Genomic DNA, 42,538 nt, shown 5'->3' with positions numbered 1-42,538 from the left:
CGCCTTCCCCTCGCGGCGCGACGTGCGCGCGGGCACCCACGACGCCCGGCGCCCGGCCGTCCGCGGTGCCTCGCCGACGGCGGCCGCGGCCCGCGGGCGCGCTGCCGCCCCCGCGACGGCGGCGAAGCAGGAGGCGCGCCGCACGTCGACGTCCACCGGGCGGCGCTTCGGGCCGCTCGGACGCCTCTCGTGGCCGCTGCTCGCGCTCCTCGGGCTGCTGGTGGTGCTGCTGATCGCCACCATGGTGCAGGCGATGGCGGCCGGCGCGGACGCCCAGGCCGCGGCACTGTTCCTCGGCCCCGCCCTCGCGCTGACGGGCGGACGACCCGCGCCCTTCTCGACCCTCCCTGCGACACCTGGCACAGCACCTGGCTCAGCACCCGGCCCGACACCCCGCGCGGCGCTGCGCGACGTGCCGGGCCCGACCTCGGGCGCCGGCGGCGACACGGCGCCGTGCCCGACGACCGTTCGCGCGGGCGTCCCTCCCTACTCTGGGATGATGCTCCGAGACACGCCGCGCGCCGCGCGCGCGGCCATGACCGAGAAGGACGACTGAGTGGTGGACAACACGCCCCGGGTACTCGCGGGCCGGTACGAGGTCGGTGAGCTCATCGGCCGCGGCGGCATGGCCGAGGTGCACATCGGGCACGACACGCGCCTCGGCCGCACCGTCGCGATCAAGGTGCTGCGGTCCGACCTCGCGCGCGACCCGTCGTTCCTGGCCCGGTTCCGCCGCGAGGCGCAGTCCGCGGCGGCCCTGAACCACCCCGCCATCGTCGCCGTGTACGACACGGGCGAGGACACCTTCACGGACCCCCAGGGCGCCACGGTGCCCATCCCGTTCATCGTCATGGAGTACGTCGAGGGCCACACGGTCCGCGACATCCTCCAGGACGGCGCGGCGGTGCCGATCGAGGAGGCCATCGAGATCACGGCGGGCGTGCTCAGCGCGCTCGAGTACTCGCACCAGGCCGGCATCGTGCACCGCGACATCAAGCCCGCCAACGTGATGATCACGCCCACGGGCGCGGTCAAGGTGATGGACTTCGGCATCGCGCGCGCGATGGCGGACTCCGCGGCCACGATGACGCAGACCCACGCCGTCATCGGCACGGCGCAGTACCTGTCGCCCGAGCAGGCCCGCGGCGAGACCGTGGACGCCCGCAGCGACATCTACTCCACGGGCTGCCTCCTCTTCGAGCTGCTCACCGGCCGCCCGCCGTTCATGGGCGACTCCCCGGTGGCGGTGGCGTACCAGCACGTCGGGCAGGCGCCGCAGCGCCCCAGCGAGCTGGCGTCGGACGTTCCCGAGGTGCTCGACCGCATCGTCCTGAAGTCCCTCGCGAAGGACCGCGACGCCCGGTACTCGACGGCCGCGGAGTTCCGCTCGGACCTCGAGACCGCGCTGCGCGGCGGCGACGTGACGGCGCCGCTGCTCGGCGCGGCCGCGGCCGGCGCCGCCGCCACGCAGGTGCTCGGCCAGGGCGGCGCCACCCAGGTGATGGACCCGGCCGGGACGTCGCAGTGGGGCGCGACCGCCGTGCAGCCCTCGCCGGGCGGCGCGCCGCCGGAGGAGGAGAAGAAGAGCCGCAAGGGCCTGATGTGGACGCTGATCGCGATCGGCGCGATCGCGCTGGCCACGATCATCACGCTCATCGTCATCAACTCCGCCGGCGAGGACAACGTCACCGTCCCCACGCTGTCGGAGACGATCACCCCGGCCGAGGCGGAGCAGCAGATCACCCAGGCGGGCCTGAAGTACGCCCAGGAGACCGACGCCGACTCCACCGAGCCGAAGGACACGTTCCTGGGGCAGAACCCCGACGGCGGCCAGCAGGTGGAGCGCGGCAGCACCGTCACGGTGACCTTCTCCGCCGGTCCGGACACGATCGCGGTGCCCGACCTCGCCGGGCTGTCGAAGTCCGAGGCGGAGCAGAAGCTCACCGAGGCCAACCTCGTGCTCGGCAACGAGTCGCAGGCCAACAGCAAGACGGTCGCGAAGGACCTCGTCATCAAGTCGGACCCGGCCAAGGGGCAGGCCGTGGACGAGGGCACCACCATCGACATCGTCGTGTCCACGGGCCAGGTCGACCTGCCGAACCTCGTCGGCATGTCGAAGGAGGACGCGGAGGCCAAGCTCGCCGAACTCGACCTCAGCTCGGACAGCAGCACGGAGGAGAGCGACGAGACGCCGGGCACCGTCATCCGCCAGAGCCCCAACGCGGGCTCGGTGCCGCAGGGCAGCCGGGTGTCCATCGTCATCGCCAAGGAGAAGGCGCCGGAGAAGACGAAGGTGCCCGACGTCGTCGGGCAGCCGGCCGCCGACGCCCAGGCGTCGATGGGCGACTCCAGCCTCAACCCGGTGATCGACTACGCGCCGTCCGACACCGTCCCCAACGGCACCGTGATCAGCACCGACCCGCCCGCCGGCACCGAGGTCGACGCCGGCTCGAACGTCACGGTCGTCGTGTCCAGCGGTCCCGAGGTGGGCGACACCCCGACCGACGAGCCGACGACGACGGAGACCCCGCCCGAGGGCGACGACGGGGGCCTGGGAGACATCCTGGGCGGGGACGGCTGACCCTACCTCCTCGCGGCGCCCGCCGAGAACGAGGAACGCCGGCCGTGACCTTCGGGTCACGGCCGGCGTTCCTCGTCTCGGCGGGGGTGCGGTCTCGCGTCAGCCGGCGGTGTGGACCAGCGGCGCCATGCCGCGCGAGCGCTCGACGGCGCCGGCGTCGCCGCACACGGCGAGCCAGTTGGCGAGCAGCCGGTGCCCGCCCTCCGTCAGCACCGACTCGGGGTGGAACTGCACGCCGTGCAGCGGCAGGTCGCGGTGCTGCAGGCCCATGACGACCCCACCGGCGGTCGCGCCGGTCACCTCGAGCTCGGCGGGCACCGTCTCGGGAAGCACCGCGAGCGAGTGGTAGCGGGTGGCCGTGAACGGCGTGGCGAGCCCCTCGAGGACGCCCTCGCCGTCGTGCTCCACCAGGCTGGTCTTGCCGTGCATGAGCTCGGGCGCGTGTGCCACGGTGGCGCCGTACACCTCGGCGAGGGCCTGGTGCCCCAGGCAGACCCCGAGCATCGGCGTGCGCGAGCGCGCGCAGGCGCGGATGACGTCCTCCGACGACCCGGCCTCCTTCGGCGTGCCGGGGCCGGGGGAGACGAGGACGCCGTCGAAGGGCGCGCCGTCCTCGTCGTGGAAGACGCCGTCGGCGTCGGGCTCGGGCACGGCGTCGTTGCGCACCACGACGGTGCGCGCCCCGAGCTGGTCGAGGTAGCCGACGATCGTGTAGACGAACGAGTCGTAGTTGTCGACCACGAGGATGCGCGGTCCGGGCGCGGTGCTGGTCATCGGGGGCTCCAGGTGGTGGGGCGAGGGGTCACGAGAACACGTCCGTCCCGGCGGGGACCGTGGCGTACTTCATCTCGGAGCTGCCGGTGTACGCGGGCAGCTCCAGCGAGCCGGCGTCCTTGACCGACCACCCGAGGGCGACCCAGTCGACGTACTGCTGGTAGATCGCCACGCCCGGGTCGGCGTCGAGGGACGCGCGGAGCTCCTGCGGGTCGCCGACGGCCTCGATGACGTACGGCGGGGAGAACACCTTGCCGTGCAGCAGCAGGATGTTGCCGGAGCAGCGGAACGCGGACGTCGCCGTCACGCGCTCGCCCTGCAGCGTCATCGCCTCGGCGCCGCCCGCCCACAGGGCGTTGATGACGTGCTGCACGTCCTGCTGGTGCACGACGAGGTCGTCCGGCCGGGCGCCGGAGATGGACTGGCTCGACGCGGGCGCGTCGTCGAGCGCGACCCGCAGCCCCGGGCCGCTCACGGGGAGCGCGCCCGTCACGACGGACTCGTCGGCGACGAGGGTGGCGCTGCGGGTAGGCAGGTCGGCGCCCGCCTTCTTCCCCAGGTCGTCGATCTCCGCCTCGAGCTCGTTCATCCTGTCGGTGAGGTCGGAGACCCGGTCCGACTCGGTGGTGACGAGCTCGGCGAGGTCCTGCGGGTCGCGGCCGTCCTTGGTGTCTGCGAGCTGCGCGCTGGCCGTGAACAGGAGCCCGGACGCGGCAAGGACGCACGCGACGGTCGCGCTCGCGCGCAGTCGACGGTTCATCGCGCCACACACCTCGGTCCCCGGCTGTCCTTCTCGAGCCTGCTGACGACTACGCTAGTCGACAGAATCACCGGCGGTGTCAGGCATCCGGCCTCCGACCGCCGCACCCGCCCGTCCGGACAGGAGCCCACCCCGTGCCCGAGTCGAAGTCCCGCAAGAAGAAGAGCGCCCCGGCCGACCAGGCCGCGACCCCCGCGAAGGCGAAGGCGCAGGGCAACCCGCCCTGGCTCGTGCCCACGATGCTCGGCCTGATGCTCGTCGGCCTCGCGTGGATCGTCCTGTACTACCTGACGGCTCCCGGGATGGGGCTGCCGATCCCGGCGCTCAAGGGATGGAACCTCGCCGTCGGCTTCGTGCTGATCATCGGCGGCTTCGGGCTCACCACGCGCTGGCGCTGAGGACTTCCACGGGTGTAGTTCGTTCCACACCTGTGGACAACCCTGTGGGCAAGGCCCGGTGAGAACGGCTAGAGCCAGCCCACCGAGGCGTACTTCCAGACCGTCGCGGCGACGAGGACGATGGCGACCCCGGTCGGGAGCAGCCAGGCCACCAGCGCGTGCCGCTCGCGCGGTGCGAAGGCGAAACCTGCGCCCAACGCCAGCCCGACGACGAGCCCGCCCAGGTGGGCCTGCCATGCGACGTGCATCCCCGGGAAGACGAAGGGGATCGCCATGTTGATGGCGATCAGCACGAGGATCTGCGTCGCGCTGCGGCCCGTGCGCCGCAGCACCGGGATGATCGCGCCGAACAGCCCGAAGACGGCGCCCGACGCCCCCACCACGGCGGTGTACCAGGAGGCGCCCGCCGGGTCGGCCAGCAGCAGGTAGCCCACCGACCCGGCGATCGCGGACAGCGCGTACAGCGCGACGTAGCGCGCCCGGCCGAACGCCTGCTCGAGGAACGGGCCCACCAGCCACAGCGCGTACATGTTGAACAGGATGTGCAGCGGGCTCCGCGAGTGCAGGAACGCCGCGGTGAGGAACCGCCAGGGCTCGTCGAGCCCGACCGCGGGGGCGAACGCCCACCGCTGCGTCCAGTCCCCGCCCGTGACGAGCTGCAGCACCCAGCTGACGGCGCAGAGCCCCACGATCGTCAGCGTGACGACCGGCCGGCCTCCCCGCACCGTGCCGCCGAACATCGTGCGGGTGCTGGGCGCCGAGCGCGCGGCCTGGTTCACGCAGTCGACGCACTGGATCCCGACGGCGGCCGGGCGCTGGCACTCGGGGCACGTCGGACGGCCGCAGCGCTGGCAGCGCACGTACGAGACCCGGTCCGGGTGCCGCGGGCACACCGGCGGCGCCCCGGCGGGCTGCCCGGACTGCGGGGCGGGGGGTGTCGTAGAGATAGGTCGGCCCTCCAGGAGTCCGTAGCGCGGTCGGGGCCAAGACTCTCGGCGCAGTCGCGTTCACGCGCCCCAGGGGGCGCTCCACTTCGGGAGGGATACAACTGCGCCGAGAGTCTTGGCCCCGACCGCTCGACCTGGTGTCGGTCAGGCGGCGATGAGGCGGCGGTGAGGCCTGCTCAGTCCTCGATGGTGACGCTGTTGATGACGATGTCGGTGACGGGGCGGTCGCCGGGACGCGTCGGGGTGTTGCCGATCTCGTCGACGACGGCGCGCGACTCGTCGTCGGCCACCTTGCCGAAGATGCTGTGCTTGCCGTTGAGCCACGGGGTCGCGGCCGTGGTGATGAAGAACTGCGAGCCGTTGGTGCCCTCGACGGCGCCCGTGACGGGGTTGCGGCGCTTGCCGGCGTTCGCCATCGCGAGGATGTACTTGCCGTCGAACTGGAGCTCCGGGTGGATCTCGTCGTCGAAGGTGTAGCCGGGGCCACCGGTGCCGGTGCCCAGCGGGTCCCCGCCCTGGATCATGAAGTTGTCGATGACGCGGTGGAAGATCACGCCGTCGTACAGGGGGTCGTTGCGCTCGGCGCCCGTGGCCGGGTCCGTCCACGTCGTGGTGCCCTTGGCCAGCCCGACGAAGTTCGCGACGGTCTTGGGCGCGTGGTTCGGCAGCAGCTCGATGCGGATGTCACCGGCGGAGGTGTGGAGGGTTGCGAACATGTCCTCATCCTCTCACCCCTCCTCTCCCGCACCCTCACGACGCGGCTCGCGCGTAGCGCTGCAGGCCAGGGCACCTGGTGGCACAGTGGGTCCATGGTGCGAAAGAACGCGGGCGACAACGCCAAGGACAGTGCCAAGGACCAGGCCGAGAAGCTCGCCGCCAAGGTGAGCGACAAGATCAACGAGATCGACACGGAGAAGCTCAAGGGCTCCGCGACGGAGGCCGCCGCCGTGCTGGTCGACGTCGGTGCCCGGGCTGCGGGCGGCGCCAAGGACGCTGCCGGTCAGGCCAAGGAATGGGCGGAGCCACGGGTCGACAACTTCCTGGAGTGGCTCGTCCCGCGGGCCGAGAAGGCGTGGCGCGAGAGCGTCCTCGCCGCCGCCCCGCGGATCGAGAAGGCGGCCGACAAGGCCGGCCCCCTGGTCGACACGGCGCACGACAAGATCGTCGACGAGTACCTGCCGCGCGTCGTCGCCGCCTTCAACGATGCCGCGACCCGTGCGGGCGAGGCGGCCGGCGCCGCGGGCGCCGCAGCCGCCGACGCCGCGCGCGACGCCGCGGAGAAGGCCGGCCGCGCGGGCAAGAAGGCCGCGAAGAAGGCGGCCAAGGAGGCGGCCAAGGCTCAGGCCGCCGCCGAGAAGGCGGCCAAGGAGGCCGAGAAGTCCTCCGGCAAGGGCAAGGGGATCTTCTGGTTCCTCGCCCTCGCCGGCGCCGCCGTGGCCGGGTACGCCTTCTGGCGTCGTGCCCAGCCGCAGAACGACCCGTGGGCCGAGCCGTGGGAGCAGCAGTCCGGCCCCGACTTCGACGGCGCCGCCCGGGACGCCCGGCACGCCGTCGGCGACGCGGCCGAGGCCGTGGGCGAGGCCGCCGGGCACGCCGTCGCGAAGGGCCGCGAGGCCGCCGAGCGCGCCGGCGAGAAGGCCGCCGAGCTTGGCGAGGACGTCTCCGAGGCCGTGGACAAGGCCAAGGACAAGGCCGCCGACGCCGCGAAGAAGGCCACCAACCGCACGCGGTCCGCCGCCAAGAAGGACGGCGACGCCGGCGAGGGCGAGGGCGACAAGGCCTGACCCCACGCCGTCCCGGACGGCACCGCACCGGACACGAAGGCCCCCGCCGGCACGGCGGGGGCCTTCGTCGTGGATGGCCAGGACCCGAGGTAGTGACATATCGCAACTCGATATGGAAGTATCGCGTCTCGATATGACCCCGTGGTCGATGACGCCCGAGAGGACACCACTGTCATGGCGCGACGCCTGTTTCGGATCGGAGCCTGGCTCGCCCTCGTGGCCGCCGTCCTCACCGCCGCGATGACCGTCACGGCGGGAGTGCTCGGCGTCCTTGCGCTCACGGGCCGCGCCGACTACCCGGCTGACGTCAGCCTCGGGCCGCTGCACTTTCGGGACACGCTCGCGGTCCAGGTGGTCACGGCGTCGCCTGTCTGCCAGGAGTTCGACGTCACGAGCCTCAAGCCGAACGAGTACCCGGACGGTGACTTCTGCTACAAGATGATCCAGGACGGCGGGGACGAACGCTACGACCACGGCGTCGTCTCACAGGACTCCCGCCTCCGAGGCACGGAGGCGGTGCTCTCTGGTGAGATCCGCCTGGCGACCTCCGACGTCGGCTGGAACCCCTGGGTGGCCGCCCAGGTCGTCAAGAAGGTGATCGTCGGGGCCGTGATCGCCACCTGGCTCGCCCTGCTGTGGCGACTTCTCGCGGCCGCGGCCGCGGGGGACGCGTTCAGCGCCCGCACGGTGCGTCTCCTGCGCGCCCTGGGCTGGCTGACCATCGCGGCCGCCGTCCTCGCGCCGGCGTTGGACCACTTCACCGGCGCGCACCAGCTCGGGGGGCTCCACTTCGTGGGATGGGGCGAGCCGTTCCTCGAACCGGTGGGCACCCAGGGCTACCCCGGCGGCGTGAGCTTCGTCCAGCTCGCCCTGGGCGGCCTGGTGCTCCTGGTCGCGGAGATCTTCCGCCACGGCGCGGAGATCGAGGACGAGCGCAGGCTGACGGTCTGATGGCGATCGTCGTCCGGCTGGACCGGATGCTCCTCGAGCGACGGATGACGCTCACGGAGCTGGCCGACCGTGTCGGCATGACCGTGGCGAACCTGTCCATCCTCAAGACCGGCAAAGCGAAGGCGGTCCGGCTCGCCACCCTCGACGCCGTCTGCCGTGAGCTCGGCTGCCAGCCGGGCGACCTGCTCGAGCACGTCGACGGCCCGGGGGACTGACCCGGCGGGTACGCCGAAGGCCGCCCACCCGAGGAGCTCGGGTGGGCGGCCTTCTGCCGAGAGTGGAGCCAAGGGGACTCGAACCCCTAACCCCCTGCTTGCAAAGCAGGTGCGCTACCAATTGCGCCATGGCCCCGGGCGACCCGCGGGGCGGGCAACGGGGAGAGGCTCAGTCGATGGTGTCGGTGACCTCGGACCACAGGTCCCGGTCTGCCGTGTCCTCGTTGAGCCGGCGCCAGACCAGGTAGCCCGCGCCGAGCGCGAGCAGGAGGACGAACAGCTTCTTCATCATCTGCCTCCTCGTCACGACCGCCAGGCCGTGCGTGTCGGGCCCGGGCCTGGTGTGGCCTGGAGTGGGGCTAGGAGGACTTGAACCTCCGACCTCTTCCTTATCAGGGAAGCGCTCTAACCGTCTGAGCTATAGCCCCGAGCGCGCTCCCAGCGGGAGCGCGTGCAGCACGGAACATTACCGTACGCGGTGTCCCCGGCCCAAACCGGGAGCGCCCTCACGTGGTGTGACGTCGGTCCCGGCCGGCGCGGGGGTCACTCGTCCGTGAGCGTGAGGTGCACGCCGCCGACGAGCGCGGCCGTGATGTTGTACAGGATCGCCATGATCGTGGTCAGCGCCGTCATGAGGACGACGTTGACGATGGCGATCAGCACCGACAGCGACACGACGCGGTCGAACTTCACGAACTGCATGAGGTTCACGGCCTGCGGGCCGATCGTGTCGCTCATGAAGGCCTGGATCGTCGCGAACGTGCCCATGTCGTTGAGCACGTACCAGACGACCATCGTGGCGACGACGGTGATGAAGCCGATCGCGACGGAGAGCAGGAACGCGAGCTTCATGATCGACCACGGATCGACCCGCGAGACCGACAGGCGCACGCGACGGGGCCCGGTGCCCGCCGCGGCCCCGACCATCGGCGACGCCGCGGCGGGTGCCGCGGTCGGCGCGGCGGTGCCGTGCACCCCGCCGGCGGAGTAGTGCATCTCCGGGCGCGGCTCGGCCTGCTCGGGCTTCGCCGCCGGGGCGGAGGCGCTCCCCGTGGGCTCCTGCTCCTTGGCGGCGCCGTCCGGCATGACCGACTGGACCTTCTTCGCGGCGCTGCGCGCCGCGGCGAGCGCGGCGGCCGCGGCCTTGACCGCGCCCTCCTTGACGGGCGACGCGGGCTGCGGGGAGGTGGCCGGGGCGGCGGGAGCCTCGGGGGCAGGCGCCGGCACGGCCGCCTGCTCCTGCGTCGTCTGGAACGACGCCGGGGCCGCGGTCGAGCCGCCGCGCTGCGCGGCCGCGCCACCCACCGTCACGCCACGGGACGTGGAGCCCGGCGCGGGCGGAGGCGGGGGGACGGGGGCACGACGGTGCGTGGCGTCGTCGATCTCGGGCCCCCGCACGGGAGGCGCCGACGACGCCCTGGTCGACGCATGGTTCTCCGTCATCAGTCCTCGTCCCCGCTCGTGGTCGGCTCGTCGGCGGCCTGCTCGTCCACGCTAACCGACTCGTCGTCAGCACGACGCTCGACGTTCCGGGCCACCGCGATGATGCGGTCGCCGCGGTCCGGCTTGGCGAAGGTCACGCCCTGCGTGGTCCGGCCGGTGAGGTTCACCTCCGCGACCGCCGAGCGCACGATCTTGCCACGCTCCATGATGACCAGCACCTCGTCGTCCGGGTCTGTCACCAGGGCCCCCACGAGGTCTCCACGAGCCTCGACCAGGTTGGCGACCTTGATGCCGAAGCCGGCCCGGCCCTGGACCCGGTACTCGCCGACCGCGGTGCGCTTGGCGAAACCGCCCTCGGTCACGACGAACAGGTCGGTGCCCGGCGTCACGACGTCCGCGTTGAGCAGCTCGTCGTCCTCGCGGAACTTCATGCCGGTGACGCCCGACGTGGCGCGGCCCAGGGGACGCAGCGTGTCGTCGTCGGCGGGGAACCGGATCGACTGGCCCTTGCGCGACACGAGGATGAGGTGGTCGTCCGCGTTGACCAGGCGGGCCGCGACGAGCTCGTCGGGGTTTCCCTGCTCGTCCTCACGGAGGTTGATGGCGATGAGCCCGCCCGAGCGCGGCGAGTTGTACTCGCCGAGGCGGGTCTTCTTCACCAGGCCGCGGCGGGTCGCGAGGACCAGGTAGTCCGCGGCCTCGTAGTCGGGCAGGTCCAGAACCTGGGCGATGCGCTCGCCCGGCTGGAACGCCAGCATGTTCGCCACGTGCTGGCCCTTGGCGTCCCTGCCGCCCTCGGGCAGCTCGTAGCCCTTGGCGCGGTAGACGCGGCCGAGGTTCGTGAAGAACAGCAGCCAGTGGTGCGTCGTCGTCACGAAGAAGTGCTCGACGATGTCGTCCTCGCGCAGGGCGGCGCCGCGCACGCCCTTGCCGCCGCGGCGCTGCGCCCGGTAGCTGTCGGACCGCGTGCGCTTGGCGTACCCGCCGCGCGTGATGGTGACGACGACCTCCTCCTCGGGGATGAGGTCCTCGACCGACATGTCGCCGTCGAAGGGCAGGATCGTGGTGCGGCGGTCGTCGCCGTAGCGCTCGACGATGTCGTCGAGCTCGTCCTGCACGATCGTCCGCTGCCGCTCCGGCTTCGCGAGGATGTCCTTGTAGTCCTCGATCTCGCGCTGCAGCCCGTCGTGCTCGTCGATGATCTTCTGACGCTCCAGCGCGGCCAGACGGCGCAGCTGGAGGGCGAGGATCGCGTTGGCCTGCTGCTCGTCCACGTCGAGCAGCTCCATCAGGCCGGAGCGCGCCTGCTCGACGTCGGGGGAGCGGCGGATGAGTGCGATGACCTCGTCGAGCGCGTCGAGCGCCTTGAGGTAGCCGCGCAGGATGTGGATCTGACGCTCGGCCTCGGCCAGCAGGTACTCGGTACGGCGGCGCACGACCTCGATCTGGTGCGTGGTCCAGTGCCGCACGAAGGCGTCGAGGCTGAGCGTGCGGGGCACGTCGTCGACGAGCGCCACCATGTTCGCGCCGAAGCTGAACTGCAGCGGCGTGTGCTTGTACAGGTTGTTCAGCACGACCTTGGCGATGGCGTCGCGCTTGAGCACGATGACGAGGCGCTGGCCGGTGCGGCCCGACGTCTCGTCCCGGATGTCGGCGATGCCGGCGAGCTTGCCGTCGTTGACGAGGTCGGCGATCTTCGACGCCAGGTTGTCCGGGTTGACCTGGTAGGGCAGCTCCGTGATGACGAGGCAGATCCGGTTCTGGATCTCCTCGACGTTCACCACGGCGCGCATCGTGATGGAACCGCGCCCGGTGCGGTACGCCTCCTCGATCCCCTTGGTCCCGAGGATGGTGGCGCCGGTCGGGAAGTCCGGCCCCTTGATGCGCAGCATGAGCGCGGCGAGGAGCTCCTCGCGCGACGCGTCGGGGTTCGCCAGGTGCCAGCGCACGCCCTCCGCCACCTCGCGCAGGTTGTGCGGCGGGATGTTCGTCGCCATACCCACCGCGATGCCGGCGGAGCCGTTGACGAGCAGGTTCGGGAAGCGGGCGGGCAGGACGACAGGCTCCTGCGTGCGGCCGTCGTAGTTGTCCTGGAAGTCGACGGTGTTCTTCTCGATGTCCCGGACCATCTCCATGGCCAGCGGGGCCATGCGGCACTCCGTGTACCGCGGGGCGGCGGCCGGGTCATTGCCCGGGGAGCCGAAGTTGCCCTGGCCGGCGACGAGCGGGTAGCGCAGCACCCAGTCCTGCACGAGGCGCACGAGCGTGTCGTAGATCGCCGTGTCACCGTGCGGGTGGAACTTGCCCATGACGTCGCCGACGACGCGCGAGCACTTGGAGTACGCGCGGTCGGGGCGATATCCGCCGTCGTACATCGCGTAGAGCACGCGGCGGTGCACCGGCTTGAGGCCGTCCCGCACGTCCGGCAGCGCCCGCCCGACGATGACGCTCATCGCGTAGTCGAGGTAGCTGCGCTGCATCTCCAGCTGCAGGTCGACCTGGTCGATGCGGCCGTGCTGCACGGCGACCTGGCCGTCCGTCGTCTCGAGCGCCTCGTCGTCCGGGGCGCCGTCCGTCATGTCGGGACCGGGGGTCTCGTCCGTCACCGTCTACCTTCTTCCTGTCCTGCGCCGCCGGGGCGCGGGTTCCGTGTCCTCGAGCTCGATGTACAACAGCAGTCGCACTATCTGTACGACGCTGTCGGACCCGCTAGATGTCGAGGAATCGGACGTCCTTGGCGTTGCGCTGGATGAAGCTGCGGCGGGACTCGACGTCCTCGCCCATGAGCACCGAGAAGATCTCGTCGGCCGCGGCCGCGTCGTCCATGGTGACCTGCAGCAGCGTGCGGTGCTCGGGGTCCATCGTGGTGTCCCAGAGCTCGGTGTAGTCCATCTCGCCGAGGCCCTTGTACCGCTGGATGCCGTTCTCCTTGGGGATCCGCTTGCCGGCGGCGATCCCCTCCTTGAGGAAGGCGTCCCGCTCGCGGTCCGAGTACACGTAGTCGTGCGGCGCGTTCGACCACTTGAGCCGGTACAGCGGCGGCTGCGCGAGGTACACGTGGCCGTGCTCGATGAGCGGGCGCATGTACCGGAACAGCAGCGTGAGCAGCAGGGTGCAGATGTGCTGGCCGTCGACGTCGGCGTCGGCCATGAGCACGATCTTGTGGTACCGGAGCTTCGAGATGTCGAAGTCCTCGCCGATGCCCGTGCCGAACGCCGTGATCAGGGACTGGATCTCCTGGTTGGAGAGCGCCTTGTCGAGGCGGGCCCGCTCGACGTTCAGGATCTTGCCGCGCAGCGGCAGGATCGCCTGGTTGTGCGGGTTACGACCGCGGACGGCCGAACCGCCGGCCGAGTCGCCCTCGACGATGTAGACCTCGCAGTCCTCGGCCCGGTTGGACTGGCAGTCCTTGAGCTTGCCGGGCATCCCGCCCGAGCTGAGGATCCCCTTGCGGCGCGTGGCCTCGCGAGCCTTGCGGGCCGCGATGCGGGCCTGCGACGCCTGGATCGCCTTGCGGATGACGTCGCGCGCCTCGGTGGGGTGCGCGTCGAACCAGTCCACGAGCTTCTCGCGGACCACGCGCTGCACGAACGTCTTCGCCTCGGTGTTGCCGAGCTTCGTCTTCGTCTGGCCCTCGAACTGGGGCTCGCCGAGCTTCACGGAGATGACGGCGGTGAGGCCCTCGCGGATGTCGTCACCCGTGAGGTTGTCGTCCTTCTCCTTGATGATCTGCTTGTCGCGCGCGTAGCTGTTCACCAGGGTGGTGAGCGCCGCGCGGAAGCCCTCCTCGTGCGTGCCGCCCTCGGTGGTCGAGATGGTGTTCGCGAAGGTGTGCACCGACTCGCTGTACGAGGTGGTCCACTGCATCGCGATCTCCACCGAGATCTTGCGCTCGGTGTCCTCCGCCTCCACGTCGATGATCTCGGGGTGGACGAGCTCGGACTTCTTGGCGGCGTTGATGTGCGCCACGTAGTCCGTGAGGCCGTTGTCGTAGCGATAGGTGACCGTGCGGACGGGGTTCGCGGCCATCGGGTCCGTGGTGCCGTCGGCAGCCGTGACGCCGTCGTCGGCGGCGGGCTTGCCGGCCACCTCGTCGTCCGCCACGGCATGGCCGGCACGCTCGTCGCGCAGCGTGATCTGCAGGCCCTTGTTGAGGAAGGCGTACTGCTGGAAGCGCGAGCGCAGCGTCTCGAAGTCGTAGTCGGTGGTCTCGAAGATCGACCCGTCGGCCCAGAAGGTCTGCGTGGTCCCCGTGGCCTCGCCGTCGGCGAGGGGCTCCAACCGCTGCACCTCGGTGACCGGCTCGCCGCCGTCGCGGTACTCCTGCTGCCAGTGGTAGCCGTCCCGCTTCACCTCGGAGACGAACCGCGTGGACAGCGCGTTGACGACGGACATGCCCACGCCGTGCAGACCGCCGGAGACGGCGTACCCGCCGCCGCCGAACTTGCCGCCCGCGTGCAGGATCGTCATGACGACCTCGAGCGTGGGCTTGCCCTCCGTGGGGTGCATCGCCACGGGGATGCCGCGGCCGTTGTCGCGGACGCGGACGCCGCCGTCGTCCAGGAGGGTCACCTCGACGCTGTCGGCGTGGCCGGCCAGGGCCTCGTCCACAGAGTTGTCCACAATCTCGTACACCAGGTGGTGCAGGCCGCGTTCACCGGTGGAGCCGATGTACATGCCCGGGCGCTTGCGGACGGCCTCCAGGCCTTCCAGGACGGTGATGTTGCCGGCGTCGTACCCGCTCCCCGGTCCGGTGGCTCCGTCGGCGGCGACAGCATCAGGACGGGGGGTGTCGGTTCGGTCTGCCACAGGCGGAGCTGCTCCTCGGTCGTCGTGCACGCGCCGGCGCATCGTGCGGTGTTGCGGGCGACGCGGCGCTCAGGTTCCGGGCACGCACCCGACCGAGCCGTGCGAGAGAGGTCGGACCACGACCCGGAATGACCGTCCCAGTCTACCTGCCGGAGGCAAGGAAACGGCGGATTGACGCCGTTGGGGAGAAGTTCCGCACACGTTGTCCACAGGCGGGCGGCGACCCTCGTCGCGACTCGTTGTCCACAGGCTTTTCCCCAGCCCCGTCCACATCCTGCGGGGTGCACGCCCTCAGGGCGGTCTGCCCGGCTCCCGCCTGCCGGCGAGGCCGATGCGCCGCGCCCGGAATCAGCCGAACGTGTCCCGTGGGCCCGGCCCGCGCACGGACCGTCGCCCGCGACGGAAGCCCGGACCTGCCGGGCCCAGCACCGTGACCTGCTCGACCACACCCTCGCCCACCTCTTCGGCCAGACGGCGCAACAGGGTGGGGACGAGGAGCCGCACCTGCGTCGCCCACGCCGTCGAGTCCGCGCGCACCACGAGGACCTTCTGCTCGAACGTCTCCGGCTGGCAGTGGTCCGCGACCTGGTCGCCCACGACCTCCCGCCACCGGCCGATGACACCCCCCACGGAGACGTCCGCCGTCCAGCCCTTGTCGCGCATGAGGCGGCCCACCACCTCCGACAGCAGCTGCGGGTCGCGCGCGCCGGGCCCCTGGCCCGACATCCGAGGTTCCGCGAGCGGGGAGCGGCGAGCCGGCGAACCGGGACGCAGGCCCTTCGCGCGTGCGGCGGCCTTCGCCCTGTTCAATGCCTCGCGGGCCACGGCCGACGGTGGCGTGAGCTCCGTGCGGTCGACGACGGGGCGCGGGTCTGCGTCGGGACGGGCACGAGGGGTGGACGGGCCGTCGTCGGGGTCGTCGTCCACAGGGTCGTCCTCAGCCCGCACGACGCACCTCGCCGGGCGTCACCTCGAACCGGGCGCCCAGGAGCCCCTCGGGCACGTCGCCGGGCACCGCCGCGGTCACGAGCACCTGCCGCGCCGGCGCGACCAGCTCCGCGAGCCGCTCGCGACGGCGCACGTCCAGCTCCGCGAACACGTCGTCGAGGATGAGCACCGGGTCGGCGTCGGTGTCGAGATCCGGGTCCCAGAACGCGGAGTCGGGCACGTGCTCCGGGTCGTCACCACCACCGAGCAGGCGGTACGACGCCAACCGCAGTGCCAGCGCGAACGACCACGACTCGCCGTGGCTGGCGTATCCCTTGGCGGGCAGCCCGCCCAGGGTGAGCACCAGGTCGTCGCGGTGCGGGCCTACCAGGCTCACCCCGCGCTCGAGCTCCTGCGGGTGAGCGTCGGCCATCGCCGCGAGCATCGCCTTCTCCAGGTCCGCCGCCGTCGGGAGCGAGCCGGTGCCGTCGCCCGCCTCGGGGACGCTCGAGCGGTACGCAAGCTCGGCGTCGCCGTCCGCGTCGCTGACCTGCTCGTACGCCGCGGCGACGTGGGGACGCATCGCCTCCACGAGGGCCAGCCGCATCGCGAGGACCTGCCCGCCCAGCTGGGCGGCGCGGGCGTCCCACACCTCGAGCGTGCCGGTGTCCACAGCCCCGCCCCCGGACCTGCGGACGCCGCGCAGCGACTTGAGAAGCGCGGACCGCTGCCGCACCACCCGCTCGTAGTCGCTCAGGAGCCCCGCGGCACGGGGGAGGAGCTGCACCACGAGCTGGTCCAGGAACCGACGGCGGCCGTCGGGATCACCCTTGACGAGGGCCAGGTCTTCCGGCGCGAACAGCACCGTGCGCAGGATCCCCAGGACGTCGCGCGCCCGGCCCAGCTGGCCGCGGTTAACCCGGGCCCGGTTCGCCTTGCCTGCGGTGATCTCCAGCTCGACGGTCGACGCCCGCTCGCCCCGCACGATCCTCGTGCGGACCACCGCCCGCTCGGCTCCGGCGCGGATCAGCGGCGTGTCGTTCGCGACCCGGTGGCTGCCCAGCGTCGCGACGTACCCGATGGCCTCCACCAGGTTGGTCTTGCCCTGCCCGTTGCGGCCCACGAACGCGTTGGGGCCGGGCTCGAGCTCGACGTCGACCGCGGCGTACGACCGGAAGTCCAGCAGGGACAGGTGCGAGACGTACATCAGCGATCTCGACGGCCGGCGACCGGCCGGGTCACTGGGCCGGCTTGACCGCGTGCCCGCCGAACTGCTGGCGCAGCGCGGCCACGGCCTTCATCGCGGGCGACTCCTCCTGCCGGGACGCGAACCGGGCGAACAGCGCCGCGGAGATCACGGGCAGCGGCACCGCGTTGTCGATCGCCTCGTCGACGGTCCAGCGGCCCTCGCCCGAGTCGTCGACCCAGTCGTCGATGGCGGCCAGCGCCGGGTCCTCCTCGAGGGCCTTGACCATGAGGTCCAGCAGCCACGACCGCACGACCGTGCCGCGCATCCACGCCTTCATGGTGCCGTGGACGTCCGTCACGATGTCCTTCTTGGCGGCGAGGAGCTCGTAGCCCTCGGCGTAGGCCTGCATGAGGCCGTACTCGATGCCGTTGTGCACCATCTTCGCGAAGTGCCCCGCGCCGACCGCGCCCGCGTGCACGAAGCCCTCCTCGCGCGGCCCCTCGGGGCGCAGCGCGTCGAAGACCGGCATGAGCGCCTCGACGTGCGCCGCGTCGCCGCCGCACATGAGGCCGTAGCCGTTCTCGAGGCCCCAGACACCGCCGGAGACGCCGACGTCGACGTAGCCCACGCCGCGCTCGGCGAGCTCCGCCGCGCGCGCCTGGTCCTCCGGGTAGTGGGAGTTGCCGCCCTCGACGACGACGTCACCCTCGCCGAGCAGCGTGCCGAGCTCCTGGACGACGCCCCGGGTCGGGTCGCCGGCCGGCACCATCACCCACACCACGCGCCGGTCGGCGGGCAGGGCGGCCACGAGGTCCGCGAGCGACGCCACGTCGGACACCTCGGGCCGCGGGTCGTACCCCGTGACCTCGATGCCGCCGCGGCGCAGACGCTCGCGCATGTTGTTGCCCATCTTGCCCAGACCGACGAGTCCGATGTGGCTGACCATGGGTACCTCCGGGGGTGGGGCGAGACGAGGGTGCGGGCGAGAGGGCTGGCGCCCGTCAGCCGGCGAACCGGATGGGCACGAGCAGGTAGCGGTACTCCGACGAGTCCTCACCGTCGAGCGACTCCTGGCCGGTGAACTCCACCGGCTTGTTCGGGTGGGTGAAGGAGAGCCGGACGAAGTCGGTGCCGAGCGCGCCGAGCCCGTCGAGCAGGAACTGCGGGTTGAACGCGACCTGGATGTCCTCGCCGACCAGGACGGCCTCGAGGGCCTCCGACGCCTGCGCGTCGTCGCCCTGCCCGGCGTCCAGCACCACCTGGCCGTCCGTGAAGGACAGCCGGATCGGGGTGTTGCGCTCGGCGACGAGGGAGACGCGCTTGGCGGCCTCGATCAGGGGCGCGGTGGCGACGACGGCGTGGATCGGTGTCGCGTCCGGGAACAGTCGGCGCACGGGCGGGTAGTCGCCGTCCACGAGCTGCGACGTCGTGTGGCGGCCGCCCGCCTCGAACCCGATGAGGTCCACGCCCTGGCCCGTGGAGAGGCCCACGTTGACGAGCCCGCCGCCCCCGCCGAGAGACTTCGCGACGTCGGTGAGCGTGCGGGCGCGCACGAGGGCGACCGCGGAGTAGCCGGGGGTGGCCGGCGTCCAGGTCAGCTCGCGCAGCGCCAGGCGGTAGCGGTCGGTGGCGATGAGGGTGATGCGCTCGCCCTCGATCTCCATCCGCACGCCCGTGAGCAGCGGGAGGGTGTCGTCGCGGCTCGCGGCGACGCTCACCTGCGCGACGGCGTGCGTGAGCGCGTCGCCGGTGACGGTGCCGGAGAGCTCCGGCATCTGCGGCAGCGTCGGGTAGTCCTCGACGGGCATCGTCAGCAGCGTGAAGCGCGAGGCACCGCAGGTCAGCACGACCTTGGTCCCCTCGAGCGTGACGTCGACGGGCTTGTTCGGCAGGGCGCGGGAGATCTCGGCGAGGAGGCGGCCGGAGACCAGCACGGTGCCCGGCTCGGAGACCTCCGCGGGGATCTCGGCGCGCGCGGAGACCTCGTAGTCGAAGCTGGACAGCCAGATCGTGCCCGCCGTGTCCACCTCGATGCGGACGCCCGCCAGCACGGGTGCCGGAGGGCGCGTGGGGAGGGTGCGCGCCGTCCAGGTCACGGCCTCGGCCAGGACGTCACGCTCAACCCGGAACTTCATCCCACTCCTCGCGTTGTCGACTTGTCGCCGATCGATGGGCGGTCGAGGGTTCCGTCGTGACCCGGTGGGGGCCCGCCGACGTGATCCGACCTGCCTCGTCGTCCGAGCCAAACCCTACGCGAGACGGGGCCTCTTCGGCACTCGCGCGGAGGACCTGTGCTGTGGGCGGGTGCGCAACGCCGGCCGGCCTGATGAAGGTGTGGGGAATTTCTTGATGATCAGACGTTAGTCATCGTCATAGGGGTTGTGGATTCTGGGGACGAGCGATGTTTCCGCAGGTCAGAGGCACATCAGGCATGTGGAGGCCGTGGGGGCAAGTCTGTGGACGACGACTTGTGCCTGTGGGCGACCGATTCGATACCCACAGCCGTCCACCGATCAGGGTGTCGTCGTCCACCGATTTGGACTGTTGGTCCACATGCGTCCACAGCTTTGTCCACAGGTGTGCATCGCGCTGCCTGGGGATAACGCCCAGTTGTCCACGATGTCCCTCCACAGGGATGGGGACGATGACGACGGATCGGCGGTCTGGTGCGGCCGAGCCTGTGGGCGGTGATGTGGAGAAACGCCTGCGGGCCCGGTCCCACACCCTGTGAAGAGCGTGGTCGGGCCCGCGAGGAGCGTGGACGGTCAGCCGCGGTGCTGCTGCTTGATGCGGCTGGTGAGCTCAGTCACCTGGTTGTAGGTGGAGCGTCGCTCCGCCATCTGCCCGGCGATCTTCTTGTTCGCGTGCATGACCGTGGTGTGGTCGCGGCCGCCGAACTGCTGGCCGATCTTGGGCAGGGACAGGTCGGTGAGCTCGCGGCACAGGTACATGGCGATCTGCCGCGCCGTGACGAGGACGCGGGAGCGGGAGGAGCCGCACAGGTCGTCGATCGTGAGGCCGAAGTACGCCGCCGTCTGGGCGATCACCATCGACGGGGTGATCTCCGCCGTGTCGTCGTCGGTGATGAGGTCCTTGAGGACGATCTCCGCGAGGGCGAGGTCCACCTGCTGGCGGTTGAGGTTCGCGAACGCGGTGACCCGGATGAGGGCCCCCTCCAGCTCGCGGATGTTCGTCGAGATGCGCGAGCCGATGTAGCTGAGGACCTCCGCCGGCACGTCGAGACGCTCGCTCGCCGCCTTCTTGCGCAGGATCGCGATCCGGGTCTCGAGGTCCGGGGGCTGCACGTCCGTGATGAGGCCCCACTCGAAGCGGGACCGCAGCCGGTCCTCGAACCCGTTGAGCTGCTTGGGCGGGACGTCGGACGTGATGACGACCTGCTTGTCCGCGTTGTGCAGCGCGTTGAAGGTGTGGAAGAACTCCTCCATCGTCTGTTCCTTGCCCTGCAGGAACTGGATGTCGTCGATGAGGAGGACGTCGACGTCGCGGTAGCGGCGCTGGAACGCCCCCGCGCGGCCCTCGCCGATGCTGTTGATGAAGTCGTTGGTGAACTCCTCGGAGTTCACGTACCGCACGCGCACGTGGGGATAGAGGTTGTGCGCGTAGTGCCCGATGGCGTGCAGCAGGTGGGTCTTGCCCAGCCCCGAATCGCCGTAGATGAACAGGGGGTTGTAGGCCTTCGCCGGGGCCTCGGCCACCGCGACCGCCGCAGCGTGGGCGAACCGGTTGGACGACCCGATGACGAACGTCTCGAAGATGTACTTCGGGTTGAGCCGGGTCGGCTCGGCAGACTGCTTCGGGCTCGGCGGGAGCGGCGGCGCCTCGGGCTCGTCCGGGACACCCGGCTCCGGGGGAGCGGAGTAGTCCTGGGAGGGGCCGGTGAGGGTGTCGCTGCTCAGCTCGGGGTCGACGGTGATCCCGAACCGGATGTCGCGACCGAGCGTCGACGCCATCGCGGACACGAGCTGGTCGCGGACGCTGGTCTCGAGGTAGGCGCGGGTCTGCTCGTGCGGGACGGCGATGAAGACGGTGTCCTCGAGGATGGCCATCGGCTTCGCCAGCTTGATGAAGGCGAGCTGCCGGGCGGACATGTCCGGCCGTGCCTCGAGGGTGGCGAGCGTGTGTGCCCAGACATCGGTGATGTTCTCGTCCGGCTGGGCCACGGGCGTCGTCCTTCTGTCGTTCTGGATGGGCAGCGGGTCGCGAGTCTGCCACGCCCAGACTCCGTCCACAGCGTTGTCCACATGCTGTGGAACCTGTGGACAATGCTGTGGGTGACGACCGTACCGGGGCGGGAGGCGCGACGTCGCGCCGTGGTGCGTGAGGTCCTCCACATCGTAGCCACCGGGCGCGGCGGGACGCCCCCGGGCGGGTTTGACCTGAGGGGCCCGCACGGCGTAACGTCGGACAGCCGTTCCAGGTCCTTTCGCGCGCCCACAACTGGGCTGCCGGTCCTCGGGTCGGCCCGGTCGACGCCTCCACGTCCTGTACGCGTGCGACGACTGAGAACAGACCTGCATCGTCGAGGAACTGACGGTGTGCCTCCCCGACGTTTCTTGGAGTACCTCGTGAGCAAGCGGACCTTCCAGCCGAACAACCGTCGTCGTGCCAAGACCCACGGCTTCCGGCTGCGCATGCGCACCCGTGCCGGCCGCGCCATCCTGGCGAACCGTCGGCGCAAGGGTCGCGCCGAGCTCTCTGCCTGACGCATGTTGCCCGCGGCGCACCGAATGCGCCGTTCCGTCGACTTCGAACGGGCGGTGCGCCGCGGCACGCGTGCAGGACGATCGACCGTGGTGGTGCATCTCCTCGTCGACCCCGACACCGGCCCGACGGCCGGTGTTTCTGGTGTCGCGAGCCCTGCGCCGACACAGGTCGGTCTTGTCGTATCCAAGGCCGTGGGGAACGCCGTGCACCGTAACCAGGTGAAGCGCCGCCTGCGGCACGCCGCCGCGGAGCACCTCGAGTCGCTCCCCGCCGGCTCGCGCCTCGTCGTGCGGGCGCTCCCCGCCTCGAGCTCCGCCACGTACGCCGAGCTCGACAGCGACCTCGCGGGCAGCCTGGACCGGGCCCTTGCGCGCGCCCGGAGAGCGTCGTGACCGCCTCGACGGTCGGGCGCGGGCGGGACGCGCTGAGGAACCTGCCCGCGGCAGTCCTCATCGGTGTGATCCGGGTCTACCAGTCGGTGATTTCCCCGCTGACAGGCCCCACCTGCAAGTACTACCCGTCGTGCTCGCAGTACGCGGTCATCGCGATCCGTACGCACGGCACGCTGCGGGGGACAGGTCTCGCGCTCTGGCGCATCCTTCGATGCAACCCCTGGAGCCTCGGCGGCGTCGACGACGTACCGCCCGCTCGTGGCAAGCACGCCGACACCGCCGTCGACGCGCCGGCCCACGAGCACCGCGGCGCAGCTCGCCACTGACCATCCCGGACCGCGCCGCCGGGGACCGCAGAGACTTTTCCGACAGAGGAGACACATCGGGATGGATACCATCCTCTACCCCATCGAGTGGGTCGTGGCCTGGATCATGTACGGGGCCCACGCACTCTTCACGACCCTCGGGATGCAGGACGGTCCGGGCTGGGCCTGGGTGTTCTCGATCGTCGCGCTGACGATCGTCATCCGTATCGCACTGATCCCGCTGTTCTTCAAACAGATCAAGGCCTCGCGCGGCATGCAGATGATGCAGCCGGAGCTGCAGGCCGTGCAGAAGAAGTACAAGGGCAAGACGGACCCGGCGTCCCGCGAGGCCATGGGCCGCGAGACGATGGAGCTGTACCGCAAGCACGGCACCAACCCCATGGCGTCCTGCCTGCCGATCCTGCTGCAGTCGCCGATCTTCTTCGCGCTGTTCCGGGTGCTCAACCACCTGTCGGCGATCGCGGACGGTTCCTACCGGACGATCGGCCCGATCGACCAGCGCGTCGCCGCGGACATCGAGCACTCCAAGCTCTTCGGGGCCCAGCTCTCCGACGTGTTCCGCACCACGGACTCGACGACGGCGCGGATCGTCGTCATCTGCCTCATCGTGCTGATGAGCGCCACCATGTTCTTCACCCAGCGCCAGCTGACCATGAAGAACATGCCGAAGGCCGCCCTCGAGGGGCCGATGGCGAGCACGCAGAAGATGATGCTCTACATCCTCCCGGTGATCTTCCTGATCTCGGGCATCAACTTCCCCGTGGGTGTGCTCATCTACTGGGTCATCTCGAACCTGTGGTCGATGGGCCAGCAGTTCTACACGATCAAGAAGATGCCCGCGCCGGGGTCGGAGGCCGAGCGTCTCCTCAAGGAGAAGCAGGCTCGCAAGGCCGCCGCCAAGGGCGCCATCGAGGCCGCCCCGGAGCCGGAGCCCGAGCAGCCCCGGGGGCAGCGTGAGCAGCCCAAGCGCAAGAACCGCCAGAAGCGCCGCTGAGCAGCGAGAGGAATCGACACCGATGACGACGGACACTCCCGTGGACCAGGGGCCCGAGCGCACGGCGCGCCTTGAGGAAGAGGGCGAGATCGCCGCGGACTACCTCGAGGAGCTCCTCGATATCGCGGATCTCGACGGCGATATCGACCTGGACATCCAGCACGACCGCGCTGCGGTCGAGGTCGTGGCCGACGAGGGCGAGGACCTGTCGGCGCTCGTGGGGCAGGACGGCGAAGTGCTCGAGGCCCTGCAGGAGCTGACGCGGCTCGCCGTGCAGGCCCGCACGGGCGAGCGCAGCCGCCTCATGCTCGACATCGGCGGCTTCCGCGCCGCCCGCCGGGAGGAGCTGACGGCGCTGGCCGAGTCGGCCGTCCAGCGGGTGCGGGAGTCGGGTGAGGAGGTCGAGCTCGACCCCCTGAACGCCTTCGAGCGCAAGGTGGTGCACGATGCCGTCGCTGCCGCCGGTCTCGTGAGCGACTCGCGTGGCGTGGAGCCGTCGCGGTACGTCGTGGTGCAGCCGGCTGTCGATCCCGGAGCGACGCCCGCTTCCTGATGTGGACCTCGAGAGCCCGTTGTTTCACGTGAAACGACGGGCTCTCGTCATGAGTGGACTGAAACGAAAGGTGCGGAGGATGACGGACGACGTGACGGACGATGCCGCCGACGACGTGCGCGACGAGGAGCTCGGACGGAGCGATGCCGTCCGCGACTACTTCGGTGACCGGTACGAGCTCGTCGCGCAGTTCGCGGCGAACCTGCGCGCCGAGGGCGAGCTGCGCGGGCTCATCGGTCCCCGCGAGGTCGCGCGGCTGTGGGAGCGCCACATCCTGAACTCCGCGGCGGTCACGCCGTACCTCGGGGACGCCAGGTCGGTCGCCGACATCGGCTCGGGGGCCGGACTACCCGGCATCATCCTCGCGATCCAGAGCCCGGACGTCGAGTTCTCCCTAATCGAGCCGATGGAACGACGGACGGCGTGGCTCGAAGAGGTCGTTGAGGACCTCGGGCTCACGAATGTGCAGGTCAAGCGGGGGAGGGCCGAGGAGTACCACGACGCGTTCGAGGTCGACGTGGTGACCTCCCGTGCGGTCGCGGCCCTTGGCAAGCTGGCGCGGATGAGCCTCCCGCTGGTGCGGCGGGGTGGCGCCATGGTCGTCCTCAAGGGGCGGAACGTCGAGCGCGAGCTGGAGCCCGCCCGCAAGGTACTGCGCGCGTTCAAGACGGCGGAACCGGAGATTCTGGTGGGGCGGACGATCGACGTCGTCGAGGACACGACCATCCTGCGCATCCGGCGGCCCTGACGTGCTGGGCGGGCGCCGCAGCGCCGTTCATGCGACCAGTCCTTCGGCGATCTGAGCCGGCCGGAGTTTTGCCCCCGTCGCGCCCTCAGCGAGGCCGTAGAGTGAGCGCGGAGCATCCGGTCGACGGCGGCAACGCTCGCGTCGGTCCGGGCAGGAAGTCTCTGTGACGAACCGGAGGAGTGGCACGTGAGCACGAGTACGGAGCACGTCGACGACGTCCCGCGTCACGACGGGACCGTGGCGAGCGATCCGCACGTTTCACGTGAAACAGTGCCCGGCCTCACGTGGGCACCCGGTGGACTCCCTCCGGTCATCGACGGGCATCGGGCAGCGCTCGTCGCCTCGGTCCCGGACGCGGACGAGTCGACACCGCTGGCGGCGCAGCTGGCGATCGACGCCCGACGGCGCATCGAGCTCCAGGGCAGGCAGTTCCCGCGCCCGGATCGCACGCGCATCATCACGGTCGCCAACCAGAAGGGTGGCGTCGGGAAGACGACGACCACCGTGAACATCGCGGCAGGTCTGGCACAGTCCGGCCTCAAGGTCCTGGTCATCGACAACGATCCGCAGGGCAACGCGTCGACCGCGCTCGGGCTCGAGCATCGCGCGGGAACGCCGTCGATCTACGAGGTCCTGGTCGAGGACGAGCCGCTCGAGGACACGGTGCAGGAGTGCCCGTCGGTCCCGGGCCTGTACGGCGTGCCGGCGACCATCGACCTGTCTGGCGCCGAGATCGAGCTCGTCTCCTTGGTTTCACGTGAAACACGCCTCCGCCGCGCGTTGGACACCTACCTCGCCCGGCGTGAGGAGCGGGGGGAGGAGCGGATCGACTACGTGCTGGTCGACTGCCCCCCGAGCCTGGGGCTGCTGACAGTCAACGCGTTCGTGGTCGGCCGCGAGGTACTGATCCCGATCCAGTGCGAGTACTACGCGCTGGAGGGGCTGAGCCAGCTGCTAAAGACCATCGAGCTCATCAAGGCCCATCTGAACCCTGAACTGAGCGTCTCGACGATCCTGCTCACCATGTATGACGGGCGCACGAACCTCGCTCAGCAGGTCGCGGCCGAGGTTCGGGAGCACTTCCCCCAGCAGACGCTCCGGACGACCGTCCCGCGGTCCGTGCGCATCTCGGAGGCGCCGAGCCATGCGCAGACGGTCATGACGTATGACCCCGGATCGACCGGGTCGCTCGCGTACCTCGAGGCAGCGCGCGAGCTCGCCGAGCGTGCGCCGCGGCGCGCTGACCTGGGATAAGGCTCGATGATTCGCCACGGAGCGGGCGCGTTGACGCCCAGGGGCTTCACGTCACGCCGCGCCGCGGAGGCTGACGCATGGCATGGTTCGCGCCAGCGGGGTCGCGACCGTACTTTGACGACGACGAGGGGAACGCGGGGCCCCATGGTTCAGGAGGCTGGAGCATGAGTCAGAAGAAGCGTGGTCTGGGCCGCGGGCTCGGTGCGCTGATCCCGTCGGGGCCGGAGGGTGATCGTCCGGTCGACGTCTTCTTCCCGGCGGGGGAGCCCCGAGAGGGTGGGGCCGCGAGCGGGGCTGCCGCGACCATGCCGGCGGATCGCCCGAGCTCCGACGGAACGGAGGAAGGCGGCCGCAGCAGCCGTCGGTCGGCGTCATGGGACTCGGCGATCGCAGGCGGTCGGCTGAGCATCCGAACCGGAGGCGAGGCGCCGGCTCGTGGCGAGGCGCAGGGGTCTGCTCCCGAGGCGGCGTCTGGCGCAGTGCTCACGGAGGTCGCCGCCACCACTGTGGACACGGAGACGCGGGACGCGAATGAGACGACGCGTGAGGACGACGCCTTCGGTGCAGATTCCTTGTCGCTCGGGCTGATCACGAGCATCGCCCTGCCTGATCTGGGAGAGGATGGGGCAGGGCCGGAGCCGGGAACGCCCATGGACGAGCCGGGCGTCCACGACGCTGGGGGATCGTCGAGTGGGGAAGCGGAGCAGGGCGACCTCGTTCCCGTCGAGGACGACGTTTCACGTGAAACCGAGCTGGCGCCGGTTCCTGGCGCACGGTTCGCGGAGATTCCGGTCGAGGCCATCCGGCCGAACACCTGGCAGCCGCGCTCGGTGTTCGACGACGGTGAGCTCGACGAGCTGGTCGCCTCGATCTCCGAGATCGGCGTGCTGCAGCCGGTGGTCGTCCGTCCTGACGCCGCTGACCAGGACCGATACGAGCTCATCATGGGCGAGCGCCGGTGGCGTGCTTCGCAGGTAGCCGGCCTGGAGACCATCCCGGCGATCGTCCGCGAGACGGACGACAGCGACATGCTGCGGGATGCGCTGCTCGAGAACCTGCATCGTGCCGCGCTGAACCCGCTCGAGGAGGCTGCCGCGTACCGCCAGCTCCTCGATGACTTCGGGTGCACCCACGAGGAGCTCGCCACGCGGATCGCCCGGTCGCGGCCCCAGATCTCCAACACGCTGCGACTTCTGAAGCTCCCGCCGCTGGTCCAGCGGCGAGTGGCCGCCGGCGTGCTGTCGGCGGGTCATGCTCGTGCGCTGCTGTCGCTGACCGACGGTGCGGAGATCGAGCGCCTGGCGCAGCGGATCGTGTCGGAGGGCCTGTCTGTGCGGGCGACCGAGGAGATCGTCACGCTGCTGACCAGCGGCGATGGTGAGCGGACGACGCGCCGAGCGCCGCGGGCCGGGCAACGGAGCGAGGCGATGGACGAGCTCGCGACGCGCCTCGCGGACCGGTTCGAGACGCGTGTGAAGGTGAACATCGGCAAGACCAAGGGACGGCTGACCGTGGAGTTCGCGTCGGTCGAGGACCTCAACCGGATCCTTGGCGTCATGGCTCCGGAGGATCCCGGACTCCTTCGCTCCTGACCCCCGATCTTGTTCGACGGGCACTGCCTCCCGATGGTGAGGTGGTGCCCGTCGTCACGTCGCGAAACGTGTCGACCGAATCTCCCTGCCCGCCCCGCCGCGCTTGGGAAGGAGAAGCAGGGCACAGCCGATTCTCCGGAACGGGGCGTGGCGCGGATGTGCATCGCGGTGCAGACCGGCAGAAGGTGTGTGGGCACCGATCGTCGGACGGCGCTGTTTCACGTGAAACAGGAATCCGCGGACTCAGCGTGCACAACGGCACAGCGGTTCCGCAGAGGTTGCGACGGGTCGAGCGCGGGTGGCGCAGGACGTCGATGCGGTCGTGCACCCGCCGGCCAAAGGGTGTTCGCGTGCGTCAGTACTGGTCTGTGCGTCGGTCGGCCAGGCGACGTGCCCCAGCGAGGCGGGGTCCGGTGGGGTCGGCTGCGTGATCGGGCTCGGCCTTCTTCTACGCCCTTCCCGGTGAGGCGTCTAGCTGCGAGTCGGAGTCTGGGGACGCTCGCGTTCGGCGCGTCGGCAGACGAGCGCGGTTCCTCGAGATCGCCCGTGGGATCGGACTGCCTGGTGTTCGGACCTCGACGGATGCGCGGAGAGCGCGGGTGGTGTCGGCAGTAGTCGTGCGGCAGATCCGGAACGAAGGGCGGTCGGGGAGGGTGGTTCTCATCCGGGCGCGACCTGTGGCTGAGGTGCGCCGGCAGCCGTGCCAGCTCGGTTCCGCTGGAGTGGAGCGGTGACGTGAAGTCCCACGCCCGGGCCGACGACGAGGCAAAGGTCGACGCGAGACAGCGGGGTGCTGCAGCGCCTTGACGAAGCGCCCGCGGTCGGAGATCGCTGACCTGGGGCACGCTCCGGGGTTCGCTGCTCGGCTGGGAAGACGGCCTACTGATGCACCAACGAGCGCCGCCTCGGATGATGGCCTTCGCGCGGAGCTTCGATGGATCGCTCCGGCGCCGGTCGGCGCGGGCAGACGTGTCACTGCGTGCGGCGGTGTGGGTGCGAAGTCCTGGTGACGTTCCACGTGAAACATTCCGCCTGAGCGCGCACCTGCCCCTGCCCTTCGTGCCTCCCGTCCGAGGACCGGCCCTTTGCCGGTGCTTCGCCTCCCTGACGGACGTGGACTTGGCCCCGAATCTGATCCCGGTCATGGCGTGGTGCACGGCGCAGGCTTGGACGAACTGACGGTAGGCAGCCCGCGAGCTCTCGGGACGGCGAAGGGAAGCGGCGGATCCCGGCCTGAGGCGGCGACCTTCGGAACGCGGGCACAGTCGCGGCACGTCGAGCGGGCGTCGGCAGGACCGAGCGGAAACTCGGGGTGGCGGTGTCGCTCTGGGCCCACGTGTCGCGTCGACGACCGCAGGTCGCGACCGTCGAAGCCTCGTGACCAGGGAACTCACCCCAGGCCGACCGATCGGGATGGCAGCCGGGTCCAAACCTGATGGCGCCGGGTGGGTAGGTGCCGGCACCAGGGGCCTCGGTCGTCCTGGCCCACCAGAGCCGTGAGGTCGCACGAGCCTCGACGGGGGCCCAGTTGGGCCGGCCTTGCCAGCAGGTGCGACGCGGCGAGCGCCCCGACGCCATGACGCCGGGTCAAGTCGTCGTCCATCTCGAAAGTAGCGGAACGCGGAGGGCGCGTCAGGGCCTCAACGACCAGGCCTCGACGGCGGCAACGTGCCCATCCTGACGTGCCCATCCTGACGTGCCCATCCTGACGTGCCCATCCTGACGTGACTGGCACCTGCGGTGTCCGGCATGGCCCGTCAGACGGGGACCGTCCGGCGGGGCCCGTCCCGACATGGTCCAGCGGGGAGGAGCTGTGCGGTGCGGGCCTGTCCAGCACGGCGTCCGTCCAGCACGGCGTCCGTCCAGCACGGCGTCCGTCCAGCACGGCGTGCCACCGATCAGTGAGGGCCGGGCACGGAAGGGAAGGAGGTGCGTCGCCCTGGCCAGCAGGGCGCGAACCGGAGCACCTTTCTCTGCTTTCAGCACCTCCGTCGCATAGCGTCACTATCGTCAGGAAACGGACCAATCCGGGATCGCAGGACTCGACCGCAGGATGGCGGCGCTGGGGGCGGCAGGCCGGCCTGACCGATCCCGCGCCTGTGGTGGTGATCGGGAACGACGCAGGTCGGAGGACAACCGCGGGCGAGGTCCGGGTCACCGACCCATCGGCGAGCCCCACGGTTTGCCCTTCCCGGCGCCGCCGAGGAGTGCCGCTCGTTCTGGCCGGTTGACCGCAGACGACGGGAGGGTGCCGGCTCGGGCAGAGGGGGCATGGGGATGCGGCACTAGGAGGCCGAGCCCCGCCGCGCGCCCGGTGGCTGGTAAGGGCGGGAAGCAGGGAGCGCACCGCTAATGGACGGCGGACGCCCTCGACCGCACCCTATGCGCAGAGGATCTCGGAGACCGGCGCGTCGACCACGGGGGACGACCCTGGTACGGGGATCTGCGAGCCGGGGCCCACGATCCGGGGCGGCGCTGACCCTCCGAGTCCGGAGACGCCGACGGCCGGGCCCGTTTCACGTGAAACAGACCCGGCCGTCGGGAACGATCAGGCGCTCGGCGCGAGGACCGCGTCGATCTCCTCCTGGAGGGCGCGCTTGGGGCGGGCGCCGATGACGGACTTCACGAGCTCGCCACCGGAGTAGACGTTGAGCGTCGGGATCGACGTGATGCCGTAGGCCATGGTGGTGGCCTGGTTGGCGTCGGTGTCGAGCTTGACGATCTTGATCTTGCCCTCGTACTCGTCGGAGAGCTCCTCGAGGATCGGAGCGACCATGCGGCAGGGGCCGCACCAGGTCGCCCAGAAGTCGACCAGAACGGGGACGTCGGACTCGAGGACCTCGGTCTTGAACGTGTCGTCGGTGACGGCGACGGTAGCCATGTGTCGCTCCTTCGGTGCGTGGTGGGGAAAGGTCAGCCGGCGACCGAGTCGAGGGCGGCGGGCAGCCCGTCGGGGTTCGGCACCGCCGGGGTGCCTGCGACGGACGTCTTGCCCTCGTCGTCGGCGAACTCGGTGAGGTAGGACTGGGCGTCGAGCGCGGCCGCGCACCCCGAACCGGCGGCGGTGATCGCCTGGCGGTAGGTGTGGTCGACGGCGTCGCCGCAGGCGAAGACGCCGGGCAGGTTGGTGCGGGTGGACCGGCCCTCGACGAGGATGTAGCCCTCGTCGTCCAGGTCGATCTGGCCCTTCACGAGGTCGGTGCGGGGGTCGTGGCCGATGGCGACGAACAGGCCCGTCGTGTCGAGCTCGCGCTCCTCGCCGGTCACGGTGTCGCGGAGCGTGATGCCGGCGACCTTGTCCTCGCCGGAGATCCCGGCGACCTCGCTGTTCCAGGCGAACTCGATCTTGGGATCGGCCAGGGCACGGTCAGCCATGATCTTCGAGGCACGGAGCGAGTCGCGGCGGTGCACGATCGTCACCTTGGAGGCGAAGCGCGTGAGGAACGTGGCCTCTTCCATGGCGGAGTCGCCGCCGCCGACGACGGCGATGTGCTGGTCGCGGAAGAAGAAGCCGTCGCAGGTCGCGCACCAGGAGACGCCGCGTCCGGAGAGCTGCTTCTCCTCGGGCAGGCCGAGCTCGCGGTACGCGGAGCCGGTGGCCAGGATCACCGCGCGGGCGCGGAAGGTCTCGCCGCCAAGCGTCACGACCGTCTTGATGTCGCCGGTCAGCTCGACCTGCTCGGCGTCGTCCCAGAGCACACGGGCACCGAACTTCTCGGCCTGCTCGCGCATGGCCTCCATGAGGTCCGGCCCCTGGATGCCGGCGGGGAAGCCGGGGAAGTTCTCGACCTCGGTGGTGTTCATCAGCGCGCCACCGGCGGTGACGGAGCCGGCGATCACGACGGGCGCCAGGCCGGCGCGCGCCGCGTACACGGCAGCCGTGTAGCCGGCCGGGCCCGAGCCCACGATCACGATGTCGTGCACGGTGCCCTCGGGGGTGGCGGTGGTCGGCTGATCGGTCACGTCTTCTCCTGGTCTGCTGGTGTGTCGCGCACCTGGTATGTCGCGTACGAGGGCGCCATCGCCGTCAACACGGCGAGGGGGTGCGGTGTTCCCGGGCGACGGTGCCGCCGCCCGGGAACGGGTCACGAGAGGACGATCTCGTTGAGCTCGAGGTAGTTCTTGCCGTTGGTCACGGGGAGCTCGGTGATCCACAGGACGAACGAGTCCGCGACCGTCTCCTCGGACAGGTCGAGCTTGGTCTCCGAGCCGAACGAGCCCTCGGCGAGCACGGGCCCGTCGGTGGGCTTGTCCCGCGACGTGGCGCGCACCTCGACGTGCCCGCCGGAGGAGTTGGTGTTGAGCGTGATGGACGAGACCGGCGCGGGCTTCTCGAGCTCCACGACGTACCCGACACCGGTGCGCAGCCCGGCGAAGTCGGGGGAGTTGAAGTACATCGTGTACCAGAAGGTCGACGGGTCGCCGTCGTAGGCGAGGTCCACGGCCTCCGGGTGCTGGCCGTCGCCCTCCGGGTCGAGCTGGTCGCCCGACTTGATGACGGGCCGCGCCTCGGCGGTCTCCGTGGGCGTGGTCGACTCGTCGTCGCTGGGCTCCTCGGAGCCGCCGCCCTGGTTGGCGGCCTGGGTCGGCGCCGGGCTCTCGGCGACCGGGGCGTCGTCCATGGGGGACAGGGCGTTGGACACGGCCCACAGCGCGCCGGCGAGGACCAGCACGACGACGAGGCCGAGGACGATCGGCGTCGGGTTCACGCCGCGTCGCTTGGGCGCAGGGGAGGAGGCGAAGCCGCCCGTGTCGGTGCGCGGCTCGCCCCCGCCCGGCGGCGGGGGCACGGGGGCGTGCGCCGTCTGCTGCTGCGGGGCGGCGTACGCCTGCGTGGCATAGCCCGCGGGCGCGGCGCCGTAGGCCTGCGTGGGCTGCTGGGGCGTGGTGCCCTGCTGCACCGGCGCCATCGCGGCCGTCGCCTGGGCGGGCGGCGGCGGGACGGGCGACTGCGGGGCCGTCTGCGGGCCGGCCGGCGGCAGCGCCTGCGTGGCCTGCGCGGCGGCCTGACCGGCGACGGCGGCACCGCCCACGGCACCCCCGACCGCGGCGGACCGGGCGATCCGGCCGCTCGACGGCCGGCGAACGGGGGGCGCGGGCGGCGGCGTGCCGGGCCGGCCGGCACCGTTGCTCCCCGCGCCGAGGACGGAGGACCGGACCGGCGGCTCCGTCGGCGGCTGCACGAACTGCGGCAGCGACGCGACGACGGACACCTCGCCCCACGGGGCGAGCGCGGCGACGACGTCGCCCGGGTTGGCGGGCGCGTCCGGGGCCTCGGCCCCGAAGGTGCGCCGGACGAGCGTGTCCAGCTCCTGGTCGACGTGCGGCACGAGCGCGGAGACCGGCACGACGCCGTTCGCGTCCGTCTGGGCGGGGAGGGGGCGGACCGCGTCGCCGGCGATCCAGGGCTCGTCGAGGGAGTCGCCGGGCCACCGCGCCGTGAGCGCGTAGTAGGCGAGGGCGACCAGGTCGCGCGCGTCGGCGGCCGCGGCAGCGGCGCCGGTGGTCGTCCGGCCGCCGTCCACCCCGGCGAGCGCGGCGTCGATACCGAGCCCGGTGACGACGACACGGTGCCCGTCCACGCGCACGGCCTCCGGGCGCAGGGCGAGGTGGTGCACCCCGCGCTGGCCGGCGGCCTCGAGCGCGGCGGCGGCCTCGCCGACGACGGCGCGCGCCTGCTGGGCGTCGACGAGGCCGCTGGAGACGACCTCCGTCAGCGACGACCCGCGGTACGGCTCGGAGATGATGTAGCTGCGCTGGCCGCTGCCGAGGTCGGTGCTGCCGACGTCGAGCACGCGGGAGAGGCGGGGGTCGGCGACGAGCGCGGCCCGGCGGGCGGCGTCGAGGGCGGCGGTCGCGTACGGGCCGTCGACGAACGTCACCCGGACCGGGCGGTCCAGGATCTGGTCGTGCGCCTCCCACGCCTCTGCTGCAGCGAGGTCGGTGGCTGCGGGCTGCACGAGCCGATAGCGATCGACCATGACGGTCCCGGGATGGGCGGTGCTCACCTGGACTCCTCGGTGGGGGTTCGGGGGGAGGGTGTCCTCCGGTCCATCGGACCATCGTACGGGCGGGCCGGTGACCCCGAGGCGGTGCCCGCCGGGCGCGCCTGCAGGGCCCTCACGGAACCTTCCCGAGCCGGGCACGCGCGTGCGGTCATCGCTTGATCCGGCGGAGGACGGGCGCCAGCGCGTCGTCGAGCTCGCGCACGCGCAGCGCCTTGAGGGACAGGACGTAGCCGGCCACCATCACGACGCCGGCGACGGCCGTGACGAGGACGGAGTGGCCCCACGACGTGACCACGTAGCCGTCCATGAGGCGGACGGCCAGCCACCCGAGCAGCGCCGCGACGCCCGCGCCGACCGTGGCCCGGACGTACAGCCGCATCACCCTGCGGCCGTCGATGCCGTGCAGCTTGCGCCGCATGCCGCGCACGCGCAGCAGCAGCGAGATCCAGGTGGACACCGCGTACGCGCCGCCGGCGGCGACCGCCCACCAGGTGACCGGCAGGACGCTGACCGCGACCCACAGCACGGCGACCATGGAGACCGTCGCGATCACCTGGATGCCGAAGATGGAGCGGCCGTCCTCGAACGCGAAGTACATCCGCCGGACCATCACCGTGGCGCCGAGGGCGACGATGCCGACGGCCATCGCCTGGATGATGGGCGCGATCGCCGCCACGCCCGTGGTTCCTGCCGTGGGGAGCAGGGCCGCGGTGAGCGGGACCGCGAGCACGGCCAGCGCCGCGGCAGAGAACACCGAGAAGATGCCCGCCGACCGCATGCCCAGGGACATGTCGTTGCGGACGCCGTCGAGGTCGCCGGCGTGCACGGCCGCCGTCATCCGGGGGAAGAGGACCGTGATGATGGAGACGACGACCAGCGAGTGCGGCAGCAGGTAGATGGTCATCGCCTGCGTGTACGCCATGTTGCCGGCGACGGCGTCGTCGGTGCCCGACGCCGCCCAGAGCACGTTCGACAGGTACATCACGCCCAGCTGCTCCAGGACGACCGCGCCGATGGTCCAGCCCACGACGGTGCCGGCGGCACGCAGGCCGATGCCGCGGAAGCCCCAGCGGAACCGCCATCGGAAGCCCGTGCGCCGCAGGGCGAACACGAGAACCACCGCCTGCGCGGCGATGCCGAGCGTGGCGGTGCCCGCGAGCACCACCGTCTGCGCCGAGGACCAGGTCGAGAGGTCGGTGATGCCCCGCTCCGGGGCGGCGCCCCACACCACGAGGAACGCGCCGAAGCCGAGCAGCGACACCACGTTGTTCGCGACGGGAGCGAGCCCGTAGGCGCCGAACCGGCCCTGGGCGTTGAGCACCTGCCCGAGCAGCATGTAGAGGCCGTAGAAGAACACCTGGGGGATGCACCAGTACGCGAACACGACGGCGAGCTGCCGGGCATCGGGGTCGACGTGGCCCCGGAGCGTGAAGAGGACGACGATGAGCGGCGCGGCGACCACCAGGACGGCGGTCAGCGCCAGCAGGCCGAGGCCGGAGACCGAGATCAGCTTGTCGAGCCGCTCGCGGGCGTTGCGCGCGTTCATCGCGCGCAGGATCTGCGGGATGAGCACCGCCTGCAGCACGCCCGCCGAGATGAGCGCGAACAGCATGTTGGGCAGCTTGTTGGCGATGTCGAACGCGTTCGCCACCGTGCCGACGGTGCCGACGCATGCCACCAGCAGCACCGAGCGGATCAGCCCCGATGCGCGGGACGCGACGGTGCCCAGCGTCATGACGACGGAGCCGCGGCCCAGGCTGGTGCGGCGCACGGCGTTCGCCGCACCCGTGCCGCCCTCGCTCGGGGCGTCGGCACCGGTGTCGGCCGCGCCGGCCGGGGCCGGAGATCCCGGCTCAGCCGCGGCGGTCCTGGACGGCCCGGCGTCTCCGGTGCTGCCCGGGGCGGACGACGGCACGGCGCCGTCCTCGGACGTCCAGTCCTCCGACGTCGCGCCCCCCGACGCCCGGTTCCCGGAGATCTCGGACCAGGACGGCCCGCGCCGCGCGCCATGGCGCGGCTCCGGCGGGACGGCGGGCGGGAAGCTCGGCGGCATGACGGGGTCGACGGGCGACCCGTCGCGGGGACGCTCGGGCCCGCCGTCGTCGGGGAACGCGGACGAGTCGGTCATGAGGGGTCCTTCTCCGTGTCCTTCTCCGAATCGTTCTCCGAGTCGTGCCGGGTGACGTGCGCGGGGTCGGTGCCGTCCTGCGGGTCCACGTCGGGGCCCTGCGGGTCGACGGCGTCGGCGACGCCCTCGTCGGTGGTGCGCGCGGAGGACCGGCCGCGACGCACGGTACGCCAGATGCCGCCGATGAACAGGAGCGCGATGGCGGCGGCGACGACGGCGGTGCCGGCGGTCTCCCAGCCGGCGCGGACGCGGACGGAGAAGCTGGTGGGGCCGGCGACCACGGTGCTGCTGGGCGCGAGGACCTCGACCTGCAGGTCGACGTCGCCGGACCCGATGGCGCGCACGGGCACGTGCACGTTCACGGACGTGCCGGCGGGGACGACGACGGTGGGCCGCGACTCGACGATCAGCCGGGACACGTTGGGGCGCAGCACGACGGTGACGGTCGCGTCGACGGGGAGCTCGTTCGTCACCTTGACGGGCAGCTTGCCGGTGTCGCTGACGAGGGTGACGTCGGACCGGTCGGCGACGCCGATGCCCTGCTGGAGGTCGTCGGCACGCTCGACGGCGAGGTCGGCGGCCTGGTCGCGGGCGGCGGGGTCGTTCCGCGCGGCGACGGCGAGCGGGGCCACGAGCGCCCGGTCGACGCTGCCGGTGAGCTCGACGGGGTCGTCGGCGACGGTCGCGAACGAGGCGAGCGACCGGTGCGTGCGCAGCAGCCGGTCGACGGACAGGGGCGCGAGCTCGTCGTCGGCGGGGTCGTTCCGCGGGAGCCCGTGGCGCGCCACGCGGGACGCCGGCGCGGCGACCGTGTCGGACAGCGGGACGACGTCGGCCCAGGCGGCGGAGTGGAGGGCGCCGAGCACCTGCTCGACGAGGGCGGCGTCGGGCGACCAGTCGCGGGGGAGGGCGGCGAGGACGTGCAGGTCCCCGGCGCCGGACTCCTGCTCCTGGAGGGCGAGGAGGGCGGTGTCGGCGAGCACGCGCTGCACCCCCTCGACACCGCTGGGCGCGTCGGCGCCGTCGGTGAGCGACGCGAACGCGGCGGACAGGCCGGCGTCGGCCACCAGGGCCGACACCTTGCCGGCGGGCGTGTCGACGGCGGTGCGCGCGGACGCGGGACCGTCATCCGTGGGGGCGAGCCCCGCGCCCACGACGACCTGGTCGACCGGAGCGTCGCGGCCGGTGGCGAGCGTCGCGGCGTCGGGGCGGCCCTCCGGCCACGCGACGGACAGCGACCATCCCGCCGGGCGCTGCCAGGCGCTGCCGAGCGCGGCCTCCCCTCCCGTGGCGGCGGCGACGTCCGTGCGCGTCGGCTCCGTGTGCGCGACGGCCGCGAGGTCGGGGTCGTACCCGGGCAGGACCGCGACGTCGGCCGCGTCACCCGAGGCGACGGTGCTCGCGGCCGCGGGGGTGGCGTCGTCGGCGGCGTCGTCGGTGGTGTCGTCGGAGGAGTCGTCCTGCGCCGGCGGGGTGCGGCCGGTGAGGCGCGTGGCCCAGGCCTGCACGTCGGCGTCGCCGGAGGACTCCGCCGCGGCCACCAGGGCGGGGTCGACGGCGAGCGACAGGCCGGGGGACGTGCCGGTGACCGTGGCGGCGTCGAGGAGCCGCTCGAGGCGCCCGCCCGACGTCGTGAGCTCGCCGAGCTGCGCGTCGTACCCGTCGGTGTCGAGCGGGTCGACGGCAGGCCCGGTGACCGGAGCGGCGACGCTCAGCGCGACCGGGGCGGGCGCGCCCCCCTCGGGGGCGTAGAGGAGGAAGGTGTGGACGACGTCGATCGACGTGCCACCCTGCACGAGGGCGACGGACATCTCGCGGGGCCCCCAGGGGCTCCCGTCCTCGAAGCCGAGGGCGTCGACGTCGAGCTCCAGGCGCACCTGCGCGGACTCGCCGGGCGCGAGGCGGTCGACGGGCTCGGAGGGCAGCTGCCGCGCGGCGGTGCGGGCGCCACCGTCGTCGGCCCAGGCGGCGAGCTCGGCCCGCGACGTGAGCGGCCGCCACGAGACCCCCAGGTCGACGACGGCCCCGTCGAGGGGCCGGTCCGTGCCGTTGGTGACGCGGACGGACAGGTCGACGGTGCCGCCGGGCCGGGCGAGCGCGGGGGCGGTCGACGTCAGCTCGACGGTCGCCCGGCCGGGCTGCGGTGCACCGGCGAGCGGCGTGGTGGCGAGCGGCGCGGTGGAGAGCGGCGCGGCCTCGGCGGCGCGGGTCGGCAGCACGACCGTGCCCACGGTCGCGAGCACACCGAGCAGCAGGAGGAGCACGACGAGCGCCCGGGCCGGGCGGGCGGGCGGGGGTACGGGTGCGGCGACGGCACCCGGACGACGGGAGGTGGTCACGCGGTCGGCCTCACTCGACGGGTCCGGGGTCGGTCTGCCCGAGGACGTCGGGCGTGCGGCGGAGCACCTGCTGCGCGGCGACGGCGAGCCGCTGCTCGTTCGGGTACGAGAGCCGGTCGGGAAGCTGGTCGACGGGGATCCACAGCGCGTCCTCCGCCTCGCCGTCGGGGTCGCCCTCCGCGGTGATCGTGCCGCCCTCCGCGCGCAGGAGGAAGTGGTGCACCACCTTGTGGACGCGGTGGTCCTCACCGCTGAACCAGTAGTCGATGACGCCGAGCCGGGTGCGGATCGTGCCGAGGATGCCCGTCTCCTCGCGGATCTCGCGGACGGCGGCCTGCTCCGGCGTCTCCGCGCCCTCGAGGTGCCCCTTCGGCAGGCACCACTCGAGGCGGCCGCCGCGGTTGCGCCGCACGATGACGGCCGCCTGCGGGCCGCTCGGCGCGAGACGCACGACGAGCCCGCCGGCGGAGGTCTCCTCGTGCACCGGCAGGTGCGTGGTGGTGCCCGACGGCGCGACGCCGACGACGGCGGGCGTCGTCGTGCCGCGAGGCCCGGCGAGCCGGGCGGGGTCGACCTTGAGGGGGTGCCCTCCCGGCGGGACGGGGACACCCGCGGCCGGGCGCCCGCGCCGCGGGGCGGGAACCGGGGCCGGGGTGGACATGCGCCCCACCCTACCGAGTTGCGGCCGTCCGCCGGCCCAGCCTCCGGGGCGCCGACGGCCAGGATCTGGGAGGATGGGACGCCGTGTCGACCCCTGAGCCTCCGGCCCCCGCCGCGCTGCTGCGCCGCGCCCTCGCCGTACTGACCGAGATGGCCCCCGCGGCCGTCGAGCTGGGCGAGGTGTTCCGCGCCGCCGGGCACGAGCTCGCCCTCGTCGGCGGGCCCGTCCGGGACGCCTTCCTCGGCCGCGCGAGCCACGACCTCGACTTCGCGACGTCGGCCACCCCCGACGAGACGCAGGCGCTGCTGGCGCGCTGGGGCGACGCCCACTGGGACATCGGCAAGGAGTTCGGCACCATCGGCGCGCGCCGGTTCGCGCGCGGCGGCAAGGCCGGGTCGGACGACGTCGTCGTCGAGGTCACGACCTACCGCAGCGACGAGTACGACCCCGCCTCCCGCAAGCCCGTGGTGGCGTTCGGCGACACGCTCGAGGGCGACCTGTCGCGCCGCGACCTCACCGTCAACGCGATGGCGGTGCGGCTGCCCGAGCTCACGTTCGTCGACCCGTTCGACGGGCTGGCCGACCTGGCCCGCCGGGTGCTGCGCACGCCGATCGCCCCCGAGCGGTCGTTCGACGACGACCCGCTGCGCATGATGCGCGCCGCGCGGTTCGCCGCCCAGCTCGGCTTCGACGTCGAGCCGGCCACCCGGCAGGCGATCGTCGACATGGCGGGCCGCATCGACATCGTCTCCGCCGAGCGGGTCCAGGCCGAGATCACCAAGCTGCTGCTGAGCGACCGGCCGCGCGCCGGGCTCGAGGTGCTCGTCGACACGGGCCTCGCCGACCATGTGCTGCCCGAGCTGCCCGCGCTGCGCCTCGAGATCGACGAGCACCACCGGCACAAGGATGTCTACCAGCACTCGCTCACGGTGCTGGAGCAGGCGATCGCGCAGGAGACCGGCCCCGACGGCCCGGTGCCCGCGCCCGACCTGGTCCTGCGCCTCGCGTCCCTGCTGCACGACGTCGGCAAGCCGGCCACCCGCCGCTTCGAGCCCGGCGGCGGCGTGAGCTTCCACCACCACGAGGTGGTGGGAGCCAAGCTCGTCGCCAAGCGGCTGCGCGCGCTGAAGTACGAGAAGCAGGTGGTCAAGGACGTGGCGCGGCTCGTCGAGCTGCACCTGCGCTTCCACGGCTACGGCGAGGGGCAGTGGACGGACTCCGCCGTGCGCCGGTACGTCACCGACGCCGGGCCGCTGCTGGAGCGCCTGCACCGCCTCACCCGCGCCGACTCCACCACCCGCAACAGGCGCAAGGCGCAGCGGCTCGCCGACACCTACACCAGCCTGGAGCAGCGCATCGAGGCGCTGCGCCAGAAGGAGGAGATCGACGCGATCCGCCCCGACCTCGACGGGTCGCAGATCATGGCGATCCTCGACGTCGCGCCCGGCCCCGTCGTCGGTCAGGCGTACAAGCACCTGCTGGCGCTGCGGATGGAGCACGGCCCCCTCGGCGAGGAGCGCGCCACCCAGGAGCTGCGCACCTGGTGGGACGCCCGGCAGTCGTGACCTGACGCCCTTGCCCCCGCGCTCCGGCCCGGGTCTATCCTCGGGCTCGCGCACGGGCCCGACGGCGAGCCCGGCGGCGCGACGAGCGGAGGCGGGACATGAGCGGGCTGTCGGGCGTGGTCGCGACGACGGAGGACCGCGGGGACCGGCGGGCGCGGCTCGTGGTCGCCGCGTTCTACCTGGTGCAGGGCATGTGCTTCGCGGGCCTGCTCGCGCAGGTGCCGACGCTGCAGCACGACCTCGGCATCTCCGACGGGCTGCTGACCCTGATCCTGCTGCTGGTGCCGATCGTGGCCGGCGTGGGCAGCGTCCTCGCGGGGGCGCTGGCGCCGCGGGTCGGCAGCGCGCGGCTGCTGCGCGTGTGCGGGCCGCTGGTGGCGCTCGCGATCCTCGGGGTGGGCCTCGTCCCGACGGTCGGCGTGCTCTACCCCGTCGTCGCGTCGGTGGGGCTGCTGCTCGGCCTGGTGGACGCCAGCATGAACATGCAGGGCGTCGAGGTGGAGCAGCGGTACGGCCGCAGCCTACTCAACTCGTTCCACGGCGCCTGGAGCGTGGGCGGCATCCTCGGCTCGCTCGCCGCGGTGCTGGCGCACTCCGCGGGCTGGTCGCTCGCCGGCGGGCTCGCCCTCGTGGCCGCGGTGGGGGTGTCCGTCGACCTCGTCGCGACGGTCCTCGCGCGTCCGGTGCGCCCGGCGGTGCCCGACGTCGGCGCGGTGCCGGGGCTGGTCCTGCCGGACCGGACGGCCGGGCAGGCCGCGCCGAAGGCCGCGACGTCGAAGCCCGCCGCACCGAAGCCCGCGGCACCGCCGTGGGGCCCGCTCGTCCTGGTGGGGCTGGCCGTCACGATCGTCTACGTGGCTGACTCGGCGACGTCGAACTGGTCCACCAAGTACATCCAGGACGCCCTCGGGGCCGCGGCCAACGTGGCCCCGCTGGGCCTCGCCGCGTACCTGGGCTGCCAGCTCGTGGGGCGCCTCGCCGCGGACCGGCAGGTCAACCGGTTCGGCCCGGTGGTGCCCGTGGCCGTCGGCGGGCTGATCGGGGCGGCCGGGCTCACCGCGGTGACGCTCGCCCCCAGCCCGTGGCTGGCGATCGTGGGCTTCGGTCTCACGGGGCTCGGGCTGAGCGTGGTGGTGCCGCTGTCGTTCTCCGTGGCCGGCCGGCTGGACCCCGAGGGCACCGGGATCGCCGTCGCGCGGGTCAACCTCTTCAACTACGTCGGCTTCGTCGTCGGGGCGGGCCTCATCGGCGGCGTCGCCGAGGTGCTGAGCCTGCGGCTCGCGTTCGCCGTGCCCGCGCTCCTGGCGCTGGGCGTCGTCCTGCTCGCGCCCGCGTTCCGCGTCGCGGCCCGCGACACGACGCACGCCTCCCCGTCCGCCGCCTGACGGGACGACGACGGGCGGCCACCGTCGGTTGACGGTGACCGCCCGTGACCGGGCCGGCCCGTGACGTGGCCGGCCCGCGCCGAGGCCCGGTCAGTGCGCGGCGGGCGCGCCCTCGGCGCCGTCCGGCACGCGCCGCAGCAGGAGCGACAGCCCCACCGCGACGAGCATGATCGCCGCGCCCCAGACGAACGCGTCCCCGACGCCCTCGGCGAGCGCGACCTGCGCCGTCGCGCCGTCCTCCATGAGGGCGACGGACCGCGTGGTCATGACCGCGACGAACATCGCGGTGCCGGCGGCGCCGGCGAGCTGCTGCACGGTGCCGATCGCGGCCGACCCGTGGGAGTACAGCCGCGGGGTGAGCGACGAGAGCGCCGAGGTGAACAGCGGCGTGAACATGAACGCGAGGCCGAGGCTGAGCGTCACGTGCAGCGCCAAGATGTACCACGGCGACGAGTCCGCGTGCACCCGCGTGAACAGGGCCAGCGCGATCGTCACGACAGCCAGGCCGGGCGTGACCAGCGGGCGCGGGCCCACTCGGTCGTAGAGCCTGCCGACGACCGGGCCGAGCAGGCCCATGAGAGCACCGCCCGGGAGGACCACGAGTCCCGTCCACAGCGGGTCGAGACCGAGGGCCTGCTGGAGGAAGAGGGGTAGCAGGATCAGGGAGCCGAACATGGCGAGCATGCCGACGGCCATGATCGCGAGGCTCACTGAGAAGGAGCGGAACCGGAACACGCCGAGGTCGAGCAGCGCGCGGTCGTCACGGGCCAGGAGGAGCTGTCGCCAGACGAACAGGCCGAGGACCGCGGCGCCGACGACGATCGGGATCCACGGGGCGACGGGCGGCGCGTGGCGTGCCGCCTCGCCGAGGCTGGACAGGCCGTACACGAGGCCGCCGAACGCCACGGCCGCGAGGAACAGCGACAGCGGGTCGAGGCGCGAATGTCTACGGTCTGCGACGTCTCGGATGTACAAAAAGCCCATGACCAGCGCGAGGACGGCGATCGGGAGCACGATGCCGAAGACCCACCGCCAGCTCAGGGAGCTGAGGATGATGCCGGACACGAAGGGACCGAGCGCCGGGGCCGCG

General features: G+C 72.1%; 35 protein-coding genes, 2 tRNA genes and 1 pseudogene (1 of these 38 only partly in view). 16 read left to right on the top strand and 22 right to left on the bottom strand.

Annotated features, from left to right (window positions below):
* Together ACWF41_RS03900 and pknB are read left to right on the top strand one after the other, a co-directional pair.
* Positions 1-556, top strand: a pseudogene (locus tag ACWF41_RS03900) (hypothetical protein); the annotation flags it as partial.
* A complete protein-coding gene (pknB, locus tag ACWF41_RS03895) occupies positions 557-2,581 on the top strand; it encodes a Stk1 family PASTA domain-containing Ser/Thr kinase (protein WP_380318122.1) in 2,025 nt (674 codons plus the stop codon).
* Positions 2,582-2,680: 99 nt separating this feature from the next.
* Here pknB and ACWF41_RS03890 read toward each other — a convergent pair whose 3' ends face one another.
* Positions 2,681-3,355, bottom strand: a complete 675-nt coding sequence (locus tag ACWF41_RS03890) for an aminodeoxychorismate/anthranilate synthase component II (RefSeq protein ID WP_380327048.1) — start codon at positions 3,353-3,355, stop codon at positions 2,681-2,683.
* 28 nt (positions 3,356-3,383) lie between these two features.
* The gene (locus ACWF41_RS03885) at positions 3,384-4,115 is read right to left on the bottom strand and encodes a DUF881 domain-containing protein (protein ID WP_380327045.1); all 732 of its coding nucleotides are present in this window, start codon (positions 4,113-4,115) and stop codon (positions 3,384-3,386) included.
* A gap of 134 nt (positions 4,116-4,249) precedes the next feature.
* Between ACWF41_RS03885 and ACWF41_RS03880 the strand changes: the two genes are divergently transcribed.
* Positions 4,250-4,513, top strand: coding sequence for a cell division protein CrgA (locus ACWF41_RS03880; RefSeq protein WP_380327042.1), 264 nt, complete (start codon positions 4,250-4,252; stop codon positions 4,511-4,513).
* A gap of 68 nt (positions 4,514-4,581) precedes the next feature.
* Here ACWF41_RS03880 and ACWF41_RS03875 read toward each other — a convergent pair whose 3' ends face one another.
* The gene (locus ACWF41_RS03875) at positions 4,582-5,292 is read right to left on the bottom strand and encodes a rhomboid family intramembrane serine protease (RefSeq protein ID WP_380327039.1); all 711 of its coding nucleotides are present in this window, start codon (positions 5,290-5,292) and stop codon (positions 4,582-4,584) included.
* 344 nt (positions 5,293-5,636) lie between these two features.
* Positions 5,637-6,176, bottom strand: coding sequence for a peptidylprolyl isomerase (locus ACWF41_RS03870; RefSeq protein ID WP_380327027.1), 540 nt, complete (start codon positions 6,174-6,176; stop codon positions 5,637-5,639).
* A gap of 93 nt (positions 6,177-6,269) precedes the next feature.
* Here ACWF41_RS03870 and ACWF41_RS03865 point away from each other — a divergent pair, with 93 nt between their 5' ends.
* The 3 genes from ACWF41_RS03865 (at position 6,270) to ACWF41_RS03855 (ending at position 8,410) form a co-directional block, all read left to right on the top strand.
* Complete coding sequence (locus ACWF41_RS03865; protein WP_380327030.1) at positions 6,270-7,244, top strand: hypothetical protein; 975 nt, start codon at positions 6,270-6,272, stop codon at positions 7,242-7,244.
* A 174-nt stretch (positions 7,245-7,418) separates the two neighbouring features.
* The gene (locus ACWF41_RS03860; protein WP_380327033.1) at positions 7,419-8,195 is read left to right on the top strand and encodes a DUF2975 domain-containing protein; all 777 of its coding nucleotides are present in this window, start codon (positions 7,419-7,421) and stop codon (positions 8,193-8,195) included.
* Complete coding sequence (locus ACWF41_RS03855; RefSeq protein ID WP_380327036.1) at positions 8,195-8,410, top strand: helix-turn-helix domain-containing protein; 216 nt, start codon at positions 8,195-8,197, stop codon at positions 8,408-8,410. Before ACWF41_RS03860 ends, ACWF41_RS03855 begins: the two co-directional genes overlap by 1 nt.
* A 63-nt stretch (positions 8,411-8,473) precedes the next feature.
* Here the strand turns inward: ACWF41_RS03855 and ACWF41_RS03850 are convergent.
* The 11 genes from ACWF41_RS03850 to dnaA form a co-directional block, all read right to left on the bottom strand.
* A tRNA-Ala gene (locus tag ACWF41_RS03850) sits at positions 8,474-8,546 on the bottom strand.
* Positions 8,547-8,579: 33 nt separating this feature from the next.
* Positions 8,580-8,699 (bottom strand): DLW-39 family protein, encoded by a 120-nt coding sequence (locus ACWF41_RS03845; RefSeq protein WP_380321021.1) that lies wholly within the window; start codon positions 8,697-8,699, stop codon positions 8,580-8,582.
* Positions 8,700-8,764: 65 nt separating this feature from the next.
* A tRNA-Ile gene (locus ACWF41_RS03840) sits at positions 8,765-8,838 on the bottom strand.
* 115 nt (positions 8,839-8,953) lie between these two features.
* Positions 8,954-9,853 (bottom strand): DUF3566 domain-containing protein, encoded by a 900-nt coding sequence (locus tag ACWF41_RS03835; RefSeq protein WP_380321024.1) that lies wholly within the window; start codon positions 9,851-9,853, stop codon positions 8,954-8,956.
* Positions 9,853-12,459 (bottom strand): DNA gyrase subunit A, encoded by a 2,607-nt coding sequence (gyrA, locus tag ACWF41_RS03830; RefSeq protein WP_380321027.1) that lies wholly within the window; start codon positions 12,457-12,459, stop codon positions 9,853-9,855. The genes ACWF41_RS03835 and gyrA overlap by 1 nt, the downstream gene beginning before the upstream one ends.
* Positions 12,460-12,562: 103 nt before the next feature.
* Positions 12,563-14,704 carry a DNA topoisomerase (ATP-hydrolyzing) subunit B gene (gene gyrB, locus ACWF41_RS03825; protein ID WP_380321030.1) on the bottom strand — a complete coding sequence of 714 codons (2,142 nt, stop codon included), beginning with the start codon at positions 14,702-14,704 and terminating at the stop codon, positions 12,563-12,565.
* Positions 14,705-15,010: 306 nt separating this feature from the next.
* The gene (locus ACWF41_RS03820) at positions 15,011-15,487 is read right to left on the bottom strand and encodes a DUF721 domain-containing protein (RefSeq protein ID WP_380321068.1); all 477 of its coding nucleotides are present in this window, start codon (positions 15,485-15,487) and stop codon (positions 15,011-15,013) included.
* A gap of 112 nt (positions 15,488-15,599) precedes the next feature.
* Complete coding sequence (gene recF / locus ACWF41_RS03815; RefSeq protein WP_380321034.1) at positions 15,600-16,796, bottom strand: DNA replication/repair protein RecF; 1,197 nt, start codon at positions 16,794-16,796, stop codon at positions 15,600-15,602.
* A 31-nt stretch (positions 16,797-16,827) separates the two neighbouring features.
* Complete coding sequence (gnd, locus tag ACWF41_RS03810) at positions 16,828-17,724, bottom strand: phosphogluconate dehydrogenase (NAD(+)-dependent, decarboxylating) (RefSeq protein ID WP_380321037.1); 897 nt, start codon at positions 17,722-17,724, stop codon at positions 16,828-16,830.
* Between the two features lie 55 nt (positions 17,725-17,779).
* Positions 17,780-18,913 (bottom strand): DNA polymerase III subunit beta, encoded by a 1,134-nt coding sequence (gene dnaN, locus ACWF41_RS03805; RefSeq protein ID WP_380321040.1) that lies wholly within the window; start codon positions 18,911-18,913, stop codon positions 17,780-17,782.
* Positions 18,914-19,543: 630 nt separating this feature from the next.
* Entirely contained in the window at positions 19,544-20,959 is a 1,416-nt protein-coding gene (dnaA, locus tag ACWF41_RS03800) for a chromosomal replication initiator protein DnaA (RefSeq protein WP_380321044.1), read from the bottom strand.
* A gap of 405 nt (positions 20,960-21,364) precedes the next feature.
* Here dnaA and rpmH point away from each other — a divergent pair, with 405 nt between their 5' ends.
* The 8 genes from rpmH to ACWF41_RS03760 all read left to right on the top strand — a co-directional run bounded on the left by rpmH (position 21,365) and on the right by ACWF41_RS03760 (position 27,362).
* Complete coding sequence (rpmH, locus tag ACWF41_RS03795) at positions 21,365-21,502, top strand: 50S ribosomal protein L34 (RefSeq protein ID WP_013840089.1); 138 nt, start codon at positions 21,365-21,367, stop codon at positions 21,500-21,502.
* Positions 21,503-21,505: 3 nt separating this feature from the next.
* On the top strand, positions 21,506-21,895 hold the full coding sequence (gene rnpA / locus ACWF41_RS03790; RefSeq protein ID WP_380321047.1) for a ribonuclease P protein component: 390 nt from the start codon (positions 21,506-21,508) through the stop codon (positions 21,893-21,895).
* Positions 21,892-22,221, top strand: coding sequence for a membrane protein insertion efficiency factor YidD (gene yidD, locus ACWF41_RS03785; RefSeq protein ID WP_380321050.1), 330 nt, complete (start codon positions 21,892-21,894; stop codon positions 22,219-22,221). Before rnpA ends, yidD begins: the two co-directional genes overlap by 4 nt.
* Positions 22,222-22,282: 61 nt before the next feature.
* On the top strand, positions 22,283-23,215 hold the full coding sequence (gene yidC / locus ACWF41_RS03780) for a membrane protein insertase YidC (RefSeq protein ID WP_380321053.1): 933 nt from the start codon (positions 22,283-22,285) through the stop codon (positions 23,213-23,215).
* Positions 23,216-23,237: 22 nt separating this feature from the next.
* Entirely contained in the window at positions 23,238-23,768 is a 531-nt protein-coding gene (locus ACWF41_RS03775; protein WP_380321056.1) for a Jag family protein, read from the top strand.
* Positions 23,769-23,847: 79 nt separating this feature from the next.
* Entirely contained in the window at positions 23,848-24,516 is a 669-nt protein-coding gene (rsmG, locus tag ACWF41_RS03770) for a 16S rRNA (guanine(527)-N(7))-methyltransferase RsmG (protein ID WP_380321059.1), read from the top strand.
* Positions 24,517-24,702: 186 nt separating this feature from the next.
* Positions 24,703-25,770, top strand: a complete 1,068-nt coding sequence (locus ACWF41_RS03765; protein WP_380321062.1) for a ParA family protein — start codon at positions 24,703-24,705, stop codon at positions 25,768-25,770.
* A 164-nt stretch (positions 25,771-25,934) separates the two neighbouring features.
* The gene (locus tag ACWF41_RS03760) at positions 25,935-27,362 is read left to right on the top strand and encodes a ParB/RepB/Spo0J family partition protein (RefSeq protein ID WP_380321065.1); all 1,428 of its coding nucleotides are present in this window, start codon (positions 25,935-25,937) and stop codon (positions 27,360-27,362) included.
* A gap of 2,548 nt (positions 27,363-29,910) precedes the next feature.
* Here ACWF41_RS03760 and trxA read toward each other — a convergent pair.
* The 6 genes from trxA to ACWF41_RS03730 form a co-directional block, all read right to left on the bottom strand.
* Positions 29,911-30,243 (bottom strand): thioredoxin, encoded by a 333-nt coding sequence (gene trxA / locus ACWF41_RS03755; protein ID WP_380242240.1) that lies wholly within the window; start codon positions 30,241-30,243, stop codon positions 29,911-29,913.
* A 32-nt stretch (positions 30,244-30,275) separates the two neighbouring features.
* Positions 30,276-31,325 (bottom strand): thioredoxin-disulfide reductase, encoded by a 1,050-nt coding sequence (trxB, locus tag ACWF41_RS03750; RefSeq protein WP_380318899.1) that lies wholly within the window; start codon positions 31,323-31,325, stop codon positions 30,276-30,278.
* A 122-nt stretch (positions 31,326-31,447) separates the two neighbouring features.
* Entirely contained in the window at positions 31,448-33,370 is a 1,923-nt protein-coding gene (locus ACWF41_RS03745) for a protein kinase family protein (RefSeq protein WP_380318896.1), read from the bottom strand.
* 148 nt (positions 33,371-33,518) lie between these two features.
* Positions 33,519-35,498 carry a murein biosynthesis integral membrane protein MurJ gene (gene murJ, locus ACWF41_RS03740; protein ID WP_380318893.1) on the bottom strand — a complete coding sequence of 660 codons (1,980 nt, stop codon included), beginning with the start codon at positions 35,496-35,498 and terminating at the stop codon, positions 33,519-33,521.
* Positions 35,495-37,837: a DUF6049 family protein gene (locus ACWF41_RS03735; RefSeq protein ID WP_380318890.1), complete on the bottom strand. Its 2,343-nt coding sequence runs from the start codon at positions 37,835-37,837 to the stop codon at positions 35,495-35,497. Before ACWF41_RS03735 ends, murJ begins: the two co-directional genes overlap by 4 nt.
* Before the next feature lie 10 nt (positions 37,838-37,847).
* Complete coding sequence (locus ACWF41_RS03730; protein ID WP_380318887.1) at positions 37,848-38,498, bottom strand: NUDIX hydrolase; 651 nt, start codon at positions 38,496-38,498, stop codon at positions 37,848-37,850.
* 83 nt (positions 38,499-38,581) lie between these two features.
* Here ACWF41_RS03730 and ACWF41_RS03725 point away from each other — a divergent pair, with 83 nt between their 5' ends.
* Together ACWF41_RS03725 and ACWF41_RS03720 are read left to right on the top strand one after the other, a co-directional pair.
* Positions 38,582-40,063: a CCA tRNA nucleotidyltransferase gene (locus ACWF41_RS03725; protein ID WP_380318884.1), complete on the top strand. Its 1,482-nt coding sequence runs from the start codon at positions 38,582-38,584 to the stop codon at positions 40,061-40,063.
* Between the two features lie 98 nt (positions 40,064-40,161).
* Positions 40,162-41,448 carry an MFS transporter gene (locus tag ACWF41_RS03720; protein WP_380318881.1) on the top strand — a complete coding sequence of 429 codons (1,287 nt, stop codon included), beginning with the start codon at positions 40,162-40,164 and terminating at the stop codon, positions 41,446-41,448.
* A 90-nt stretch (positions 41,449-41,538) separates the two neighbouring features.
* Here the strand turns inward: ACWF41_RS03720 and ACWF41_RS03715 are convergent, their stop codons facing one another.
* Positions 41,539-42,538, bottom strand: partial view of an MDR family MFS transporter gene (locus ACWF41_RS03715; protein WP_380318878.1) — the 3' portion only. It continues 557 nt past the right edge of the window; 1,000 of the gene's 1,557 nt are visible here — the last part of the coding sequence; its start codon lies beyond the right edge, outside the window; it ends in the stop codon at positions 41,539-41,541.

The sequence above is a fragment of the Isoptericola sp. NPDC055063 genome (genome assembly GCF_053608125.1).
The sequence above is the reverse complement of the archived record's forward strand: the minus strand, read 5'-3'. Positions and strand labels throughout refer to the sequence as shown.

What these genes read in the sequence shown, in the direction of transcription:
- rnpA (WP_380321047.1), top strand. Translation starts at nt 21,506, where the DNA reads ATGTTGCCCGCGGCGCACCGAATGCGCCGTTCCGTCGACTTCGAACGG.
- ACWF41_RS03860 (WP_380327033.1), top strand. Translation starts at nt 7,419, where the DNA reads ATGGCGCGACGCCTGTTTCGGATCGGAGCCTGGCTCGCCCTCGTGGCC.
- ACWF41_RS03865 (WP_380327030.1), top strand. Translation starts at nt 6,270, where the DNA reads ATGGTGCGAAAGAACGCGGGCGACAACGCCAAGGACAGTGCCAAGGAC.
- dnaN (WP_380321040.1), bottom strand. Translation starts at nt 18,913, where the DNA reads ATGAAGTTCCGGGTTGAGCGTGACGTCCTGGCCGAGGCCGTGACCTGG.
- ACWF41_RS03720 (WP_380318881.1), top strand. Translation starts at nt 40,162, where the DNA reads ATGAGCGGGCTGTCGGGCGTGGTCGCGACGACGGAGGACCGCGGGGAC.
- trxA (WP_380242240.1), bottom strand. Translation starts at nt 30,243, where the DNA reads ATGGCTACCGTCGCCGTCACCGACGACACGTTCAAGACCGAGGTCCTC.
- ACWF41_RS03845 (WP_380321021.1), bottom strand. Translation starts at nt 8,699, where the DNA reads ATGAAGAAGCTGTTCGTCCTCCTGCTCGCGCTCGGCGCGGGCTACCTG.
- ACWF41_RS03890 (WP_380327048.1), bottom strand. Translation starts at nt 3,355, where the DNA reads ATGACCAGCACCGCGCCCGGACCGCGCATCCTCGTGGTCGACAACTAC.
- ACWF41_RS03760 (WP_380321065.1), top strand. Translation starts at nt 25,935, where the DNA reads ATGAGTCAGAAGAAGCGTGGTCTGGGCCGCGGGCTCGGTGCGCTGATC.
- ACWF41_RS03835 (WP_380321024.1), bottom strand. Translation starts at nt 9,853, where the DNA reads ATGACGGAGAACCATGCGTCGACCAGGGCGTCGTCGGCGCCTCCCGTG.
- recF (WP_380321034.1), bottom strand. Translation starts at nt 16,796, where the DNA reads ATGTACGTCTCGCACCTGTCCCTGCTGGACTTCCGGTCGTACGCCGCG.
- ACWF41_RS03855 (WP_380327036.1), top strand. Translation starts at nt 8,195, where the DNA reads ATGGCGATCGTCGTCCGGCTGGACCGGATGCTCCTCGAGCGACGGATG.
- ACWF41_RS03885 (WP_380327045.1), bottom strand. Translation starts at nt 4,115, where the DNA reads ATGAACCGTCGACTGCGCGCGAGCGCGACCGTCGCGTGCGTCCTTGCC.
- ACWF41_RS03730 (WP_380318887.1), bottom strand. Translation starts at nt 38,498, where the DNA reads ATGTCCACCCCGGCCCCGGTTCCCGCCCCGCGGCGCGGGCGCCCGGCC.
- gnd (WP_380321037.1), bottom strand. Translation starts at nt 17,724, where the DNA reads ATGGTCAGCCACATCGGACTCGTCGGTCTGGGCAAGATGGGCAACAAC.
- ACWF41_RS03775 (WP_380321056.1), top strand. Translation starts at nt 23,238, where the DNA reads ATGACGACGGACACTCCCGTGGACCAGGGGCCCGAGCGCACGGCGCGC.
- yidC (WP_380321053.1), top strand. Translation starts at nt 22,283, where the DNA reads ATGGATACCATCCTCTACCCCATCGAGTGGGTCGTGGCCTGGATCATG.
- gyrB (WP_380321030.1), bottom strand. Translation starts at nt 14,704, where the DNA reads ATGCGCCGGCGCGTGCACGACGACCGAGGAGCAGCTCCGCCTGTGGCA.
- murJ (WP_380318893.1), bottom strand. Translation starts at nt 35,498, where the DNA reads ATGACCGACTCGTCCGCGTTCCCCGACGACGGCGGGCCCGAGCGTCCC.
- ACWF41_RS03870 (WP_380327027.1), bottom strand. Translation starts at nt 6,176, where the DNA reads ATGTTCGCAACCCTCCACACCTCCGCCGGTGACATCCGCATCGAGCTG.
- rsmG (WP_380321059.1), top strand. Translation starts at nt 23,848, where the DNA reads ATGACGGACGACGTGACGGACGATGCCGCCGACGACGTGCGCGACGAG.